General features: G+C 71.6%; 51 protein-coding genes (2 of these 51 running past the window's edge). 21 read left to right on the top strand and 30 right to left on the bottom strand.

Features of this window, described 5'->3' with window-relative positions; genetic code table 11:
• The 5 genes from Srubr_RS03405 to Srubr_RS03385 all read left to right on the top strand — a co-directional run.
• Positions 1-755, top strand: the 3' end of a protein-coding gene (locus Srubr_RS03405; RefSeq protein WP_189993519.1) for a hypothetical protein. It extends 991 nt beyond the left edge of the window; 755 of the gene's 1,746 nt are visible here — the last part of the coding sequence; its start codon lies off the left edge, out of view; its stop codon occupies positions 753-755.
• Positions 756-768: 13 nt separating this feature from the next.
• Positions 769-3,639, top strand: a complete 2,871-nt coding sequence (locus Srubr_RS03400) for an ATP-binding protein (protein ID WP_203854910.1) — start codon at positions 769-771, stop codon at positions 3,637-3,639.
• Positions 3,636-4,958 carry a prolipoprotein diacylglyceryl transferase gene (locus Srubr_RS03395; RefSeq protein ID WP_189993517.1) on the top strand — a complete coding sequence of 441 codons (1,323 nt, stop codon included), beginning with the start codon at positions 3,636-3,638 and terminating at the stop codon, positions 4,956-4,958. The genes Srubr_RS03400 and Srubr_RS03395 overlap by 4 nt, the downstream gene beginning before the upstream one ends.
• A gap of 14 nt (positions 4,959-4,972) precedes the next feature.
• The gene (locus Srubr_RS03390; RefSeq protein WP_189993515.1) at positions 4,973-5,449 is read left to right on the top strand and encodes a hypothetical protein; all 477 of its coding nucleotides are present in this window, start codon (positions 4,973-4,975) and stop codon (positions 5,447-5,449) included.
• Between the two features lie 555 nt (positions 5,450-6,004).
• Complete coding sequence (locus Srubr_RS03385; protein ID WP_229926601.1) at positions 6,005-6,409, top strand: hypothetical protein; 405 nt, start codon at positions 6,005-6,007, stop codon at positions 6,407-6,409.
• Between the two features lie 412 nt (positions 6,410-6,821).
• On the opposite strand, the gene Srubr_RS03380 is transcribed toward Srubr_RS03385, so the two are convergent.
• Complete coding sequence (locus tag Srubr_RS03380) at positions 6,822-7,511, bottom strand: TetR/AcrR family transcriptional regulator (RefSeq protein WP_189993513.1); 690 nt, start codon at positions 7,509-7,511, stop codon at positions 6,822-6,824.
• Between the two features lie 356 nt (positions 7,512-7,867).
• Here Srubr_RS03380 and Srubr_RS03375 point away from each other — a divergent pair, with 356 nt between their 5' ends.
• On the top strand, positions 7,868-8,452 hold the full coding sequence (locus Srubr_RS03375) for an isochorismatase family protein (protein ID WP_189993511.1): 585 nt from the start codon (positions 7,868-7,870) through the stop codon (positions 8,450-8,452).
• Between the two features lie 86 nt (positions 8,453-8,538).
• Here Srubr_RS03375 and Srubr_RS03370 read toward each other — a convergent pair whose 3' ends face one another.
• From Srubr_RS03370 to xylB, 5 genes are all read right to left on the bottom strand, one after another.
• The gene (locus tag Srubr_RS03370) at positions 8,539-9,138 is read right to left on the bottom strand and encodes an N-acetylmuramoyl-L-alanine amidase (protein WP_189993704.1); all 600 of its coding nucleotides are present in this window, start codon (positions 9,136-9,138) and stop codon (positions 8,539-8,541) included.
• 128 nt (positions 9,139-9,266) lie between these two features.
• Positions 9,267-10,280 carry an acetamidase/formamidase family protein gene (locus Srubr_RS03365; RefSeq protein ID WP_189993510.1) on the bottom strand — a complete coding sequence of 338 codons (1,014 nt, stop codon included), beginning with the start codon at positions 10,278-10,280 and terminating at the stop codon, positions 9,267-9,269.
• 63 nt (positions 10,281-10,343) lie between these two features.
• Positions 10,344-11,840: an APC family permease gene (locus Srubr_RS03360; RefSeq protein ID WP_189993508.1), complete on the bottom strand. Its 1,497-nt coding sequence runs from the start codon at positions 11,838-11,840 to the stop codon at positions 10,344-10,346.
• A 586-nt stretch (positions 11,841-12,426) separates the two neighbouring features.
• Positions 12,427-13,635 carry an ROK family transcriptional regulator gene (locus tag Srubr_RS03355; protein ID WP_189993506.1) on the bottom strand — a complete coding sequence of 403 codons (1,209 nt, stop codon included), beginning with the start codon at positions 13,633-13,635 and terminating at the stop codon, positions 12,427-12,429.
• A gap of 50 nt (positions 13,636-13,685) precedes the next feature.
• Positions 13,686-15,131 (bottom strand): xylulokinase, encoded by a 1,446-nt coding sequence (gene xylB, locus Srubr_RS03350; protein ID WP_189993505.1) that lies wholly within the window; start codon positions 15,129-15,131, stop codon positions 13,686-13,688.
• A gap of 155 nt (positions 15,132-15,286) precedes the next feature.
• On the opposite strand from xylB, the gene xylA reads away from it, so the two are divergent.
• Complete coding sequence (gene xylA, locus Srubr_RS03345; RefSeq protein WP_189993503.1) at positions 15,287-16,453, top strand: xylose isomerase; 1,167 nt, start codon at positions 15,287-15,289, stop codon at positions 16,451-16,453.
• Between the two features lie 93 nt (positions 16,454-16,546).
• Here xylA and Srubr_RS03340 read toward each other — a convergent pair whose 3' ends face one another.
• Positions 16,547-17,884, bottom strand: a complete 1,338-nt coding sequence (locus Srubr_RS03340; RefSeq protein WP_189993501.1) for an esterase-like activity of phytase family protein — start codon at positions 17,882-17,884, stop codon at positions 16,547-16,549.
• A gap of 288 nt (positions 17,885-18,172) precedes the next feature.
• Between Srubr_RS03340 and Srubr_RS03335 the strand changes: the two genes are divergently transcribed.
• A complete protein-coding gene (locus Srubr_RS03335) occupies positions 18,173-18,355 on the top strand; it encodes a hypothetical protein (protein ID WP_030775282.1) in 183 nt (60 codons plus the stop codon).
• A 129-nt stretch (positions 18,356-18,484) separates the two neighbouring features.
• Here the strand turns inward: Srubr_RS03335 and Srubr_RS03330 are convergent, their stop codons facing one another.
• Positions 18,485-19,327 (bottom strand): hypothetical protein, encoded by an 843-nt coding sequence (locus Srubr_RS03330; RefSeq protein ID WP_189993499.1) that lies wholly within the window; start codon positions 19,325-19,327, stop codon positions 18,485-18,487.
• A gap of 242 nt (positions 19,328-19,569) precedes the next feature.
• On the opposite strand from Srubr_RS03330, the gene Srubr_RS03325 reads away from it, so the two are divergent.
• The 3 genes from Srubr_RS03325 to Srubr_RS03315 all read left to right on the top strand — a co-directional run bounded on the left by Srubr_RS03325 (position 19,570) and on the right by Srubr_RS03315 (position 22,091).
• Positions 19,570-20,112, top strand: a complete 543-nt coding sequence (locus Srubr_RS03325) for an MOSC domain-containing protein (RefSeq protein ID WP_189993498.1) — start codon at positions 19,570-19,572, stop codon at positions 20,110-20,112.
• Positions 20,113-20,158: 46 nt separating this feature from the next.
• Positions 20,159-20,872: a transposase family protein gene (locus tag Srubr_RS41805; protein WP_203854909.1), complete on the top strand. Its 714-nt coding sequence runs from the start codon at positions 20,159-20,161 to the stop codon at positions 20,870-20,872.
• A gap of 313 nt (positions 20,873-21,185) precedes the next feature.
• A complete protein-coding gene (locus Srubr_RS03315) occupies positions 21,186-22,091 on the top strand; it encodes an oxygenase MpaB family protein (RefSeq protein ID WP_189993702.1) in 906 nt (301 codons plus the stop codon).
• On the opposite strand, the gene Srubr_RS03310 is transcribed toward Srubr_RS03315, so the two are convergent.
• The gene (locus Srubr_RS03310; protein ID WP_189993496.1) at positions 22,068-22,601 is read right to left on the bottom strand and encodes a PadR family transcriptional regulator; all 534 of its coding nucleotides are present in this window, start codon (positions 22,599-22,601) and stop codon (positions 22,068-22,070) included. The genes Srubr_RS03315 and Srubr_RS03310 overlap by 24 nt on opposite strands.
• A 105-nt stretch (positions 22,602-22,706) precedes the next feature.
• Here Srubr_RS03310 and Srubr_RS03305 point away from each other — a divergent pair, with 105 nt between their 5' ends.
• On the top strand, positions 22,707-23,462 hold the full coding sequence (locus tag Srubr_RS03305) for an alpha/beta fold hydrolase (RefSeq protein ID WP_189993494.1): 756 nt from the start codon (positions 22,707-22,709) through the stop codon (positions 23,460-23,462).
• Between the two features lie 13 nt (positions 23,463-23,475).
• Here Srubr_RS03305 and Srubr_RS03300 read toward each other — a convergent pair whose 3' ends face one another.
• A complete protein-coding gene (locus Srubr_RS03300) occupies positions 23,476-24,075 on the bottom strand; it encodes a class I SAM-dependent methyltransferase (protein ID WP_189993492.1) in 600 nt (199 codons plus the stop codon).
• An 82-nt stretch (positions 24,076-24,157) separates the two neighbouring features.
• A complete protein-coding gene (locus Srubr_RS03295) occupies positions 24,158-24,586 on the bottom strand; it encodes a PPOX class F420-dependent oxidoreductase (RefSeq protein ID WP_189993490.1) in 429 nt (142 codons plus the stop codon).
• A 91-nt stretch (positions 24,587-24,677) separates the two neighbouring features.
• On the opposite strand from Srubr_RS03295, the gene Srubr_RS03290 reads away from it, so the two are divergent.
• Positions 24,678-25,091, top strand: coding sequence for a roadblock/LC7 domain-containing protein (locus Srubr_RS03290; protein WP_189993488.1), 414 nt, complete (start codon positions 24,678-24,680; stop codon positions 25,089-25,091).
• A gap of 127 nt (positions 25,092-25,218) precedes the next feature.
• Complete coding sequence (locus Srubr_RS41800; RefSeq protein ID WP_373313452.1) at positions 25,219-26,397, top strand: DUF6397 family protein; 1,179 nt, start codon at positions 25,219-25,221, stop codon at positions 26,395-26,397.
• A 31-nt stretch (positions 26,398-26,428) separates the two neighbouring features.
• Here Srubr_RS41800 and Srubr_RS03280 read toward each other — a convergent pair whose 3' ends face one another.
• Both Srubr_RS03280 and Srubr_RS03275 read right to left on the bottom strand, forming a co-directional pair.
• Entirely contained in the window at positions 26,429-27,295 is an 867-nt protein-coding gene (locus Srubr_RS03280) for an acyl-CoA thioesterase (RefSeq protein WP_189993487.1), read from the bottom strand.
• Positions 27,296-27,335: 40 nt separating this feature from the next.
• Positions 27,336-29,849, bottom strand: coding sequence for a DEAD/DEAH box helicase (locus tag Srubr_RS03275; protein ID WP_189993485.1), 2,514 nt, complete (start codon positions 29,847-29,849; stop codon positions 27,336-27,338).
• Between the two features lie 145 nt (positions 29,850-29,994).
• Here Srubr_RS03275 and Srubr_RS03270 point away from each other — a divergent pair, with 145 nt between their 5' ends.
• Entirely contained in the window at positions 29,995-30,789 is a 795-nt protein-coding gene (locus Srubr_RS03270) for a metal-dependent hydrolase (protein WP_189993483.1), read from the top strand.
• A 164-nt stretch (positions 30,790-30,953) separates the two neighbouring features.
• Here Srubr_RS03270 and Srubr_RS03265 read toward each other — a convergent pair whose 3' ends face one another.
• The 6 genes from Srubr_RS03265 to Srubr_RS03240 all read right to left on the bottom strand — a co-directional run bounded on the left by Srubr_RS03265 (position 30,954) and on the right by Srubr_RS03240 (position 39,855).
• Entirely contained in the window at positions 30,954-31,217 is a 264-nt protein-coding gene (locus Srubr_RS03265) for a type B 50S ribosomal protein L31 (RefSeq protein ID WP_189993481.1), read from the bottom strand.
• A gap of 51 nt (positions 31,218-31,268) precedes the next feature.
• The gene (locus tag Srubr_RS03260; protein WP_189993479.1) at positions 31,269-31,739 is read right to left on the bottom strand and encodes a DUF5709 domain-containing protein; all 471 of its coding nucleotides are present in this window, start codon (positions 31,737-31,739) and stop codon (positions 31,269-31,271) included.
• A gap of 443 nt (positions 31,740-32,182) precedes the next feature.
• On the bottom strand, positions 32,183-33,964 hold the full coding sequence (locus Srubr_RS03255) for an ABC transporter ATP-binding protein (protein ID WP_189993478.1): 1,782 nt from the start codon (positions 33,962-33,964) through the stop codon (positions 32,183-32,185).
• Entirely contained in the window at positions 33,961-35,763 is a 1,803-nt protein-coding gene (locus tag Srubr_RS03250) for an ABC transporter transmembrane domain-containing protein (protein ID WP_189993476.1), read from the bottom strand. Before Srubr_RS03250 ends, Srubr_RS03255 begins: the two co-directional genes overlap by 4 nt.
• A 193-nt stretch (positions 35,764-35,956) precedes the next feature.
• A complete protein-coding gene (locus Srubr_RS03245) occupies positions 35,957-38,080 on the bottom strand; it encodes an N-acetylmuramoyl-L-alanine amidase (RefSeq protein ID WP_189993474.1) in 2,124 nt (707 codons plus the stop codon).
• Between the two features lie 230 nt (positions 38,081-38,310).
• Complete coding sequence (locus Srubr_RS03240) at positions 38,311-39,855, bottom strand: M1 family metallopeptidase (RefSeq protein WP_268257575.1); 1,545 nt, start codon at positions 39,853-39,855, stop codon at positions 38,311-38,313.
• 229 nt (positions 39,856-40,084) lie between these two features.
• Between Srubr_RS03240 and Srubr_RS03235 the strand changes: the two genes are divergently transcribed.
• Complete coding sequence (locus tag Srubr_RS03235; RefSeq protein WP_308439896.1) at positions 40,085-41,695, top strand: peptide-N4-asparagine amidase; 1,611 nt, start codon at positions 40,085-40,087, stop codon at positions 41,693-41,695.
• 105 nt (positions 41,696-41,800) lie between these two features.
• Here Srubr_RS03235 and Srubr_RS03230 read toward each other — a convergent pair whose 3' ends face one another.
• Positions 41,801-42,250, bottom strand: coding sequence for a MarR family winged helix-turn-helix transcriptional regulator (locus Srubr_RS03230; RefSeq protein WP_189993472.1), 450 nt, complete (start codon positions 42,248-42,250; stop codon positions 41,801-41,803).
• A gap of 115 nt (positions 42,251-42,365) precedes the next feature.
• Between Srubr_RS03230 and Srubr_RS03225 the strand changes: the two genes are divergently transcribed.
• On the top strand, positions 42,366-44,168 hold the full coding sequence (locus Srubr_RS03225; RefSeq protein ID WP_189993470.1) for an ABC transporter ATP-binding protein: 1,803 nt from the start codon (positions 42,366-42,368) through the stop codon (positions 44,166-44,168).
• Between the two features lie 43 nt (positions 44,169-44,211).
• A complete protein-coding gene (gene mltG / locus Srubr_RS03220) occupies positions 44,212-45,114 on the top strand; it encodes an endolytic transglycosylase MltG (RefSeq protein WP_189993468.1) in 903 nt (300 codons plus the stop codon).
• Positions 45,115-45,125: 11 nt separating this feature from the next.
• On the opposite strand, the gene Srubr_RS03215 is transcribed toward mltG, so the two are convergent.
• The 5 genes from Srubr_RS03215 to Srubr_RS41795 form a co-directional block, all read right to left on the bottom strand.
• Positions 45,126-46,202, bottom strand: a complete 1,077-nt coding sequence (locus Srubr_RS03215) for an NAD(P)-binding domain-containing protein (RefSeq protein WP_189993466.1) — start codon at positions 46,200-46,202, stop codon at positions 45,126-45,128.
• Positions 46,203-46,254: 52 nt separating this feature from the next.
• Complete coding sequence (locus Srubr_RS03210; RefSeq protein ID WP_189993464.1) at positions 46,255-47,262, bottom strand: ABC transporter substrate-binding protein; 1,008 nt, start codon at positions 47,260-47,262, stop codon at positions 46,255-46,257.
• 40 nt (positions 47,263-47,302) lie between these two features.
• Entirely contained in the window at positions 47,303-48,031 is a 729-nt protein-coding gene (locus Srubr_RS03205) for an ABC transporter ATP-binding protein (RefSeq protein ID WP_189993462.1), read from the bottom strand.
• On the bottom strand, positions 48,004-48,894 hold the full coding sequence (locus Srubr_RS03200; protein WP_189993460.1) for an ABC transporter permease: 891 nt from the start codon (positions 48,892-48,894) through the stop codon (positions 48,004-48,006). The genes Srubr_RS03205 and Srubr_RS03200 overlap by 28 nt, the downstream gene beginning before the upstream one ends.
• 131 nt (positions 48,895-49,025) lie before the next feature.
• Positions 49,026-49,109, bottom strand: a complete 84-nt coding sequence (locus tag Srubr_RS41795; RefSeq protein WP_350968097.1) for a putative leader peptide — start codon at positions 49,107-49,109, stop codon at positions 49,026-49,028.
• A 122-nt stretch (positions 49,110-49,231) separates the two neighbouring features.
• Here Srubr_RS41795 and Srubr_RS03195 point away from each other — a divergent pair, with 122 nt between their 5' ends.
• The gene (locus tag Srubr_RS03195; protein ID WP_189993458.1) at positions 49,232-49,654 is read left to right on the top strand and encodes a secondary thiamine-phosphate synthase enzyme YjbQ; all 423 of its coding nucleotides are present in this window, start codon (positions 49,232-49,234) and stop codon (positions 49,652-49,654) included.
• A 49-nt stretch (positions 49,655-49,703) separates the two neighbouring features.
• Here Srubr_RS03195 and Srubr_RS03190 read toward each other — a convergent pair whose 3' ends face one another.
• Positions 49,704-50,111, bottom strand: a complete 408-nt coding sequence (locus Srubr_RS03190; RefSeq protein ID WP_189993456.1) for a DUF5997 family protein — start codon at positions 50,109-50,111, stop codon at positions 49,704-49,706.
• Between the two features lie 82 nt (positions 50,112-50,193).
• Here Srubr_RS03190 and Srubr_RS03185 point away from each other — a divergent pair, with 82 nt between their 5' ends.
• Positions 50,194-51,006: a LysR family substrate-binding domain-containing protein gene (locus Srubr_RS03185; protein WP_189993454.1), complete on the top strand. Its 813-nt coding sequence runs from the start codon at positions 50,194-50,196 to the stop codon at positions 51,004-51,006.
• A gap of 60 nt (positions 51,007-51,066) precedes the next feature.
• On the opposite strand, the gene Srubr_RS03180 is transcribed toward Srubr_RS03185, so the two are convergent.
• The 4 genes from Srubr_RS03180 to Srubr_RS03165 all read right to left on the bottom strand — a co-directional run bounded on the left by Srubr_RS03180 (position 51,067) and on the right by Srubr_RS03165 (position 54,882).
• A complete protein-coding gene (locus tag Srubr_RS03180) occupies positions 51,067-52,566 on the bottom strand; it encodes an MFS transporter (protein WP_189993451.1) in 1,500 nt (499 codons plus the stop codon).
• 174 nt (positions 52,567-52,740) lie between these two features.
• Complete coding sequence (locus Srubr_RS03175; protein WP_189993694.1) at positions 52,741-53,568, bottom strand: hypothetical protein; 828 nt, start codon at positions 53,566-53,568, stop codon at positions 52,741-52,743.
• A gap of 124 nt (positions 53,569-53,692) precedes the next feature.
• On the bottom strand, positions 53,693-54,382 hold the full coding sequence (locus Srubr_RS03170) for an HAD family hydrolase (RefSeq protein WP_189993449.1): 690 nt from the start codon (positions 54,380-54,382) through the stop codon (positions 53,693-53,695).
• Between the two features lie 20 nt (positions 54,383-54,402).
• The gene (locus Srubr_RS03165) at positions 54,403-54,882 is read right to left on the bottom strand and encodes an Lrp/AsnC family transcriptional regulator (RefSeq protein WP_181797548.1); all 480 of its coding nucleotides are present in this window, start codon (positions 54,880-54,882) and stop codon (positions 54,403-54,405) included.
• A 230-nt stretch (positions 54,883-55,112) separates the two neighbouring features.
• On the opposite strand from Srubr_RS03165, the gene Srubr_RS03160 reads away from it, so the two are divergent.
• Positions 55,113-56,585, top strand: the 5' portion of a protein-coding gene (locus Srubr_RS03160) for an FUSC family protein (RefSeq protein ID WP_189993448.1). It continues 21 nt past the right edge of the window; 1,473 of the gene's 1,494 nt are visible here — the first part of the coding sequence; it begins with the start codon at positions 55,113-55,115; its stop codon lies beyond the right edge, outside the window.

The following is a 56,585-nucleotide window of genomic DNA, read 5'->3' as shown; positions in this document are numbered from 1 at the left end:
ATGACGTGATGCGTCTGCTGGCCCGCGCCCAGCACAACCCCCTCACCCTCCCCGCCCCGGACCAGTGGCTGGCTCCCGGGCAGTTGACCATCCTCTCCACGCACGATGTGACCGAGCGCCGCAAGGATGTCATCGACCGCGTCGTCTTCTTCCTCATCCTGCATCAGCTCCGCCGTGGCCGCGTCCCGGCGGACGCCGGCACCTTGGTCATCGCCGGCGCTGAGCACCTGGGACGCTCCGCTCTGGAAGCCATGGCTCGCCAGGCGCGTGTCGCCGGCGTCCGGCTCATGCTTCTGATGACACATGTGCGCGAGGACATCCGGCCGCTTCTCGGAGGTCAGGACAGCGCGACGGTCCTCATGAGGCTGGGGAACGCAGAGGAAGCGAAAGCCGCCGCCGAATTCATCGGGCATGGGCACAAATTCGTGATCAATCAGCTGACACGGCAGGTAGGCGAATCACACTCCAGGGGGCGATCCCACAGCTATGGCGGAGGTGATAGCGAGACGGGGGGATGGTCGACTAGTTGGCAAAATTCCGTGGACAGCTCGACCACTGATTCCGAGACGCGCGGCGAGACGGTATCGCGGGTCTATGAGTTCACGGTGGAGCCGACACAAATCCAGTCGCTGCCGCCTACCGGACTCATTTTGATCGAGACGAGTCCGCAAAGCCGCCGCGTCGTGTTCGGCGACTGCAACCCTGCCATCACCCTCCTACCGCACGTGGCCGATGCCCCACGGCTACCCGAGTAGGGAGGCGATCGCTGTGACGGAGCCCGGCGCCTCTTCCAGCAAGGCATCGATGATCTTAGAGGGCTTCCGGTTTCACCGGCTGCTGGACATCCCCCGGCAGGCTCCCGAAGACCAAGGCCCGGACCGTACGCCGGCGGAGTTGTTCGCCGCACTCGCCGCCGCACGGGCCGAGTTCAACGATCGCCCAGGGGCGGCACTGGCCGTGGTGTGGCATCGGGCCCCCGGCAGCCAGCAGCTCGACGTCCTGGTGGGAGGACGTCCCTTCGTACCGTTCGCAAGAGACCACGGCCAAGCTACTGGCACTCGCGGCTACCCCCTGCTCTACCCGCCGGGTGCGGTGGCCGTGCCCGCCCATGTCCCCGACTTAGCCGGCTTCGCATCCTGGGTCCGCTGCCGGGGACAGGCGGATCCTTTGTGGACGCCGGCGGCGGACCGACCGAAGGTCATGCGTGGCGGCTTCGACGAGCACGTCGGTCATATGCGTGACCCGTTCGCCTGGGTGGTGTTCGCGGAGCCGCTGAGCGATGAGGCGCTGGAGAGGGAGCGCGTGGCCCTGACCGGGAGAATCCCGGGGCTCAGGCAGCGGGAGAACTCCGAACTGGACCGTGTCGCACTCGAACGCGCGCAGGCCCGGTACCGGGAGCTGTCCAGGGCGCGCCCCAGCGGGATGTGGAACATCCACGTCCTGGTCGGCTCACCCGACGCGCCCACCACCCGTCGAGCAGCCGCACTCCTGTGCAGCTCCGCCGACCTGGACGAGCAGCCCTACACCCTCGTACCCGGACCGCCGGTCGGTGACCTGACACAGGCATGGCACGCAGCAGAGGCCCCGGCCGGCAAACCGGCCTCTCCCTTCCCCGCGAGCACGGAGCTACTGGCCGCGCTGGCCCGCCCACCGCGCAAGGAACTCCCCGGCGTCCGCCACGTCGAGCGCGCCGACTTCGATGTCACCTCCGAATCAACCGGTGACATCGTGCTCGGCGCGGTCCTTGACGAAGCCGACCAGCCGATCAGTGCCCTGGGAATCACCAAGGACACCCTCAACCGGCATGCCTTCGTCGCAGGCGCCACCGGCTCCGGAAAATCACAGACCGTACGACACCTGTTGGAGTCCCTGCACGATATCCAAGTCCCTTGGCTGGTCATCGAGCCGGCCAAGGCCGAATACGCGAACATGGCGGGCCGGCTGGCCGATCGCGCCGAAGTCACAGTGATCCGTCCCGGCGCCCCCGACGATGTCCCGGTGGGCCTGAATCCGCTCGAACCGGAGTCCGGGTTCCCGCTGCAGACCCACCTCGACCTCGTCCGGGCCCTCTTCCTGGCCGCCTTCGAAGCCACGGACCCGTTTCCGCAGGTCCTCAGCCAGGCGTTGACCAGGTGTTACCAGGAGCTGGGCTGGAACCTGGCGCTGGGCACCCGCCGAGGCGTGCCCAGGGCACCACGCTATCCCGGCCTGGCGGACGTGCAGAAAGCCGCCTTGGAGGTCGTGGACAACATCGGATATGGCAAGGAGGTCGCCGACAACGTACGCGGCTTCATCGACGTACGCCTCGGATCGCTCCGGATGGGCACCCCCGGATGGTTCTTCGAAGCCCACCACCCCATCGACATGAGCAGCCTCCTGGACCGCAACGTGGTGCTGGAGATCGAAGACATCGGCAACGACCAGGACAAAGCATTCTTCATCGGAGCGGTACTGATCCGCGTCTACGAACACCTACGAGTCCACCGCACCGACACCACCGGAAGCGGTGGACTGCGGCACATCACAGTGATCGAAGAAGCACACCGACTCCTCAAGAACGTCCCGCCGGGCAGCCCGGCCGCCCACGCGGTAGAGCTCTTCGCCTCGCTGCTCGCCGAGATCCGCGCCTATGGCGAAGGCATCGTGGTCGCCGAGCAGATACCGTCGAAGATCCTGCCGGACGTCGTCAAGAACACCGCACTGAAAATCGTCCACCGTCTCCCGGCAGCCGACGACCGCGAGGCCGTTGGCGCGACGATGAACCTCACCCCCCAGCAGTCCCGGCACATCGTCGCCCTCCCACCAGGCCGCGCGGCAGCCTTCGCAGACGGGATGGACCGCCCCCTGCGGATCGCCGTACCGCTGGGCGTGGCCCGCGAGAGCACAACGCAAGCCACCCGAGCCATTCCCACAGCGCCGAACCCGCACTCGGCGCTGGGGTACCTGGACTGGGACCGGCCCCCTTTGCTGCGTGAGATCAGCCTCGGCAGAGACCTGGCCGACGACCCCGACCTGACCCTCTGGATCGAGCTACTGACGATCGCTCATGTATGCGGCTGGTCCTCGCCGCGGCCTCACGCGTCCTGGCTCGAGGGACTGCGGAACCGGGCGGATAAACGGATCCTTGAGTGCGCCATCGCGGCGCGCATTAACGCAGCCGTCGACGACCGTTCGGCAGGGCTATCGGACTTCTATCCGCCGGAGAACCTGCTGGAGCACTTGACGGCCTCAGCGATGCGTGTCCTGGCCGGAGGCAGCGCCTGCCCGCACGGCGAAGTCGAATGGCAAGCAGGCACCTGGCGCTGGGCAGACGTGTACCGGGCGCTCAAGGCGGTCGGCGTATCGGGGGAGGGCCCTCACCCCGACACGGCGGCTTGGGCAGCCCGCGGGCTGCGGCTGGCGGGCCGCACCGTCGAGGAGCAACTGGAAGCCTGGAAAGCGCATCCCGACACCTGGCGGCCATCGCAGACCACGGTGCGGGGCCAATCCATGGCCTGGCGTCAGGCATGCGATGCGTTGCACAACGCGAGAGAACCCCAAGAACGGCTGAAGAAGGCGGCTTCCTTCCTCCAAGTGCCTTGGTGGCCACTGAAGTCGTTCGTGCGGGCCGTAACCACAACAGACGAGGGCACGCCATGAGCGTGGACGGACCGGAAACGCCGGATGTGCAGGAAATCCCGGGGCCAGCGGACGACGGTTCCTCTCAGGGGAGTGATCAGCCCGGTCACACCACAATGGAGGACATTATTGCCGCCGATGCCTTCCGCAGTGGCGCAGAAGGCCAAGAAGCCATTGACGGGGCGTCGGACGGTCCGGCAGAGCCGGTCAATGGAGACCGAGGGACGGAAAAGCCGCGGTCTGAGGCCTCCGGCGACAATGTGCCGGAGGAGCCGGGGGAGCCGGTCGACAGCCGGTCTCCAGGTCACGACGAAACAGGGCATGCGACGGCGGGGGACATGGACGCCGTAGGTGATGCTGATGATGAGGCTCACGACGGTGATGCAGAGAGCATTCCGCTGAAATCGGAGGACCCGCCGTCCGCCCCTGCGGACGACCGAGCCGCTATGGGCGTGGATCTGGGCGACCTGGAGAGCTTGGGCAAGCGGTCTGCTGAATCGAACGACGCCGGTGAGGGATCCGCTCTTACGGCCGAGACTGCGGATGATGAGGAGCTGGCTGCGCCGGAGAAAGGCACGGAAGCGACTCGACGCGAGGGCGACGGGTACGTGACAGATAGTCCGGCTATAGAGCTGCATGGTTCTCACGGGGATATTGAAGAATCCGCCGATCGCTCGGAGCTGGATGAGCGGGAGCCGCATGATGACTCCGCAGACGTGCGGGGTAGAGACTCTGCTGAAGACTCGCGTTGGGATAGGAGCCCGACCGCCAGCGAAGAGCCTGACGCGCTCCAGGACTCTGGGGACCCGGCAGTAGGAGAGGAGCCGGCGAGGGTGGAGTCCATCGACCCTGTGGATGACAGAAGGCATGCGGCACAAAACCACGGACTTATCGACGAGGCAGGGCCTGTTCCCGTCGAGGACGAGGCAGAAGTGGATGGTGCCGGTCCCGGTGCGGACGCCCCCGAACGGCTGCATGCCTTCGGTAACAAGGAAGCGCCGAGACCGGTTCGGCTGGACCGGGACCTGGAAGTGGAGGACGCCGACGACATCGTTGGGCCCTTCGCACCGGAATCTCCCACCGACCACGTCCTGGGCGCCTCCACCTTCATCGATCCTGAACGGGCACCGGCCACGGGCCAATACCACGTGCTGCCGCAGGACGCCGTGCTCCCGCCCGGACTGGGACTGCATGCCGACGGGGAAGACATGGGAGGCAACGCACCGTGGGGGCACCGAACGATTTATCCCGCGGAGCAGATGAGCGCCGGTGACTTCCGGGACCGGGTGGCCGCGCTGGACTGGCAATGGGCGGGCAACAAGAGGAAAAGTAAAAAGTGAAAGGGAACACTCGCGTGTCGAACGCCGAACCGGAATGGGAGTCCTTCTCGCATGCTCTCGCGGCAGCCAGCGCCCTGAACCGCTCACTCGTCCCGCTGCGACAGGACAGGGAAGCCACCGTGCGCGTTCTCGGGGAAGCCCTGAAGACATTCGAGACACGGGACGAGGCGCTACTCCTTCTGGCGGCCCTCGGCACCGACATCACCGAAGCGCTCATCCCCCCGTTGCTCAGGACCGCACTGCGGGTGCGAGACACGCTTCGGGTGCGCCAAGTGCTCGGCAGGCTGCCCCATTCCGCCGCCGAGGCCGCCGTCCCGCCAGCGGTATGGAAGTTGCTGGACGAGGCGGCGGAGAGCGACGACTACCGGCGCATGGCCGAACTGCTCGACTACCTCGGCCTGGACGCTGCTCTCAGCGACCTGTGCGTCCGGGCGCGCGAGAGCATGGACGAGGAGATTCGTGAAGTGGCCGAGGACTTCGGCGGCGAATGACCACATGCGTGGTCACACAGCCACACAGTACGAACGACGGAAGCCCTGCCAGGAGTGGTCCCGGCAGGGCTTTTGCATGGCTGGAAGTCGGCTCAGCCGGTCAGACATGGAGTGCTCACCTACCGGCAGCTACGGAACCGAGTCTGTCCTGACTCGGGTAGCTCCCATCAGATTCGATTGGCTCCGCGCTCAACGGGCCGTTGGACGCACTTGCCGCGAGACCGCCGAAGGGTCCGGCTTGTCGCTCGGAATGATCAGCTACCTGGGTCGGCGGCAGGAATTGCCTGGTCGCCGTGCCAGGAGAGGCAGCTCGCCCTCCAGGATGTGAATCATCGATACCCCGTTATAACGGGGATGGATGGTCTGTTCTGAGCAGGTCGCCTCGGCCTCTCCGACCACGAGGCGGCCTGTCAGGGAGGCGCGAAGATTCAGATCACTCTCGGCAAGGAGAAGGACGTCGACCCGGACAGTGATCCTCTTCGGCGTTCGCGGATCGGCTGGAGTGACGGGCTGTCCGACCAGCAGCTCTAGGAGATCGCTCGCGGAGTCTGGGGGATGCCCGGATCGCGCGTCGAGCGAGAGCGGTTCGCGGTCGTCAATGGCGGCGGGATCATCCGCCTGGCCATGGAGATCGACGGGGTTGTCGACATCTCCGTTGGGCGCCGGGCCTTCGAAGGCCGCGTCCTTGGCCCCGGGCATCCGGTCCACGACGACTACGTCGGCAAGCCGGCCCCGAACGGCGCCCAGCAGAACCCCATCACCTACTTCGACTCTCCCCTGGGCAACCGCGAGTGCAACTGCGGATGCGGCAAGCCCATCAGCCGGGGCGACTTCCTCCCCGGCCACGACCAGCGGGCCATCCGCGAGAGGATCGCCCGCGTCGGCACCGTGCTGGACTTCATCGCCTGGTTCGACCAGACCTGGAAGCCGGACCAGGACCAGCAAGGCGATGCCGCATGAGGAAATGCCACCGAAGTGAGACGGAAACTATCGGACATTCGGCGAGACAGCAGCACAAGCAACAGGTCACCGCGGTCCGGAATGTCATCGGCGGTCGGAACCTACAGCTCGGGGTGGCGAGGGAGAGGGGAACCTCCCCGAGTCCGCCCCGGGCGTCCCCGGGCATGCGGCGAAGAAGCTCAACCACGCCCAGTCCGGCGTGACCGCGCGCTGATCCTGTGACGGGAAGCGTGTGCACGCGGTGTGGCGGACTTGGCCGCTGCCTCACAAGTGCGATGACGGCAGTGCGGCGCGATGGCGCCGCACTGCCGTTTTGCGTCTGCGTCGATCGAACATCCCCGGTCGGCCGGCGAAATCGGAGTCAGTCGACTCCGACCCACAGTGGGCGGTTGTCATCGAATTCCGGCGGTGCTCACTCGTCGCCGCGCGGGGCGGACTCTTGAAGCGCCTGGGACAGGCGCGCGATCGCGTCGCTGCCGGCGGGCGCGGTGCCGGTGAGGGTGCCGACCAGGGTCTGGGCGAGCACGATCCCGTCGGTGATCCTCGTGTCCTCGCGCTCGTCGCCTGTGACCGCTCCGATCACGGCGTCCCGCACGGAACGGGAGATCTCGGGGGCGCCGTAGAGCCCGGGAAAGGAGAGGGCCATCAGGCACACGCCGACATTGGCCGTCAGGATCGACTGGCCTGCCAGCTCCAGCGGCGTACGCAGTCGTCCGGCGGCACGGCAGCGCTCCAAGGCCGACAGCAGCAGGGCCCTGGCCTCCTCGACCGCCGGCGGTTGGGACTCCGGGGCCGGCGTGAACATCAACCGGTACAGGTGAGGGTTGTCCAGGGCGAACGCGACATGGCTGTCCCAGGCCGTACGCAGGTCGGCCACCGGGTCGTCGGTCGTCGGATTGCGGCGCTTGTTCGCCAGGAAGCGCTCGAAGCCGATGCACGCGACCGCCGTGAGCAGCCCCTGCTTGTCGCCGAACTGGCGGTAGATCTCGGGCATGCCGACCTTGGCCCGGTCACAGATGGCCCGGGTCGAGATGGCCAGCGCGTCCTTTGACGCGAGCAGTTCCTCGGTGGCGGCCAGGATGCGCTCTCGTGCCGTCGACATGCCTCGATGGTAACAGCTAGGAAAGCGTTGCTAACGCCTTCGAGCTGCCCATTTGTCACTCAGAACACCGAGTCCGCGAACGCCGCTTCACGACGCTCACAAACTGTGTTAGCGTTGCTCACGCCCTGAGGGTCGCTGCCCCCAGGTCCCGATTGCTTCCAGGCCGTGAGGCCGGCGGTGCCCGTCCGGGCGCGTCCATATGAGCTTTCGGGGTGCAACCGCTCCGACCCGTCTCAGGAGTCACTTCCGTCACGTTCGGTTCCCCCTGTGCGTCCGGCCCGTGGTTGCCGTCATGTCCAACGCCTCCGCAGCACTGCGAGTGGCGCAGGCTTTCTCGATCTCTAGGTGGTTAGTTCATGGCTACGACGACTCTGCGAGCACTCACCGGCGCCGACGAGACGCCCGCGTCGCTCGGCAACGCGACCCTCATCCTGGTCGACTACCAGAACGTCTACACCGGCGGTGTGATGGAGCTCGACGGCTGGAAGCCCGCGCTGGAAGCCGCCGCCGAGCTGCTGGCCGCGGCCCGCCAGGCCGGCGCGAAGGTCATCCACGTCCAGGAGGCGGGCTACGACGTGGAGTCCGAGGCCGGTCAGATCCACGCGAGCGTCGCCCCCATCGAGGGCGAGACCGTGGTCGTCAAGAGCGTCCCGAACGGCTTCCACGACACGGACCTCGGCAAGCATGTCGACGCCGCCGGGAACTCCGATGTCATCATCGCCGGGTTCATGACCAACATGTGCGTCCTGTTCACGGCGCAGGGCGCGTCCCTGCGGGGCAACCAGCCCACCGTCGTCGCCAACGCCTGCGCGACCCGGCCCCTGGAGACCATGCACGAGGGAGGCACGTCGCTGACCGCCCAGCAGCTTCACGACGCCGCCCTCGCGACGATCACCGACCGCTACGGCATCGTCGTCCCCTCCCTCGCCGGGCTCAAGTAGCCCCCCGCGCCTCCGTCTCCGGCAGGGCGGCGCTTCTTCCCGCCCTGCCACAGGATCAAGGCCTCTCCGGACGGTGATACGGCCGGTCAGGAGAAGTTGACCATTCTGATGTAGCGCACCCAGTCCCATTCCGGTCCCGGGTCGGTGTGGTCGGTGCCGGGCACCTGATGGTGGCCGATGATGTGCTCTCTGTCCCGGGGGATGCCGTACTTGGCGCAGATCGCCGCGGTCAGCTTCGCCGACTGCTGGTAGAGCGTGTCGGTGAAGTACTCGGGCCGGTCCACCCAGCCCTCGTGTTCGATGCCGACGGACCGCGTGTTGTAGCTCCAGTTGCCTGCGTGCCAGGCGACATCGGCTTCGCGGACGCACTGGGCGACGTGCCCGTCCGCCGAGCGGATCACGTAGTGGGCGGACACCTTCTTCTGCGGATCGGCGAAGATGGCCAGCGCGTCGCTGTACGTCTCCTGGGTGACATGGATGATCACACGGTCGATGGCGTATGCGCCGGGGCGGCTGGACACGGTGTAGTTGGCGGTGCTCGCAGGCCGCCACTCGGCGGGCGGGTAGTCGGCGGACTGGGGCTGGGCACCAGCACGCGGATCGGGCAGCAACGCGTAAGGGACGGCGGCGAGTGCCGCGCCTGTCAGCAGTCGTCGTCGGCTGAGTCGGGGTTCGGCTCGGTCCATGTCCATGGCGGTATGCCTTTCGGTGAGACCTCTGGGATGCCTTCGGGGGAGCCTGTTCGGGAGGCGCCGGTCAGGTAGGAGCCGGTCCGGGATGCGGCAGGCACGGATGCCGAGCCGCGCCGGGGATCTCAGCGGCGCAGGGCCCGTGCGGTCTCCCGCAGCCGGGCGTGCACGCCGCGGTAGGTCTCCCGCGCGGGCAGCCACTCCTTGCGGAGCTTGGCCACGCAGGTGTAGTTCGTGTCGCACACGTTGGCCAGCGGCGATTCGACCGTCTGGGTCGCGAACTGGTACGCGTCCAGCTCGCTGAACCCGTAGTCGCGCACCAGCCACTGGACCAGGTCGAGTTGCGATATCCGGAACGCGTCCTCCAACGGGCGGGCCGAACCGGTGGAGATGATGTGCGTGTCAGACTCCAGGCGCGGCCAGGGCGTGGTGACGCCCTTGAGCAGGTCCACGATCACCACCGTGTTCATTGCGCACTCAACGGCCACCCCGCAGGTCTCTCCCTCGCCTTGCCGGGCATGCCCGTCGCCCAGGCTGAGCAGGGCACCCTCGACATTGACGCCCAGATAGCAGGTGACGCCGGCCCGCATCTCGGGTGTGTCCATGTTGCCGCCGTGGGCGTCGGGCACCAGGGCCGAGCGCACCTCCAGATTGGCGGGTGCCACGCCCACCGTGCCGTGCATCGGGTCCAGGGGCAGCTCCACCCGGATGTCGCTGTCCCGCGCCTCGAACAGGGCTGTCCTGCGGGCCCGGTCCAACTGCCAGATCCACACCCGTTCCGGCAGCGGCGGCTGCAGCGTGGCCGTGGTGTGCGTGGAGGTGAGCGCACCGAAGAGCGGCACCGTCGTGGACGCCGCCCAGTCACGGGCCGGTTCGATCGAGACGAAGTGCACGGCCACGGTGTCACCGGGTTCGGCGCCCTCGATGTGGAAGGGACCGGTCTGGGGATTGAGGTACGGGAACTCGCACACCTCGGACACGAGATCCTTCTCGGAGCGGACCCGGCCGGCGAAGCAGTCCTCGGTATACAGATCGAGAACGGTGCCGGGTGCGATCCGGGCCATGGGCTGCGCCCCGCCGAAGGTCCAGGCGTACTGGTCCGGTTCCGGCCGCACGGTGAGAATCCGGGGGTCGGTCATCGCGGCATGTCTCCTTCCAAGGGGGATCATCGTGTCGGGCCGACCCGGAAGGGCCGTTCACCGCTATGAGGCTGGTGGGTGGACTCCGGCCCCGTCCTGCCGTCCGGCACCCGTGTCGTAGGCGTCGAGGTGCACGCGGGCGGTCTCGGCTATCCGGCCGGGGTGCCGTCGTAGCAGCACGAGCAGCACCACCACACCCACGGCGAGCCAGGCGCCGACGACCGGACCGGCGTAGGACACCGGAGCCGTCAGTTCCGTGACGAAGTCGAACACCGGCAGACCGGCGGCCGTCAGCAGGGCCGGGATGAACGCGGCGCTGCCCAGCGCGGGGAACAGCAGATGCCGTACCGGTTTGAGGGAGGCCCGGCCGGACCGGAGGAAATAGCCGGCACAGGAGAGGTTCACGACGATGTAGACGCCGACGACCACCGTGACGATCACCGTGGCGAGCAGCAGATAGGCGGTCACCGGGTCATAGGCGAGGCCGAGGCCGAGCACCGCGCCGACCGCCACGGCGCTCTGTACGCCGATGCCGGCCACGGGGGAGCGGTGCCGGGGGTGCAGGGTCGCGAGCACGCCGGGCAGGACCCGGATGCGGGCCAGGGCGAAGGCCGTACGGGTGGAGACGTTCGCGCAGGCGTTGGCGTTCGCGATCGCGGAGTTGACCACCGCGAGGAACACCAGCACCCAGAAGAGACCGAACGAGGCCCGGGCGACGCCCTCCCAGGACGCCTCGCCCGAGGCACCGAACGTCGCGAAGCGGTCGGGGCCGAAGTAGACGGTCATCGCATAGGTCGTGAGCACGTAGAACAGGCCGATGCCCAGGGCCGCTCCGAGGACTGCGCGGTGCATCGTCCGCCGTGGGTCGCGGGTCTCCTCGGCGAGCGGCGCGGCCGCTTCGAAGCCGGCGAACGCCAGCACCGTGTACACGGACCCGGCGAACACCCCGGAGACCCCCGCGTACCCGTCCGCGGTGTGGGAAGTGCCGAACACCGTAAGGGTGTTGGCGCTGCCGGCCCCACCGATGAGCAGGACCGCGAACACCAGGAGGACGAGGATCTCGAAGACACCGAGGACAGTGCCGAAGCGGGCGGAGGCGCGGACGCCGAGATAGCCGGCCCAGGCGATCACCACCGCTCCGGCCAGCGCCCACGGCCACCACAGGTCCGCCGGGTACGCGGACCACTCCGCGTGCAGCGCGCCCGCCACCGTGAAGCCCAGTTGCAACAGCAGCAGCGGTGGCACCAGCATCTCCACGAAGACGTAGGCCCAGCCGACGAGGAAACCGACGGCCGGGTGCAGGCCCCGAGCCGCGTAGGTCGCCACCGAGCCCGCCGCGGGCAGTTCCCGGGCCAGCTCAGCCACGCACGAGGCGGTGAACAGGCAGGCCACCAGAGCGATCAGGACCGACAGCGGCAGGCTGCCGCCCGCGAAGGCGGCGCCGGACGGGATCGACGCGGCCACCGCGGCGGCGGGCGCCATCGCCGTGACGCTCTGGAACAGGACGTCGCGCAACCCGATCGCGTCGCGCCGCAGCGCTCCAGCCGTCTCCGCGTGCATGCGTCCCCCGATCCGTGTCCCGGCTGCCGTTCGTCGCCCGAGCATGTCCGCGCTCGGCGGCCACCGCACGGATATGACGAACCGTCGGTCGGCCTCGCGTGAAATCACGGTACGGCGCGGGGTGGTTGGGCAGAAGGGTGCGCGGCCGTTCGGTGGACAACCCGTCGCCTGTGGATAACTCGGCCACTCGATCGGGTGAGACCGGAGGGCCAAGAGGCCTGGCTTGGGGCTCGTCACAGCCGCGCGCCTTCCCCGGATCCGCTGAGGAGCGGACCAACGCCCTCCCATGAAATCACCGGGGAGCAGACCGCCCCTTTCCGCGGAACGGACGAGGAACAGGCCGGCCCGTCTCACGGAAAGGCCGAGAAGCAGGACGCGCCCTTCGCGCATCACGGAGGAACAGGCCGTGCCTCCCCGCGGAGACTTCGGGCAACAGCCCGCGACGCGGCAGGATACGCGGCGCCCGCAGGACACGGGTGTCAGCGCGTACGAGGTGAGCGGCACCCCCGGCCGCCGTGCCCTCCACCTCGCACGTCAACCGGTCCGGCACCCGGGAACCGTGGTCGGTGCCGGACCGCGAGCGGCGTCAGGATCGTTCCGCCACCACCGCCGGGTCGTCCAGCACCGCGCGGACGACCGAGTGCGCGGCGCCCAGCAGCGGGCCCTGTGGACCGAGCGGGGACACCGTCACCGGACAGGCCGGGCCCGCCGTACGGCCCGTCAGCTCCGTCTCCAGCGCCGGCAGCAGCCAGGGCGAGAGATCCGCCAGGGCTCCGCCCAGGACCACCGTCTCGGGATCGAGCAGGTTCACCGCCCCGGTCAGGGCGATGCCGAGGGCCGTACCGGCGTCCCGCAGAGCGGCCCGCACGCCGTCGTCACCCGCCCCGGCGCGCTCCGCGAGCAGGCCCACCAGATCCTCCCGGGGTTCCAGCCCGGCCGCGCGCCGCACCGCCTCCTCACCCGCGTACTGCTCCAGACATCCCCGGCCGCCGCACGGGCAGGGAGGACCGTCGGGCCGTACCGGCACATGGCCCAGCTCGCCCGCGAATCCCCGCTTGCCGCGCAGCAACCGACCGTCCACGACGACCGCGGCACCGATACCGATCTCGGCCGACACGTGCAGGAAGTCACCGGGCGTACCGGCACCGAGCCACAGCTCGGCCAGGGCACCGAAGTTGGCCTCGTTGTCCACGGACAGCGGCCAGCCGCCGGGCAGCAGGGCGCCGAGGTCGGTGTCGTGCCAGTCGAGGTTCGGGGCCCGTACGACCGTCCGTCCGTCCCTGGCCACCAGCCCGGGCACCGCGACCGCGAGCCCGGCGGGCCACAGTTCCGCCTGCTCGGCTTCCGCGACCACCCGGTGGATCAGCGCTGTCAGCTCCTCGATCACCGGCTCGGGCGCCCGGCCCCGGTTGCCGCCGCGCCGGACCGCCCGTGCCCGCACCTCGCCGCGCAGGTCGACCGCGCACACCGCGAGGTGGTCGACGCCGATCTCGGCCCCGATCCCGGCCGGGCCCCGGCCGCTCACCGCGAGCGCCGACCCGGGCCGGCCCACCCGGCCGGGCCGCTCGGGGCCCAGTTCCTCCAGCAGTCCCCACCGGATCAGCTCGTCCACCAGCGTCGACACCGCCGCCCGTGTCAGACCGATCCGCGAGGCGACGGCCGCCCGCGACAGCGACCCCTCCGCGCTGACGGCGTGCATCACCCGGGCGAGATTGCGCCGGCGCATGCCCTGCTGGGTGTCCGGCAGAGCGCGCCCGGTGCCCGGCGGGCGTGCCTTGTGCAGCGGTGCGGTCATGCCTGCGTCAATCCTCGGTGTCTGCCGCCGGCTGGGGGCGGGCGGCCTGGTCAGTCGGCTTCCGGCCGCCGCTCCAGCAGCGGGGCCGCGTCGGAGAGTACCCCGGTGATCCTCTCCAGCGTCGGCCGGTCCCTCTCCACGGCCTCCAGCACCGGGCCCGCGGCCGTGTTCCAGCGGCGGGCCACGGCCGCCGGGTCCTCGCCGGTCAGCAGCCCGGCCGCCTGCGCCGCCGCGCCCAGCGCGACGAGTTCCCTGGCCTGCGGGACCTGGACAGGCCGCCCGGAGAGCCGGCGCACGGTCTGCTGCCAGGCGGTGCCCCGGGCCCCGCCGCCGATCAGGAGGAGCGGCGTGTCACGGTCGGCGTCCGCGTCCAGGACCAGATCGAGGGCTGCCAGCAGCGCGTGCACCGCGCCGTCGTAGGCGGCCTGCAGCAGTTGGCCCGCGGTGGTGTCGTGACGCAGCCCGTGCAGCAGGCCGGAGGCGTGCGGCAGGTTGGGGGTGCGCTCCCCGTCCAGGTACGGCAGCAGGGTCACCGAGCCGCCGGGTTCGACCGCCTCCCGGTCCAGGCCCAGCAGCGCCGCGACCCGGTCCACCGCCAGCGTGCAGTTCAGGGTGCAGGCGAGGGGCAGCCAGTCCCCGCGCGCGTCGGCGAAGCCCGCCACCGTGCCGGTCGGGTCGGCGGGACGGTGCTCGGAGACGGCGTAGACCGTGCCGGAGGTGCCGAGGCTCAGCACCGGCGTGCCGGGCCGCAGGCCGAGACCCAGCGCCGCCGCGGCGTTGTCACCGGTGCCCGGGGCCACCAGCGTGCCCTTGGAAAAGGGCAGGTCGTGGCTGTCGCGCACGGTGCCGACCACCTCGCCCGGCCGCGCCACCCGGGGCAGCAGCGCCGGGTCCAGGCCGATGTGCGCCAGCGTGTCCTCGTCGTACGTCTCGGTGCCCGATGCCCACCAGCCGGTGCCGGAGGCGTCGCCGCGGTCGGTCGTGCCCTGCCCGGTCAGGCGCTCGGTGAGGTAGTCGTGGGGGAGCCGGACGGCCTTCGTCGCCCGGACCGCCTCCGGCTCGTGCTCGGCGAGCCAGGCCCACTTGGTGGCCGTGAAGGACGCGCCGGGCACGCTGCCGGTGCGCTCCGCCCAGGCCTTCGGCCCGCCCAGCTCCTCGACGAGACGGCGGGCCTGCGGAGCGGAGCGGACATCGTTCCACAGCAGCGCCGGACGTACCGGATCGCCGTGTCCGTCCAGGGTGACCAGGCCGTGCTGCTGGCCGCCGATCGACACCGCCGCCGCCTCGCGCGCCGCCTCACCGCACTGGCGCAGCGCCGCGCACAGCGCGTCCCACCACTGGCGCGGGTCGCTCTCCCGGCCCGCCCCGTTGGTCACGGTGTGCGGTGCCTGGCCACTGGCCACGATCCGCCCGGTCGCCGCGTCGACGACCAGCGCCTTCGTGGACTGGGTGGACGTGTCCACTCCGACGACGAGCGGACCCTCGGCTGCTGACATCGGGCTCTCCCTCTTCCGCGGCTCCGCGGCATCTGCGCTGTGTGACGAAGACATCTGGTGGGCGAAAGACATGTTGTCTCTTCCCAGCGGTGTGTGCGCATACTAATTTGTAAACGGCCATGACGAAATACTCGTACGCAGCAAGGAGCCGCGCCATGAGCTACCAGCCCACCCCCGAGGACAGGTTCACGTTCGGCCTGTGGACCGTCGGCTGGCAGGGCAGGGACCCGTTCGGCGACGCCACCCGCCCCGCCCTCGACCCGGTCGAGACGGTGCAGCGCCTGGCGGAACTCGGCGCCCACGGGGTGACCTTCCACGACGACGACCTGATCCCCTTCGGCTCTTCGGACACCGAGCGGGAGTCGCACATCAAGCGGTTCCGGCAGGCGCTGGACGCCACCGGCATGACCGTCCCGATGGCCACCACGAACCTCTTCACCCACCCCGTCTTCAAGGACGGCGCGTTCACCGCCAACGACCGCGACGTGCGCCGCTACGCCCTTCGCAAGACCATCCGCAACATCGACCTCGCGGTCGAACTGGGCGCGAAGACGTACGTCGCCTGGGGCGGTCGCGAGGGCGCCGAGTCCGGGGCCGCCAAGGACGTACGCGCCGCCCTGGACCGCATGAAGGAGGCCTTCGACCTGCTCGGCGAGTACGTCACTTCGCAGGGCTACGACCTCCGCTTCGCGATCGAGCCCAAGCCGAACGAGCCCCGGGGCGACATCCTGCTGCCCACCGTCGGCCACGCCCTGGCCTTCATCGAGCGCCTGGAGCGGCCCGAGCTGTACGGCGTCAACCCGGAGGTCGGCCACGAGCAGATGGCCGGCCTGAACTTCCCGCACGGCATCGCGCAGGCCCTGTGGGCGGGCAAGCTCTTCCACATCGACCTCAACGGCCAGTCCGGCATCAAGTACGACCAGGACCTGCGGTTCGGGGCCGGTGACCTGCGGGCCGCCTTCTGGCTGGTCGACCTTCTGGAGAGCGCCGGTTACGAAGGACCGCGCCACTTCGACTTCAAGCCGCCGCGGACCGAGGACATCGACGGCGTGTGGGCGTCGGCCGCGGGCTGCATGCGCAACTACCTCATTCTGAAGGAGCGCGCGGCCGCCTTCCGCGCCGACCCGGAGGTGCAGGAGGCGCTGCGCGCGTCGCGCCTGGACGAGCTGGCCCAGCCGACCGCGGCCGACGGCGTCCAGGAGCTGCTGGCCGACCGCACGGCCTTCGAGGACTTCGACGTGGACGCGGCCGCCGCGCGCGGCATGGCCTTCGAACGGCTCGACCAGCTGGCGATGGACCACCTGCTGGGGGCGCGGGGCTGACGCCCACGCGCGCGTACCGGCGATCGCCCCTGCCACAGGGGCGATCGCCGATAGACGCGGGCCGTCTGCGGTGTCGCGGACGGCCCGCGTCCGTCACAGCTTCTCGGGCAGACGGACGTACACCACCGTCGTCTTCACACCGCTGTCGACCAGACGGCCCCGGGCGTCGAACGCGCCCTCCCCGTCCGTCATCCCGAAGTCGTTGTCGTTGACGAGTGCGAGCGTGTCGTCATCCACGCGCGCGATGCCCTCGATCTTCCCGGGAACCCCGGCGATCGTGCCCAGGTCCACCACCAGCCGCTTCGACAGCACCGGTACGCCCGCGGACGCCGGCTCGTCCAGCTGCTCCAGCGTCGGGGACGTGGTGTCGTCGTCCCACGGGCCACCCAGGATGTCCGCCCCGCGCCCCAGCCTGACCAACTGCAGCCGGGCCGACTTGTCCGTGCGTTCCTCGACGAGCAGCCGGTCGCGGCCGACCGCCACCACCGACGAGATCTTCAGCTCCGAGGTGTCGTCCTCGCCCGTGTCGACCACGCCGACCGGGTCGAAACGGTAGGCGTACTCGGCCGTGACGGCCTTCTCGCGCGGGGAGAAACGCAGCAGGCGGGTGGTGCGCGAGGCGTCGCCGGCGCCCGCGTCCGGCAGGGGGAGCGGGCTCTGCAGGGCCACCACGAGGTCACCGCCGGGCAGTTGCGCCAGCCCCTCGAACCCCCGGTTGGTCTTGCGGTGCAGCAGGACCGACGGCAGCGCCTCCACCACCGGGTAGTCCGTACCGGTCAGGGCCAGCCCCTCGGGCACATAGCGGGCGAGCACCCTGCCGCGCGCGGAGACGTGCACGAGGGACGGCCCGTACTCGTCCACGAGCCAGAAGGTGCCGTCCCCGGCTCGTACGATGCCCTCGGTGTCCAGGCCGTTCGGATGGTAGGGAAGCGGCGTCCTCGCGTCGTAGGTGTACGGCGCCTCGTCCCGGCCCCGCTGGTCGGGCAGCCCGGTGACGGCCTTCCCCGAGGAGGTGGTGAGCGGTATCGCGTCGATGACCTCGACGGTGTCCTTGGAGACCCGGATTCTCACGATCGCGGGGTCGAAGCCCGGCACCGGGAAGGTACGGCGCTTCTTGCCGTCCACCTTGATCTGGCCGTTGGGCCCGCGGTCGGTCACCGTCCAGTACTCGCCCTTGCGGCCCGCCGGGTAGATGTCGCTGCCGATGCCGCCGAGCCGCACCCCGTGGTCGTCGGCCACACTTCCCGGCAGCAGCGCGTTGCTGAACGCGCCGAGCGGGATCTCACCGAGCGTCGCCGTGTGCACGACACGGGCCTCCTTGGCCGGCGCCGCCGTGGCCGTTCCCGTAGCCACGAGGACGGCGGCCAAGGCCAGGGGCAGGCCCGTGGCGACGGGACGGTGAACGCGGCGACGTGCGGCGGTCGGGGACATCGGGCCTCCTGGGAGCAAGATCGTTGACGGCGGCCACGATTGGGCTCCTGGAGGAACACCGCACGACGGGCGGGTGAACGGCCGACGTCCGCAACTCGTCGGAACGGCCCGGCGACTTCCGCTGATCGGGAACGCCGGCCGGGTGAGGGCCTGCCCCTGACCGGTTCCCCGGAGAGCCATCAGGGGCGTGTCTCAGGGATGAGTCAGGGTCCGGGGCCGGAACTGCCGGGAGCGGGATGTCGTTTTCCAGAGCAGAGTGCGGCAGCGGCCGCGAAGGAGGCGACGCTCATGTCCAAGAACGCGAAGATCGCCGTAGGGGGCGTGGCGGTCGGGCTGATCCTGCTGATATGGCTGCCCTGGTGGGTGGCGTTCCTGATCGTGGTCGGAGTGCCGGTGGTGGCATACCTCGCCCTGGACCCCTCGCAGCGGCGCAGGGTCCGCCGGGTGGCCCGTAAGGAACTCGGCCGCTGAGGTGGCGGCGCGCGACAGGCGGTCGGCGGGCGAGGTGACCGTAGCGGTCGGCCGGGTCCACAGGGGACCGCGCCGGCGTGCGGGGGCGGGTACTGCCGGGACCGGCGGGTGGCGTACGGCTGCCGAGCCTCACAGCGGACGTACGGCCAACTTGTCGAGAGCTGCCAGCAGGCCCGGCAGTTCGGGGCCCCGGCCCACCGGATGGACCTCGCCGGGCTCGTCATCGAGCAGGACGAACGCGATGTCGTCGGTGCGGGCCACGAGCGACCAGCCGGGGCCGTCCGCACGCAGCGTACGGGCGTCACCCGGGGCGAAGGACGACCGCACGCGTCCGAGCGGCGGTGGGGAATCGACGTAGGCACGCGCTTCCGCGAGCACCCGGCGGACCCCCGCGTGGCCGCCGCGCGCGGGGCCCTCCTCGCCGTCCCGGGCGGATGACGCGTCCTTGGTCGGTGGGCCGGGCGCACGGAAGTCGGCGTCGTCGATCTGCCCCCGCCAAGCGGCCCATTGCAGCGCGATCTCGTCGGCGCCCAGACGGCGTTGGGCGGGCCCCCAGGAGCCGGTGTCCGGCGGGCTCAGCGCCGGCCGGCCCGCTCTCTCGGCGGGGGGATCGTGCGGCGCGGGAACCCCGGGCGCGGCGACGGCGACGGCCAGGGGCCAGCCCGGCAGGGCGGTCACGACCGAGCCTTCGTCCGGCGACAGCTCGTATTCCATGCCGCAGTCCCAGGACGCGATGGCCACGGCGACCAGCGCGACGTCGTCGATGACGACCGTCCAGCGAGCGCCGTCCTCGTCCTGGCCCAGCACCAGGCCGTACCCGTCGGCGAGCGGCGGCAGGCCCAGCACCGCGCACGCCGCCGGGTAGTCGTCGCCCAGCACGCTCGGGAACTGCGCCGGCGTCAGCAGCACCGCCGTCAGCACATACAGCGCGTCGTCCGCGGCGGCGACGGCCATATCGTCCGTCCCGGCCATCCCTGCCTCCCCAGTGGTTGGTCCGTCGGCGCGCACCCTAGTGCGAGCGCAAGCCGGTTGTCACGGCTCCGGGCACCACGCGGAGCTGCGGGTTTCCAGCCGGAAAGGGACGAAATGATCACACCGGGAGGCGAGAGTTCCGCTTACGACCCCACCCGCGATTGATCGTGGATGCTGTGCCTTGAGGGGGCGAGGGCTAGGCTCGTGGCTGATCACGGTTACCGACGAGGGGGTTCCGAGGTATGAGCGGGAGAGTGACGGCGGTCAGCAGCAACGGGGAGTATTCGTTCACCAAGCCGAACCGGGACAGCATCAGATTGCTGGCTGGGCTTGGTGTGGAGGGGGACGTTCACGCTGGTGTGACGGTCAAGCACCGCTCGCGCGTCGCGCAGGATCCCACTCAGCCGAATCTGCGCCAGGTCCACCTCATTCATGAAGAGCTCTTCGCCGAGGTCGGCGAAGAAGGGTTCAAGGTGGCGCCCGGCGAACTCGGCGAGAACATCACCACGCGCGGCATCGATCTGCTCGGTCTGCCGGTCGGCACATTGCTGCGCGTCGGCGACTCCGCGGTCCTGGAAGTCACCGGCCTCCGCAATCCCTGCCGGCAGATCGACAACTTCCAGGAGGGGCTGCTGAAGCAGGTCGTCGGCCGCGACGAGGCGGGGAACATCGTGCGCAAAGCCGGAATCATGAGCATCGTGAGGGAAGGCGGCGTGGTGCGCCCTGGCGACACGATCGACGTGGAACTTCCCAGCGGTCCGCACCGACCCCTGGACCGGGTCTGACCAGCCTCCCGGGCAGGCCGTGACATGACGATGGCCAGGCGGGTTCTTGATCCGTGAAGATCAAGCAGGCCCGCGCGGGCGTGGCCCCTCCTGCCTTCTGTGGCGTCCCGCGCCCACACCTCGGCGAGTTGATCGAAGAACTCGCGCCACGCTGGGAAGCGCGCTGCGCGTCCGCGCGGCACGAGCGGCGCCGGGGCGCCCGCCGACGGCAGGCCGGGGCCGGGCCGAAGTACGAACTGGTCCTCGCCGACCGGCTGCTGGCCACCCTGGTTCACCTGCGCACCGTCCTCACCCACGAGGCCCCCGGCGTGGTGTACGAGGAGGGCTCCTCCACTCTCGGCCGCGCCACCAGCGAAATCCGCCCGCTCCTGGCGGAGCGGGGATTCGCCACCCCCGACCGGTCCGGCCCGCTACTGCACATCCTGGAGGACGCTTTCGCCTACGCCGCCGCCGAGAACTTCACCCTGCGCATGACGGCACCGGGACCAAAGTCCGGCGCTCCAGGGCCCACAGGCTCGGCAGGCGGGCCTTCGTCTCCGGCAAGCGCAGGCAGAACGCCACCAAGGCCACCAAGATCAGTGATCACCAGGCCCGCCCCCTGTGGTCCGGCGCGATGCGTCCCGGCCGGATGCACGACCAGACCTGTGTGCGCACCGAGGGCATCGCCGGGCAGTTCCGCCTGCAGCCCAGCGTGAAAGCCGAGGCCGACGAGGGTTACCGGGGACTGGCAGCGAGTTCCCCGACCAGGTCGGTGCCATGACCGCCCGGTAGGCCGGCTCGCTCACCCCGAAGGACAGCGCCTCCGGTGACACCCACGCCGCCGCCTCCTCGATCCGGTCCTCGTCACCCTCCGCCCGAGCGGCCGCATAGACGGCCGCCGCCTCGAACAAGTCGTGCGCGCCCTTTTCCCGGACGCCGGCCCGCGCCTGCGAGGGGGCACGGAACCTGCCGGCGTACCCGCGGATCGCGTCGAACACCTGGACCACCCTCTCCCCGAACCAGTCAGTGCTGATCGCCCATCTGCCGGTCCGCAACGTAGAGTTGGAGTTCCGGTGGCAGAAGGGGACGACACGGTGAAGCGGTTCGAACATCTGGAGCGGATCCGTCGGCTGGACCCGGTGGCGGACGCGCCGGAGATCTACCGGATCAGCGTCTCCCTGGAGTTCCCCTGGGACTACACGCGCGCCCTGGAACTGGCCCTGTACCGCACCTACGCGGTACCGAGCATCGGCCGGCTGCTCGCGCGGACGGCGGAGCTGACCGAGCGCACGCAGAAGCGGTACGACGACACGTCGCTCCTCCTCGACGCCGTCCTGGAGCACGGCTTCACCGCGGAGCAGGGGCGTACGGCGATCCGCCGCATCAACCAGATGCACCGCAGTTACGACATCAGCGACGACGACATGCGGTATGTACTGAGCACCTTCGTGGTGGTGCCCAGGCGCTGGATCGACACCTACGGCTGGCGACGGTTGTCCCGCCACGAGATCATCGCCACCACCGAGTACTATCGCACCCTCGGCCGGCACATGGGCATCCCGGACATCCCCCGGACCTACGACGAGTTCGAAGCCCTTCTCGACTCCTACGAAGAGGCCCACTTCGGCTGGGACGAGGAGGCCCGGCGGGTCTCCGACGCCACGCTCGCCCTGATGGTCTCCTGGTACCCCCGCCCCCTGGCCCCGCTGCTGCGCACGGTGACACTCGCCCTGCTCGACGAGCCGCTGCTGCGCGCCTTCCACTATCCGAAACCCGGCGCGGCGGCCACCGCGCTGGTGCGCCGGGCCGTATGGACGCGCGGTCGGCTGGTCCGGCTCCTGCCACCGCGCCGCAGCCCGCACTTCGCGCGTCAGAACTGGGAGATCAAGGGCTACCCCGACGGCTACCGCGTGGCCGACCTGGGAACCCGTCCGGTTCCCGGGCTGCGCGGCTGCCCGGTGCGGCACCGGGACACGTCAGCGGCCGACCCCGTCGAGTGATGCGAGGGTGTCCCGCAGCCAGGCCAGTTCCGCCCGGCTCGTGGCACGCGCGATGGTGAGGACGCCCCGCCGGAAGGGGTCGTCCAGTTCCTCGGCGCTCAGCGGCCGGTCGCCGTCGTAGAAGAAGCTCGCCGGCTCCTCCAGGAAGGCCAGCCGGCGTCGCAGCACGGCCGCCTGCGCGGCGGGGTCCGCCAAGTGCCGCAGGAACGCCAGCAGCGTGAACCAGTGGTTCTCGTCGGTGATCTCCCGCTGGGCGGGCTCGGCGAGCCGGCGCATCAGCTCGCGCCCGCCCTGCTCGGTCAGCGTCAGCACATGGCGCGGCGCCGCGACGGCACCGGGCTCGGTGGCCCGTACCAGCAGGCCCGCCTTCTCCAGCCGTTTGATCGCCGGGTACAACGTGCTCTCCGCGACCGGGCGCACATGACCGGTGAGCGCGGCGATGTGTCGGCGCAGGACATATCCGTGCAGCGGCGCGTCGTACAGGAATCCCAGGATGGCGAGTTCGAGCATGCCCGCATTCTCCCGCAGTGGTATATCGCCCTTCCAGTACGACCTTGACGGCATACCTCGTTGACGAAGTATTGTGCGGTGTTGTTGCAGCACAGGGAGGGGCACATGCGCCAGGCCGCGTTCGACAGCAAGGGCAGCCACATCCGGTGGACGGAAGTGCCTGGGGCGGAGCCCGCCCGGGTGTTTCTGCACGGACTCGGATCCATGTCCGCCGTCTACCACGCCCACATCGCCGCCCGGCCGGAACTGACCGGCAGACGCAGCCTGTTCGTGGATCTGCCTGGGCACGGCACGAGCGACCGCCCCCACGACTTCGGCTACACCCTGGACGACCACGCCCACGCGGTCGGGGTCGCCCTGGACACGGCCGGAGTCACGAGCGCCGAACTGATCGCGCACAGTATGGGCGGTGCCGTGGCCATCGTCCTTGCCCACCGGCGGCCCGACCTCGTCTCCCGGCTGGTGCTGACAGAGGCCAACCTGGACGCCTTTCCGCCGTCGACCGCCGCCAGCAATGCTATCGCCGCCTATGAAGAGGGGGAGTTCGTCGAGGAGGGGTACGCGCGCGTGCTGGACGCGGTCGGCCCGCTGTGGGCGGCCACCATGCGGCTGACCGATCCGCGCGCCCTGCACCGCAGCGCTGTCGGTCTGTGCCGGGGCTCCAGCCCTGTGATGCGCACGCTCCTGGCGGGACTGTCCGTCGACCGGATCTTCCTCCAGGGCGAGGCCGGCGGCGAACTCGCGGGCCGCGAGAGCCTGGAAGCCGCCGGGGTCCGCGTGGTGACGGTGTCCGGCGCCGGACACAACGTCATGTTCGACAACCCCGGCGCCTTCGCGGCAGCCGTCGCCGGAACGGCCTGATCCGGCGCGGCGGTCAGTCCTCGCGCACCGCGAGCGCGAGGAAACGGGCGTCCTCGTCCACGTACGACGTCATGCGCCAGCCCGAACGAGCCAGCAACGGCCGGAGATTGGCCTCGGCCCGCAGGTCGTCTGGCGTGATCCGACGGCCCTGGCGTGCTGCCAGGGCGGCGCGGCCGATCGGATGGAAGAGCCCGAGCACCCCTCCCCGTCGCACCCCGCGGGCCAGTTCCCGCAGGTTCTCCGCCGGATGCGGCAGATGGGCGATCAGGCCGGCCGCGAACACGGCGTCCAGGCAACCCGAACGCAGCGGCAACGCGGCGACGTCCGCGAACAGCAGCCGTCCCGCGCGGTGCCGGCCGGCCCGTACGGCGGCCTGGAGCATCGCCGGGGTCAGATCGGCCCCCAGCACCACGCCGGAGGGGCCGACGGCGGCCCGCAGCGGCGGCAGGGCCCGCCCCGTGCCGCAGCCCGCGTCCAGAACACGGTCCCCCTCGCGCAATCCGAGTTCGGCGACGGCTGCCGCGTAGGCAGGGCCGTCATCCGGGAAGCGGCTGTCCCAGTCGGCGGCCCGGGCGGTGAAGAATTCCTGGACATGTGTGTGGTCGTCGCTCATGCTCCGCATGATCCCGCACCGCCCCCCGGCCTCCGCCGACGCCGCCGGTCACCGCCGTGACCGCACAGCCCGCTCTTGCGGCTCAGGCCGCGAGATCCCGTACCGCCACCACGTTGTCGATGCTGACACGCACCAGGAGTTCGCCCGGAACGCCATTGCGGGCGCCGTACTCCTCGGCGTCGTCCTCGCCCACGTAACGGGCAGCGATCCGCGTGGCCCACTGACGGAGTTCGGCCAGATCCTCCGACACCTCCGCCTCGCCGTTCAGCACCACGAAGTGGAACGGCGGACGCTCGTCGTCCACGCACAGGGCGACCCGGCCGTCACGGGTCAGATTGCGCCCCTTCACGGTGTCCTTGCCGGTGGTGAGCACCAGGTCGTCTCCGTCGAGGAGAAACCAGACCGGGGCCACATGGGGGCTCCCGTCGGCGCGAACGGTGGACAGTTTGCCGGTGCGGGTGCCGTCCGAGACGAACGCCCGCCATTCCTCATCGGTCATCTTCTCTGCCATGCGCCCATCCTGCTTGCCCGCACGCCGGTCGTGGGGAAGGCTGGCGGAGAGTTCCTCCAGCCAGGGGGAGACATCACACGGGGAGAGGGACATGGCGCAGAACCAGGGCCTCGGCTGGCTCCTGGACGATCTGACCGAGCGGGTGGACCACGTCCGCCACTCGCTGGTCCTGTCGAACGACGGGCTGGTCACCGCGGCGAGCACGGGCCTACGCCGTGAGGACGCCGAGCATCTGGCCGCCGTGGCGTCCGGACTGCACAGCCTGGCCAAGGGCTCGGGACGGCACTTCGGCGCGGGCAGGGTGCGCCAGACGATGATCGAGTACGACGATGCCGTGCTGTTCGTGACCGCGGCCGGCGCCGGCAGCTGTCTGTGCGTGCTCACCGGGGCGGAGGCCGACATCGGTCAGATCGCCTACGAGATGACCCTGCTCGTCAATCGGGTCGGCGAACACCTCGGCATCGATGCCAGGCAACCCGAGCGAACACGCAAGGCGGACGCCTGACCTGCGGTTTTTCCTGCCCCCGTGGAGTTATCCACAGGCCCGGAACGAGCCACGGCGAAACCGGCTACGGTGAGTGCACGGCGAACGCACAGGGCGTGAGCCAACGACTCCACGGGGGAGCACGACCATGTCGGCCGACCTTTTCGATCCCACCCGCCCCCACACCTGCAAGCCGAGCCATGCAGCCCGCGAACTGGGGCTCAAGCCAGGTGATTTCGACCGTGCCGTGCAGCTCGGCTGCATCCGCACCGTGCCCGACGAGGGCGGGGGAGGGGGTCGCCGCGTGGAACGCGCGGAGATCGAGCGCGTCCGCGCCCAGGACGGCTTCCCCGAGTCCCTCCTGGACCGGGTGCGGGTCGTGGGGACGGCCGAAGGGGCAGCCCTCATGGAGATCCCGGCCGGCAGGTTCACCCGGCTCGCCCGGCTGGGCCTGCTCGTGCCCGCCGCGTTCTACCTCAACCGCTACCGCGCCGTGGTCTGGCTCTACCTGGCGGAGGAACTACGCCAGTTCGCGGCCGAACCGGAGAACGCGCGCTTGCTCAAGGGGCGTACGCCCGAGACGCTGCGCGGCCAGTTGACGGCCGGCGTGGACCTGCGGGCACGCAACTGGCGCGGACGCCATCTGGGACTCCTGCTCCGGCGGGCCGAGGATCCCTGGGCCCGAGCCGCGGCCGTGGCCGCCTTCCTCACGCCCGTCGACGTCGCGGACATCGTCAGGGACCCGTACGAGCGGGCGCAGCTGAACCGGTTCCGGCCCATGCCGGCCGGGCACGGCGTTCCCGGATCACCGGTCACACACGCGACCGAGCAGATCACGACGGCGCAGGACGCGGACGAGATCGGCTGGCTGCGCAGCGAGCTGGCGCGCCTGGCCGAGGAGGCCCGCAGCGTCTCATCCGTCGCGCGACCGGCCGCCCGCCCCCTCCCGCCGGTGATCCGCACGGCTCCACGGCCCATCCCGCCGATGGCCCGTACGGTGACGGGGCCCGCGGAAGAGACATCGAGGTTCCCGAAGCCGGCGGCGTCGTCACCGGGACCGGACGGCTTCTCCCCGGAGTCGACGCAACGACTCCCAGAGCCGGCCGCGTGGGCCGAGGAGCCGTGGACACGGCCCACGTGGTCGACGGCGCGGTCTTGTGAGCCGGTGGTACGGCCTCCCGAGCCGATGTCCGCCAGCAGGCCGGCGGCGCCGACCGCACCACGGGGTCACGGGACGGCACAGCCCGGTCCGCGGCGGTCGCCCCGCGGTCTGCGGGCCTGGCTCCGGCGGAGAAGCCCACGACGCACAGGGGCCGCGCGGGTGTGAACGCCTCACGGCGGGCCCCTGGTCGCGGGGGCTACAGCGCCCGGAACAGACCTTCCTGGACGACCGATACGAGCAGTCGTCCCTCCAGGTCGTAGATGCGCCCGCGCGCCAGCCCACGCCCGCCGATGGCGATCGGGGACTCCTGGTCGTAGAGGAACCACTCGTCCGCGCGGAAGGGCCGGTGGAACCACATGGCGTGGTCCAGCGAGGCCAAGTCGAAGTTGCGCGGACCCCACAGCGGCTCCACCGGGATGCGGACCGCGTCCAGGAGGGTCATGTCACTGGCATAGGTCAGCGCGCACGTGTGCACCAGGGGGTCGTCGCCCAGCGGCCCCACCGCGCGCATCCACACGGCGCTGCGCGGCTCGGCCCCCTTGATCTCCTCGGCGTTCCAGCGCAGCCGGTCGACGTAGCGGATGTCGAAGGGCTGACGGCGCGCCATCCGTTCCAACTGCTCCGGCAGCGTGCCCAGATGCTTGCGGATCTCCTCCGAGACCGTCGGCAGCGACTCCGGGTGCGGCACCTCACGGGCCGGCGGCAACTGGTGCTCGAAAGGTCCTTCCTCAGGCTTGTGAAAGGAGGCGGTCAGATTGAAGATCGTGCGGCCCTGCTGCACGGCCGTGACCCGGCGCGTCGTGAAGGAACGCCCGTCACGGACCCGCTCCACCTGGTACACGATCGGCACGCCCGGCCGGCCGGGACGCAGGAAGTACGCGTGCAGTGAGTGCACCGGGCGGTCGCCGTCCGTGGTGCGGCCGGCGGCGACCAGCGCCTGGCCGGCCACCTGGCCGCCGAAGACCCGCTGGAGGGATTCCTGCGGGCTGCGGCCACGGAAGATGTTGACCTCTATCTGCTCCAGGTCGAGCAGGTCGACCAGTCTCTCGGCCGGATTCGTCATCGATGGGTTTCTCCTTGGCTTGCCACTGGCCGCGAACGGCTCACAGCTGGCCGACGTCGGTGACACGGACTACCGCACGGCCCTCGGCGTCGGAGGCCGTGAGGTCGATCTCCGCGCTGATGCCCCAGTCGTGGTCACCGTTCGGGTCGTCGAAGATCTGACGGACGCGCCAGAGCCCGTTCTCCGGCTCCTCCTTGATGACAAGGAGCTTGGGGCCGCGGGCGTCGGGGCCGGTGCCGAGGTCGTCGTACTCGTCCCAGTACTTGTCCATCGCCTCGCCCCACGCGTCGGCGTCCCAGCCGGACTCGGCGTCCAGCTCGCCCAGTTCCTCGACCTGGTCCAGGGCGGCCAGCTCCACGCGGCGGAACATGGCGTTGCGGACGAGGACCCGGAAGGCGCGGGCGTTGGTCGTGACCGGCTTGACCTCGTCGGCCTTCTCCTGGGCCTCCTCGGCGGTCATCTCCTCCGGGTTGGCGAGCTGCTCCCACTCGTCCAGCAGGCTGGAGTCCACCTGGCGCACCATCTCGCCCAGCCACTCGATCAGGTCCTGCAGATCCTCGGACTTCAGGTCGTCCGGGATGGTGTGGTCCAGCGTCTTGTAGGCGCTGGCGAGGTAACGCAGCACGATGCCCTCGGTGCGGGCCAGCTCGTAGAAGGACACCAGCTCCGTGAAGGACAACGCCCGCTCGTACATGTCCCGGACCACCGACTTAGGCGACAGCGGGTGGTCGCCGACCCACGGGTGGCTCTTGCGGTAGGTGTTGTAGGCGTGGAAGAGCAGCTCTTCCAGCGGTTTCGGGTACGTGATGTCCTGCAGCCGCTCCATGCGCTCCTCGTACTCGACCCCGTCCGCCTTCATCGCGGCCACGGCCTCACCGCGCGCCTTGTTCTGCTGGGCGACGAGGATCTGCCGCGGGTCGTCCAGGGTGGACTCGACCACGGAGACCATGTCGAGGGCGTACGACGGCGACTCGGGATCGAGGAGTTCGAACGCCGCCAGGGCGAACGTGGACAGCGGCTGGTTCAGCGCGAAGTCCTGCTGGAGGTCGACCGTGAGCCGGACGATCCGGCCCTCGGCATCGGGCTTGTCGAGCTTTTCGACGATTCCGCCGTCGAGCAGCGAGCGGTAGATCGCGATGGCCCGGCGGATGTGCCGCAGCTGCTGCTTGCGCGGCTCGTGGTTGTCCTCCAGGAGGTGGCGCATCGCTTCGAACGCGTTGCCCGGACGGGCGATCACCGACAGCAGCATTGTGTGCGTCACCCGGAAACGCGAGGTCAGCGGCTCCGGTTCCGACTCGATCAGCTTCTGGAAGGTGTTCTCCGTCCAGCCGACGAAGCCCTCCGGCGCCTTCTTGCGCACCACCTTGCGCCGCTTCTTCGGGTCGTCGCCCGCCTTCGCCAGCGCCTTCTCGTTCTCGATGACGTGTTCCGGCGCCTGCGCGACCACGAACCCGGCAGTGTCGAAACCGGCCCGGCCGGCCCGGCCCGCGATCTGGTGGAACTCCCGGGCCCGCAGGGTGCGCACCCGGCTGCCATCGTACTTGGTCAGCGCTGTGAACAGCACCGTGCGGATCGGCACGTTGACGCCCACGCCGAGCGTGTCCGTGCCGCAGATGACCTTCAGCAGTCCGGCCTGGGCGAGCTTCTCCACCAGGCGCCGGTACTTGGGCAGCATGCCGGCGTGGTGCACGCCGATGCCGTGCCGTACGTAACGGGAGAGGTTGCGGCCGAACTTGGTGGTGAAGCGGAAGTTGCCGATCAGCTCGGCGATCTGATCCTTCTCCTCGCGCGAGCACATGTTGATGCTCATCAGCGCCTGCGCCCGCTCGACGGCCTGCGCCTGCGTGAAGTGCACGATGTACACCGGGGCCTGCTTGCTCTCCAACAGGTCGGTGAGCGTCTCGGTGAGCGGGGTCAGCTTGTACTCGTAGGACAGAGGCACCGGACGGGTGGCGGAGCGGACCACCGAGGTGGGGCGGCCGGTGCGGCGGGTGAGGTCCTTCTCGAAGAAGGACACATCGCCCAAAGTGGCCGACATCAGGATGAACTGTGCCTGCGGCAGTTCCAGCAACGGGATCTGCCAGGCCCAGCCGCGGTCCCCCTCGGCGTAGAAGTGGAACTCGTCCATGACGACCTGGCCGACGTCCGCGTCCTTGCCGTCCCGCAGCGCGATCGACGCCAGCACCTCGGCGGTGCAGCAGATAACCGGCGCGTCGGCGTTCACGGATGCGTCGCCGGTGAGCATGCCGACGTTCTCGGTGCCGAAGAGCTTGCACAGCTCGAAGAACTTCTCCGACACCAGGGCCTTGATCGGTGCCGTGTAGAAGGTGACCTCGTCCCGGGCCAGCGCGGCGAAGTGCGCGCCTGCGGCGATCATGCTCTTGCCGGATCCGGTGGGCGTCGACACGATCACGTTCGCCCCGGAGACCACCTCGATCAGCGCCTCCTCCTGGTGGGGATAGAGGGTGAGGCCGCGCTCCTGAGCCCAGGACTCGAAGGCCTCGTACAGGGCGTCGGGGTCGGCGGTCGGCGGCAGCTGATCGATGAGGGTCACGCCCCCATCTTGCCTGGCCCACCGCCCGAGCGGGGAATCGGCTGCGGGTGTGAAGATCATGGAAGCTACGCTGTGTGGCCGGCGAGGCGTCAGCGCACCAGGTCAACTGGGCAGCGCGACATGAGGAATGGGGCGGGAAGCGGCCATGATGGGACCAGCACACTCACTGTCGGGGGCCGCTGCCTGGCTGGGGGTGGGAGCCGCCACGGCGGCGGCCGGACACCCCATGCCCTGGCCGGTCCTCCTCTGCGGCGCCCTGATCAGCGCCGGAGCCGCGCTCGCCCCGGACCTCGACCACAAGGCGGCCACCATCTCCCGGGCCTTCGGGCCGGTCTCCCGCGGGCTCTGCGAGATCGTGGACAAACTCTCGTACACCGTCTACAAGGCGACCAGGAAGCAGGGCGACCCGCGCCGCTCCGGCGGACACCGCACGCTGACGCACACCTGGGTGTGGGCCGTCCTGATCGGCGCGGGCTGCTCCGCCGTGGCGATCACCGGGGACCGCTGGGGAGTGCTGGCGGTCCTCTTCGTGCACATGGTGCTGGCGATCGAAGGTCTGCTGTGGCGGGCGGCACGCGGCTCCAGCAGCGATGTCCTGGTCTGGCTGCTGGCGGCGACCAGCGCGTGGATCCTGGCCGGAGTGCTGGACAAGCCGGGCCATGGTTCCGACTGGCTGTTCACCGCGCCGGGGCAGGAGTACCTGTGGCTGGGGCTGCCGGTCGTGCTCGGCGCGCTGGTGCACGACATCGGGGACGCGCTGACCGTGTCCGGCTGCCCGATCCTGTGGCCGATCCCGGTGGGCCGCAAGCGCTGGTACCCGGTGGGGCCGCCGAAGGCGATGCGGTTCCGGGCGGGCAGCTGGATCGAGCTCAAAGTGCTGATGCCGGCGTTCATGCTGCTCGGCGGGGTCGGCTGCGCCGCGGCCCTCAATGTGATCTGACCAGGCCGACGGCACCGGCTCACGATCGGGCGGAGCCGGGGCGGGCGCGCCGCGTCCGGGCCAGGACATCGGGGCGGGACGGAGGTTCGCAGCCGTCCTCCGGCCCGGGTCATGCGCAGGCGGGTTCCTCGGCGGTGGCCCGCGGTCCGGCGGAGATCGCCGGATCAGCCCGGCTCGCCCGCGTCCGCCGTGCCGTACCGGCGCTCGAAGCGGGCGATGCGGCCCTCGGTGTCGACCGTACGCGCCTTGCCGGTGTAGAAGGGGTGGCTCTCCGAGGAGATCTCCACGTCGATCACCGGGTAGCTCTGGCCGTCGTCCCACTCGATGGTCTGCTCGCTCCGGGCGGTGGACCTCGTCAGGAAGGCGTACCCTGCGGCGCGGTCACGGAAGACAACGGGGTGGTAGTCGGGGTGCTTGTCCTGCTGCATGGCGGCTCCTCGCAACGGGAGGTCGGGCCGGAGGCGTCCGGACTGTCCGGCTCAGCCGGGGAGGGCGTCCTCGTCGACGATGTGCACCGCGGCCTCCTCGGCGGAGGCGGCGGCCCCGTCGATGCCGACGTCGGTGGCGACGAGCGCGGCCTCGTCGTCCTCGTGCGCGCCCTCGTCGGGTGCCACCAGCCGCCCGGACCGGAAGTTGCCGACCTCATTGTCGAGGGGTTCCCCGTCGGTGCCCTCGCAGTCCCCGATACCGTCCCCGTCGGGCGCGGAGAGATCGGGCAGCTCTTCGGCGAGCCGCTGGTCGAGGGTCTCACCCGCCTGGCGTTCGGCCGCCGTCACACCGACGTGTTCCACCGCCCACGGTCGCTCGGGAGGGGACCAGCCGCGGTCGAGGGGGTCGGCGACGCCGTCGAAGTCCAGAGTGTCCTCGACGTCGAGCACCCCCGAGTCCTCCCGGATCTCCGAGGGATCGGGCTGGTAGACGTCATCCCCCCAACCGTCGGCGTTGTCCACGACTACCTCCAGAGGGTGAGGACGGCCGGATGCCGCCCCAGCGAACGGCGAGCCGTCGGCACGCGCGGCACGGTGGCCGCACGCCGTGAACCGGCTGGTCCCCGGGCGCGCGCCGAGCCGCTGCCGCTTTCCAGCCTTCCACCCCGGATCGGCACCGCGCAACGGCACGGCCCCGGGGGTGAGCGCGCAACCGCGCCACGGGTCCGGCCGGAACCCACCGGGCATCGGAGCGCGGCAAGCGGACCGCTGCGCGGCCCGGCTTACCCGAGCGGAGCCGGAGGGGCGCCGTCCGCGGCCGTGACGTCAGGCGTCCACGCCCCTGCCGGACCGCCTCCCGCCCTCACGGTCGACGCCCCCGCGCGCGCCCCCGGGCAGCCGCCCTCTGCCACCCCTCCCAGGGGGCCGTCCCCGCACGCGTGCCCACCCGCGCCCCCGCCCGGTCCTCACCCGTGCCAGGAGCGCCACAGCGCCGCGTACGCCCCCTCCGCCGCGACCAGCTCCTCATGGCTGCCGAGCTCGCTGATCCGGCCGTTCTCGACGACGGCGATCACGTCGGCGTCGTGGGCGGTGTGCAGCCGGTGGGCGATGGCCACCACGGTGCGGCCTTCGAGGACCCGTGCCAGGGAGCGTTCCAGATGCCGGGCCGCGCGCGGGTCGAGCAGCGAGGTCGCCTCGTCCAGGACCAGCGTGTGCGGATCGGCGAGCACCAGCCGGGCCAGCGCGATCTGCTGTGCCTGTGCCGGGGTCAGCGCCAGACCGCCGGAGCCGACCTCGGTGTCCAGACCGTCGTCCAGGGCCCGGGCCCAGCCGTCCGCGTCGACCGCGCCGAGAGCCGCCCACAGTTCGGCGTCCGTGGCGTCGGTGCGGGCCAGCAGGAGGTTGTCCCGCAGGGAACCCACGAAGACATGGTGCTCCTGGTTGACCAGGGCGACATGCGCGCGGACGCGCTCGGCGGGCATCCGGGACAGCTCCGCCCCGCCCAGGCTGACCCGTCCGCCCCGGGGCGCGTAGATCCCGGCGAGCAGCCGGCCCAGGGTGGACTTGCCCGCACCGGACGGGCCGACGAGGGCCATCCGGGTGCCCGGAGCGACCCGCAGGGAGACCTCGCGCAGCACGTCGACGCCCTCCCGGTAACCGAAGCGCACCCGGTCGGCGTCCACGACCCGTCCCTCGGGGGCCAGTGCCGCGTCCCCGGCGTCCGGCTCGATGTCCCGGACGCCGACCAGGCGGGCCAGCGACACCTGGGCGACCTGCACCTCGTCGTACCAGCGCAGGATCAGGTTGACCGGGTCGACCAGCATCTGCGCGATGAGGGCACCGGTGGTGAGCTGACCCACCCCTATCCAGCCCCGCAGCACGAACACCCCGCCGACCATCAGGACCGAGCCGAGCACGAGGAGGTGGACGGTGTTGATGACCGGGAAGAGCACGGAGCGGAGCCAGAGCGTGTACCTCTCCCACGCGACCCACTGCGCGATCCGCTGCTCGGACAGGGCCACGCGGCGGGCACCGAGGCGGTGCGCCTCGACGGTGTGGCCCGCGTCCACGGTCTCGGCGAGCGCGGCGGCGACGGCGGCGTACCCGGCGGCTTCCGAACGGTAGCCGGACGGAGCCCGCTTGAAGTACCAGCGGCAGCCGATCACCAGGACCGGTACGGCGAGCAGCGCGGCGGCGGCCAGCGGCGGCGCCGTCACCACCAGCCCGCCGAGCAGCAACAGGGCCCACACGACACCGATGGCCAGCTGCGGCACGGCCTCGCGCATGGCGTTGGCCAGCCGGTCGATGTCGGTGGTGATACGGGAGAGCAGGTCGCCGGTGCCCGCCCGTTCCAGCACGCCCGGCGGCAGCCCCACGGACCGGACGAGGAAGTCCTCGCGCAGGTCGGCCAGCATCCGCTCGCCGAGCATCGCGCCCCGCAGCCGCACCTGCCGGACGAACACGGCCTGCACGGCCAGCGCGAGCACGAACAGCCCGGCGGTCAGCCCCAGGTGGAGTTCCCGGGCCCCGTCCGACACCCGCTCGACCAGCCCGCCGAGCAGGTACGGGCCCGCCATGGAGGCGATGACGGCCACCGTGTTGACGGCGATGAGCAGCAGGAAGGCCCGGCGGTGCCGGCGGAACAGCTCGGTGACGTAGGCGCGCACGGTCGCCACGGCGCCGACGGGCAGGGTGGTGGCGGTCGTCGGGGCCGCCGGGTCGTAGTCCGGCGGTGCGACGCCGATCATGCGCTCTCCTCGATCTCTTCCAGCTCCTGGAGCTCGTCCAGCAGCGTGCCGTCGTCGGCGGCCAGTTCCTCGTCGGTCTCCCGGGTCACCACGGCCCGGTACCGGGGCTCGCCGTCGATCAGCTCGCGGTGCGGGCCGACCGCCGCGACCCGGCCCTCGTGCACCAAGGCGACCCGGTCCGCGCGGTCGAGCAGCAGCGGCGAGGAGGTGAACACCACGGTCGTCCGTCCCGACCGCAGCCGGCGCAGCCCGTCCGCGATCCGCGCCTCGGTGTGCGAGTCGACCGCGGAGGTCGGCTCGTCCAGCACCAGCACCTGCGGATCGGTGATCAGCGACCTGGCGAGGGCCAGTCGCTGGCGCTGGCCGCCGGACAGGGACCGGCCGCGCTCGGTGATCCGGGCGTCCATCGGATCGGCGGCGTCCAGCGAACCCTGCACCAGCGCGTCCAGCACGTCCTCGCACTGCGCCGCGGCGAGCGCGTCCGCGGCCGGCACCGCACCGGAGGAGGGTACGTCCAGCAGCTCGCGCAGCGTGCCGGACAGCAGCACCGGGTCCTTGTCCTGCACGAGGACGGCGGTGCGGGCGCTGTCGAGGGGCAGGTCGTCCAGGGGCACCCCGCCCAGCAGCACCGACCGGTCCGGCTCGGCGGGGTGGCCGCCGAGCCGCTCGGCCAGCCTGCCCGCCGCGTCCGGGTCACCGCACACCACGGCGGTGAACCGGCCGGCGGGCGCGAGCAGACCGGTCACCGGGTCGTACAGGTCGCCGCCCGGCACCTCGGCCGCACGGGTGCCGTCGGTGTCCGTGGACCGCTCCAGTGACAGCACACGCGCGGCGCGCTTGGCCGAGGGACGGGAGAAGGAGTACGCCATGGCGATCTCCTCGAAGTGACGCAGCGGGTAGCTGAGGATCATGACCGCGCTGTAGACGGTGACGAGTTCGCCGACATCGATCCGGCCCTCGCGGGCCAGGCCGACGCCGCGCCAGACGACCGCGATCAGCAGTAGTCCGGGCAGCAGCACCTGGACGGCGGAGATCAGCGACCACATCCGGGCACTGCGTACGGCGGCGTGCCGTACCTCCTGGGAGGCCCGGCGGTAGCGGTCCAGGAACAGCTCCTCGCCGCCGATGCCGCGCAGCACCCGCAGACCCGCGACCGTGTCCGAGGCCAGCTCGGTGGCCCGGCCCGCCTTCTCGCGCTGGACGTCGGCGCGGCGGGTCGCCCGGGGCAGCAGGGGCAGCACCGCGAGCGCCACGACGGGCAGGCCCACGGCGACGACCACGCCGAGAGCGGGCTGGTACACGACCAGGCCGACGGCGACGATCACCACCGTCGCGGCGGCGGCGGTGAAGCGGGAGACGGCCTCGACGAACCAGCCGATCTTCTCGACGTCACCCGTGGACACGGCCACCACCTCACCGGCGGCCACCCGCCGGGTCAGGGCCGAGCCCAGGTGGGCGGCCTTGCGCGCCAGCAGCTGCTGGACGCGGGCGGCGGCGGTGATCCAGTTGGTGACGGCCGCGCGGTGCAGCATGGTGTCACCGACGGCGAGCCCTGTTCCGCACAGCACCATCAGACCCCCCGTCAGGGCGAGCCGGGTGCCGGAGCGGTCGACGGCCGCCTGCACGGCGAGACCGACGCAGAAGGGCAGGGCGGAGACGGAGACGAAATGCAGCAGGCCCCAGGCGAGCGACTTCAGCTGTCCGCCCAGCTGGTTGCGCCAGAGCCACCACAGGAATCGGGGACCCGAGCGCGCGTCGGGCACGCCCGGATCGGGATACGGAAGGTCTTGGATCTGCATGACGTCCCAGTGGCTCGTGTCAGGGCAGGGCAGGAGCGGAACGCCGCGGTGCGCGGCGACAAGCCGTGAAAGGTTGACGTCATGCAGTGGTGAATTTCAAACAGTTTTTCCTGACGGCCCGCGAAATCGGCCGTGATCGGCCATGGCACCGCCGTCCGGCAGCCGGGCCCCTGGGTTCCCGGCTGCCGCGCGGTCATCGTCCGGCGGAACCGGCGGAACCGGCCGGGCTTGCCGGGCCGGAAGGGCCGGAAGGGGCGGAAGGCCTGGAAGGCCTGGAAGGAGCGGTCGGGGCGATGGGGACCGAGGGGGCGGTCCGGGAGGCCGGGCTCTCCTGCGGCCCCGACGAGGCGGTCGAGGACACCACGTCCACGTCGCTGGCCCGCACATACGCGAGCCGGTGGCCGAACTGGATCTCGTAGTACTTCTCCCGGCCCCACACCACCGGGTTGGGCGTGTCGCTGAAGGACTTGGCGGTGTAGGAGCTGCCGACACCGGACTGCGTCACGTACCGCTGGCCCGCCTGGAAGCTGTACGGGAGCGGCGACTCGTCCGGCTCGTCGATGCCGTCCGGGTACGCCTCCTCCTCCGGCAGGGCGCGCCCGTACACCGGGATCTCGTCCAGGCCCTCCTTCGGGGTGACCATGCGCCCGGCCGCGCCGACGGCGGTGGGCTGGTTCCGGGGATTCTTGAACCAGGCCTTGTTGCCCTGGAACCAGATCGCCGTCCAGTCTCCGCTGCGGTCGGCCACGGCGAAGGTCTGACCGGCGGAGACCCGCGAGCCCAGGTCGTTGACGTCCACCGTGGAGTCCTCGCCGTCCGGTTTGCGGCCCGGGTCCTGGATCAGCGGGGCGCGCTCGCTCGGCTCGGTGTACAGGCGGACGGCGCTGGAGCCGTGCGGCCGACACGGTGAACCACTGCCGCCGCAGCCCGTGAACTCCGGCTTGTGCGTGGCGTAGTCGGGCAGGATGGTCACCATGTCACTGTCCGGTCCCGCCGTGGCCCGCAGCGGTGCGCCGAGGAGGTCGAAGTAGTGGCGCCAGTCCCAGAAGGGGCCGGGGTCGTCGTGCATGTCGGGAATGCTGCCGGCGGTCGGGGCCGGCACGTTGTCGTGGCCGAAGATGTGCTGCCGGTCCAGCGGGATGGCGTACTTCTTCGCCAGGTACTTCACCAGGCGCGCCGAGGCCCGGTACATGCGTTCCGTGTACCAGGTTCCCGGCTGGGTGAGGAACCCCTCGTGCTCGATGCCGATGGAGCGGGCGTTCACGAACTGGCTGCCGGAGTGCCAGGCCTCGTCCTTGGTCTTGACGTGCTGGGTGACGTGGCCGTCGCTGGAGCGGATCGAGTAGTGCCACGACGACTCCGTGGGGTCCTGCACCGTCTGGAGCATGCTCGGCAGCTCCGCCTCGGTGTCGTGGATGACGATGTACTCGATCGGCTGGTCCCTGGGGCGGTCGGCCAGGTCGTGGTTGCCGTACGCGCTGTCGTCGATCTCCTCGTACGGCGCGCCGAGCCAGTCGCAGGCCAGTTCGGCGGGGCACTCGACGTCCTTCTGCCGCTGCGGTCCCTGGGCGGAGGGGGTGTGCTGGCGCGGCCGGACGCGGGGGGTGGCGGGCAGCGTGACCTCCTGCCCCTCGGCGGTGGTGCGGTGCGCGCCCCGGCGGATCAGGGCGAAGACATCGTCGGCGTAGGCGGCGGCCGACGAGACGTCACGGGTGCCCGGGAAGCGCGCCACCGCCTCCCACCAGTCCGCCGGGTCGGCGCTGAGGGGCTTGCCGAGCTGCCGTTGCGTGGCGGCCAGGAGCGCCGCGCCGCCGCGTACGTTGGCGACGGCGTCCTTGCGCAGTTGTTCGGCCGGGACGTGGATCAGCCGTGCCGCGTGGGGCAGGTCCGCGGGCTGCACGGCGTGGCCGGGCGAGGTGCCGGCGCCGTCGGTGGCGGCCGGTCCGGGGGCCGCGGCGCGGGGCTGGGCCTGGACGCCGTCCGCCGCCCGCGCGGTGGCGGAGGGGGCCGGCGTCGTGACGAGTTCGGGGTCCAGCAGGTGCATCGGCCCGAAGCCGCCGGCGACGCTGGGCGCGCCGGGGTGGGAGTCCCAGCGCGACTGCAGGTAGGACACGCTCATGAGGACACTGCGCGGCACGTGGAACTCGCGTGCGGCGTCCGTGAAGGCGTCCTGCAGCCGCCGGTCGGACGGATCGGCGCAGCCGGACATCGGGAGGATCAGCAGCGGTGGCAGCAGCGCCGCCCCCGCGATGACACAGGCCGTACGGCGGCATCTCCGGACGGCACCGGGGATACGGGCAACGACATTTCTTCTCATTGCAGGGGCTCTCCCAACCACGCTCGTTCGCAACCAGGGCAGAGGAGTTGCCCGTCGCGCCACCCCTCGTACGTTTCCGTGCCCGGAGCGCCGTGTCGTGGCGAGGGTCACCGGTGTGGACCAGCCCTCCCGCAGAGGCCACCCGGTCGGCGGCAGTGACTCCGCTGCCCGGGGCAACCAAACATGACAGGCCGTCCGGTCCCGGCCCGGCCGCCCGGTTGCCCCAGCGCTCAGTCCTCCACCGGGTCCACCTGCCAGTCGGGATGCCCCGGCATCGGCGGGGTGTGCGCGCCGTACAGCCACGGGTGGAGGAACGGGCCGAGGTCCTCGCCCGCGACCCGGGACGCGAGCGCGATGAAGTCCCGGGTGCCGGCCGCCCGGCCCCGGTAGGCGGTCACCCAGGCCCGCTCGATCCGGCCGAAGGTCTCCTCGCCGACCTTTTCCCGCAGCGCGAACAGCACCAGCGCCGAGCCGTCGTACCGCATCACCTTGAACAGCGTGGCGTCGGTGGGTTCGGCGGGCGCCCCCTCGTCGTGCCGCCACTGGTCGTGCCGCTCGTACGCCGCCCGCATCACGGACTCCAGCTCGGCCCCGCCGTGCTCGTCGGAGTACAGCCGTTCGTAGTAACGGGCGTGACCCTCGCTCAGCCACAGGTCGGACCAGCGCCGGATGGCGACGCTGTCACCAGTCCAATGGTGGGTCAGTTCGTGCACGAGGTTGCGTTCCGCGCCGACCCGGTCGCCCAGCAGGTCGTCCCGGGGCACGACGGCGAGCGACTGGGTCTCCAGCGCCACCGGCAGGTCGGTGTCCCCGACCAGCACGCCGTAGCGGCGGAACGGGTAGGGGCCGAGCCGCTGTTCCAGCCAGGCCAGGTGGTCCGGGGTGAGCGAACGGTACTCCTCGGTGTCCGCGACCAGGCCGTCCGGCACCACGTCCCGCACGGGCAGCCCGCGCGGCCCCTCGCTGTCGACGAACGTGAACCTTCCGATGGCCAGCTGGACCAGCTGCGCCGCGATCGGCTGTTCGGAGTCGTACGTCCAGCGGGTGCGGCCGTCGGGGTGCCGCTCGGTGCCGACGAGGCGGCCGTTGGCCACCGCGCTGACTCCGGGCGGGGTCGTCACGCGGAAGGTGATGGGCGCCCGCAGACTGGGGTGGTCGTTGGCCGGGAAGATCATCCGGGCGCCGTCGGGCTGCGCGCAGACGACGGTCCCGTCGGGCGTGGGGACCCAGCCGTAGTCCTGGATGGCGTCGTCGCGGTGGCGTCCCTGCGTGGGGTCGGCGGTGTAGGCGACGCGGACGGTGAACGCGCGGCCGCGCGGGATGGGTTTCGCGGGGGTGACGACGAGTTCGTCACCGTGGCGCTCGGCTGCGGCCGGCGCCCCGTCGACGGTCACGCGGTGCAGCGTGTTGCCCGCGAAGTCCAGGTCGAAGCGGGACAGGGCCTGGTCGGCGGTGGCGCTGATGGAGGCCGCGGCCTCGAAGGGTGTGCGGGGGGCCCGCCAGTCGAAGTCGAGCGTGTAACGGCGGACGGTGTAACCGCCGTTGCCGGCCAGCGGCATGAGCGGATCGCCGATGCCCGGCGCGCCGGGCGACGGGGCCGGACCGGCGGCCGTGGCCGGTGCGCCGGGGGCGGGTCGCCGGCCCGGACCGGCGAACGGGGCGCTGACGGTGACGACGGCGGCTCCCGCGAGGGCGAGGGCGAGTACGACGGCTCCGGCGAGCGTGCGGACGGCCCGGCGGTGCCGTCCCGACGGGTTTGTGACCGGTGCTTTCACCGTGGATGCCCCTCGGCGGCGCGGGGCGCGGAGCGCGCGGCCGCGCGCCCGGCGGGAGGGCCGCCGGCCGTCGTGATCTCCATGCCCGCACTATGCCAGTACGATGCGCTTATATAACTGATTGTCACTTTTCTGGGTGCCTGCGTGGCGTCCCGGACGGCCGTGCGCATCGCGCCGATCTCCCGAGGCGTCATTGCGGGGCGGGCCGTCCGCCCGTAGAACACCGGCCATGAGACGACAGTTAGTCATGTCCATGCTTGCCGGAGCGACCCTCCTGGCGAGCGCGCTCTTCGGCACGGGTGCGCCGACCGCCCGAGCGGTGGACGTACCCGCCGAGTTCGGCACCGACTGGCACGACCCGGTGACCGCGGCCCCGCCCGTCGGCCGGCCGCACACCCGCTCCTGCCAGGTCACCCTCGCCGACGCACGGTTCCGTGACTTCACGCCCTACCACGGCACCTACGCGCCCCCCGAGGGCTGCGGCGACCGCTGGAGCAAGGTCGTGCTGCGCCTCGACGGGAAGGTGAAGGGCCGTCAGTACGACCGGCTCGGCTATCTGCGGGTCGGCGGGGTCGAGGTCCTGCGCACCTCCACCCCGGAACCCTCGCCCGACGGCATCGAGTGGCACGTCGAGAAGGACGTCACCCGCTACAGCGAGACCTTCCGCGCCGCCCGGGACGTCGAGATGCTGATCGGCAACGTGGTGGACGACACCTACACCGGTGTCATCGACGTACACGTCACCCTGGCCTTCTACGCGGGGCGCCCCGCGGCCCCCGCGCCCGACCGGGTCCTCACCCTCGCCGACACGCCCGCCGGTACGACGCTCACCACCCCGCGCAACAGCGAACGGATCGTCGCCGAGGTGTACGCGACCGGTTCGGGCGGCGGCTGCGAGGAGTTCTGGTACCTGACCGTCGCCGATCCGGCGCCGTACTCCTGCAAGGCCGACCACGGGCCGTACCGGGAGGTGCGGATCAGCGTCGACGGGCGGCTCGCCGGCATCGCCGCGCCGTACCCGCACGTGTGGACGGGCGGCTGGTCCAACCCCTTCCTCTGGTACGTCGTCCCGGCCCCGCGCGCCTTCGACGTGCGGCCCGTCGAGTACGACCTCACGCCCTTCGCCGGCCTGCTCAACGACGGCCGCCCGCACCGCGTCGAGGTGTCCGTCGCCGGGGTGCCGGCGGGGCAGCCGGGCTGGAGCACACCGGTGAACGTCCTGGTCTGGCAGGACCCGCACCGGGCCCACGTCCCCGGCGCGCTCATCGAGGACACCGCCGCCGACCTCGCCAACTCCTCGGTCCACACGCCCGGCCGGGAGCACCGGGTGGACACCGAGGCGGGGCACCGGCTCACCGTCTCCGGCTACCTGGACACCTCTCACGGACGGGTGACCACCACCGTCACCCGGACGCTCGCCCACGCCTCCGTCCACCGCTGGACCGACGGCGAGAACACGGACGGACTCGACGCCTTCTGGAGTGACGACGAATCGGTCGGGACCACCGGCCGGGGACCGGCGCGCACGACGCACACCCATCGGACGTACACCATGAACGGCACCGTCACCCTGGGCCCGGACGACCGGCTGCGCACCGTGCTCACGGTCGGCGACCGGGCGTCGGCGGTGACGCGCGAGGGCGGCCGGCGCACCGCGTGGTCGCGGCTGGACGACACCTACAGCGGCGACGCCACGTACACGCTGAACGTCCCGCGCGACCAGCGGCACGCGGTGGGCACATCGACCGAGCGCTACCGTCTCGTCGGCTCGGCGGGCTGCTACGACCGCTCGCTGACCACGGTCCAGGGCGTGCTGACGGAGGACCGCGACCGCTGCTGAGTCCGGCCGCCGACGCGCGCATACCAGGGCCCCCGTCCCCGAGACAGGCCGCTCCGGCGGGGCGGATGCCCCTCGGGCGGGGGCCTTCCGGAGGGGGAGAGCCGCTCAGCAGCGCGGCGCGGGCTCCCCGTCGATCAGCGTGTCCAGCAGCACGCCGAGCACCTGGCGCTCCTTCTCCGTCAGCGGCGCCAGTATCTCCTCGGCCGCCGAGCGGCGGGCGCCGCGCAGCTCCAGCAGGGCCGCGCGGCCCTCGTCGGTCAGCTCGATCCGGGTCACGCGCCGGTTCGCCGGGTCCGGCACCCGCCGGACCCTGCCGCCCGCCTCCAGCCCGTCGACCAGCGTCGTCACCGCGCGCGGCACGACCTCCAGCCGCTCGGCCAGGTCGGCCATGCGCGGCGGCGAGGGGTAGTGCGCGAGGGTGCGCAGCAGCCGGGACTGGGCCGGGGTGATGCCCAGGTCGCGCTGTTCCAGATGGCGTTTCTGGATGCGGTGCACCCTGCGGGTGAGCCGTAGCAACTGCTCGGCGAGCAGGCCGTCGGGATCGGGGGTGGTCATGCGGGAACAATATCAGGACGCCGCTCATTGTGAATATAGGTAACAATGAGCTACGATCAGTCATGCATCGTCGGCCGTCCCGCGCCGCCCCCCACGCTCACCTCCGTAGGAGCCCATGCACCCCGAACACGAATCCTCCTGGACTCCACCTGCCGACACCGGCGAGCAGCCCCGCCAGGTGCGCCGCATCCTGCGGCTCTTCCGTCCCTATCGCGGGCGCCTCGCCGTCGTCGGGCTGCTGGTCGGCGCCTCCTCGCTGGTCTCGGTGGCCACGCCGTTCCTGCTGCGGGAGACGCTCGACGTCGCCATCCCCGAGGGCCGCACGGGTCTGCTGAGCCTGCTCGCGCTCGGCATGATCCTCAGCGCCGTCCTGGCCGGCGTCTTCGGCGTGCTCCAGACGCTGATCTCGACCACCGTCGGCCAGCGGGTCATGCACGATCTGCGCACGGCGGTCTACGGCCGGCTCCAGCGCATGTCGCTCGCCTTCTTCACCCGCACCCGCACCGGCGAGGTGCAGTCCCGCATCGCCAACGACATCGGCGGCATGCAGGCCACCGTCACCTCCACCGCCACCTCCCTGGTCTCCAACGTCACCAGCGTGGCCGCCACGGTCGTCGCCATGATCGCCCTTGACTGGCGGCTGACGATCGTCTCGCTCGTCCTGCTGCCGGCGTTCGTCTGGATCAGCCGCCGGGTCGGCAACGAACGCAAGAAGATCACCACCCAGCGGCAGAAACAGATGGCCGCGATGGCGGCCACGGTCACCGAGTCGCTCTCGGCCAGCGGCATCCTGCTCGGCCGCACCATGGGCCGCTCCGACTCGCTGACCTCGTCCTTCGCCGCCGAGTCCGAGCGCCTGGTCGACCTGGAGGTCAGATCGAACATGGCCGGGCGCTGGCGCATGGCCGTGATCACGATCGTGATGGCCGCGATGCCCGCCGTCATCTACTGGACCGCCGGCCTCGCCCTCCGGTTCGGCGGGCCCGACGTCTCCCTCGGCACCATCGTCGCCTTCGTCTCCCTCCAGCAGGGCCTGTTCCGCCCGGCCGTGAGCCTGCTGGCGACCGGCGTCCAGATTCAGACCTCCCTGGCGCTCTTCCAGCGCATCTTCGAGTACCTGGACCTGCCGGTCGACATCACCGAGCGCGAGCGGCCGGTCCGCCTCGACACGGTCAAGGGCGAAGTCCGCTTCGAGCACGTCGAGTTCCGCTACGACGACAAGGGCGGCCCCGTCCTCGACGGCATCGACATCACCGTGCCGGCCGGCGGCAGCCTCGCCGTCGTCGGCCCGACCGGTGCCGGGAAGTCCACGCTCGGCTATCTCGTCCCCCGCCTGTACGACGTCACCGGCGGCCGGGTCACCCTGGACGGGGTGGACGTCCGCGACCTCGACTTCGACACCCTCGCCCGCGCGGTCGGTGTCGTCTCCCAGGAGACGTACCTCTTCCACGCCTCGGTCGCCGACAACCTGCGCTTCGCCAAACCGGACGCCACCGACGAGGAACTGCACGCGGCGGCCAGGGCGGCGCAGATCCACGACCACATCACCGCGCTGCCCGACGGCTACGACACGATCGTGGGCGAACGCGGCCACCGCTTCTCCGGCGGCGAGAAGCAGCGTCTGGCCATAGCCCGCACCATCCTGCGCGACCCGCCGGTCCTCATCCTGGACGAGGCGACCAGCGCACTCGACACCCGCACCGAAGCCGCCGTCCAGCGGGCCATCGACGCGCTCTCGGCCGACCGCACCACCCTCACCATCGCCCACCGGCTGTCCACCGTCCGCGACGCCGACCAGATCGTGGTGCTGGACTCGGGGCGCGTCGCCGAACGCGGCACGCACGAGGAACTCCTGGAGCGGGACGGGCGGTACGCGGCCCTGGTGCGCCGCGATGCGCAACTGCGGCCGACAGACTGAACATATGCCAGGTTTATGACGATATGCGTATTACCGTGCCCGCATGCAGACGAACATTCCGCCACGGAACACGCTCCGACTGACACGCCGGGGAAGACTCGTCACCCTCGTGGCCGGCGCCGTCGCGGCCGGCACCGCCGTGGCGGTGCCGCTGCTGCTCCTCGCGGGCGACCGCGACGAGGCCAGGCCCGCCACCCTGGTCATCCCGGAGGGCTGGCGCGCGAGCCAGGTGTACGACGCGGTCGACAAGGCGCTCCGACTGCCCCCCGGCAGCACCCGCAAGTCGCTCGGCAAGGCGGCGCTGAAACTGCCCGGCGAGGCCGAGGGCAACCCGGAGGGCTATCTCTTCCCGGCGACGTACCCCATCCCGGAAGGAGCCACCCCCGAGTCGCTGCTGCGCACCATGGTCGACACCGCCAACGACAAATACGGCCTCGCGCCGGTCACGGCGGGGGCCCAGCGCAACGCGATGAACCTCCACCAGGCCGTCACCGTCGCCAGCATCGTCCAGGCCGAGGCCGGCAGCAAGGCGGACATGGGCAAGATCGCCCGGGTCATCCTCAACCGGCTGGCCCGCGGAATGCCGCTGCAGATGGACTCGACCGTCGGCTACGCGCTCGAACACGACCCCGCCCCCGCCGGCCAGGGCAGCGGTCAGGTGCAGAGCCCGTACAACTCCTACCAGCGCGTGGGTCTGCCTCCGACCCCGATCGACAACCCCGGCGCGGACGCGATGCGCGCGGCCCTGAACCCCACGCCGGGCGACTGGCTGTACTTCGTCACGGTCCGGCCGGGGGACACCCGCTTCACCGCCGACTACGACGAGCACCTGCGGAACGTGGCCGAGTTCCACGCCGTCCACCAGAGCGCGGCACCGGCCCAGCCGGACGGCGGCGTGCCCTGGTCCTCGTCCTCCGCGGTCCCCGCGCCGCCCTCGGGCGGCTGAGCGGCGGGACGTCACGCGGCGAGGGGCTCCCCGGCGAGCAGCCGCCGGATGTCGCGGACGGCCGCACGCCCGGCCCGGTTGGCCCCGATGGTGCTGGCGGAAGGGCCGTAGCCCAGGAGATGGACTCGCGGATCGGCGACCGCGCGGGTGCCCTCCAGCCGGATGCCGCCACCCGGCTCGCGCAGCCCGAGCGGCGCGAGATGGTCGAGCGCGGCGCGGAAACCGGTCGCCCACAGGATCACGTCGGCCGCCACCTTGTGGCCGTCCCGCCACTCCACGCCGTCCGGCACGATCCGGTCGAACATCGGCCGCCGGTCCAGGACCCCGTCCGCCAGACCCTGCCGGATCGCGTCGTTCAGGGGCAGCCCGGTGACCGAGACCACACTGCGCGGCGGCAGCCCCTGGCGCACCCTCTCCTCCACCAGAGCGACGGCCGCGCGGCCCGCGTCCTCGTCGAACGGCCCCTCGCGGAAGACCGGGGGCCGCCGGGTGACCCAGGTGGTCGCGGCGGCGTACGGGGCGAGCTCCAGCAGATGCTGGGTGCCCGAGGCGCCACCGCCGACCACCACGACCCGCCGGCCGGCGAACTCCTCGGGGCCGGCGTACTGAGCGGTGTGCAACTGCCGCCCCCGGAAGGTCTCCTGGCCGGGATAGCGCGGCCAGAACGGCCGGTCCCAGGTGCCGGTCGCGTTGATCAGCGCCCGTGTCGCCCAGGTGCCGTCCGGTGTCTGGACGAGCAGTCGCCCTCCGGTGCCCTCGCGCACCGCGCGGACGTCGACGGGACGCCGTACCCGCAGGCCGAAGGCGCGCTCGTAGCGGTCGAAGTACTCCCCGACCACCTCGGAGGAGGGGCGCGCCGGGTCGGCGTCCGTCAGCTCCATGCCGGGCAGCGCGTGCATCCCGTGCACCTTGCCGAACGTCAGCGAGGGCCACCGGAACTGCCAGGCACCGCCCGGCCCGGGGGAGTGGTCGAGGACCACGAAGTCGCGGTCCGGCGCGAAACCGGTCCGCCGCAGGTGATAGGCGGCGGACAGGCCTGCCTGGCCCGCGCCGATGACGACGACCTCGGCCTCGCGTGCTGCGTTCACGCCTGTCCCCAACACGGACAGGCCCACGGATCTTCCCGGCGGTCTTGCGCCTTTAGTCCTTCGCCGGGGTCGTCGACGGCGGCAGGCCGCCGTTGTACCGCCGGTCCACGAAGCGACCGAAGTCGACCTTGTGCGGGATGAGCCGCAACTCGGCGAAGGCGTCGGCGATCCGCTGCTCGGAGGCGACCAGCGGCTCGTCGACGGCGACCGCCACGCGGGTGGAGTTCGTGCGCCGCACGGAGGCCAGAGCCACCTCGTACGGCAGACCGGTGTCTTTCGCCCACACCTTGGCCCACTCCTCCTGGTGGCCGTACACCCAGTCCGTGGCCCGGCGCAGCCGCGCCAGATAGTCCTTGACGGCGGCGGCCTTCCCCGGGTCCTCCAGCGCGGCGGGCGAGGCGACCTGGAAGGTGAGGCCGTTGGTGACGCCGTCGCCGGTGGTGAGCACCCGGCCCCGCCCGGCCTGGAGGACCTGCGAGGTGTACGGGTCCCAGACCGCCCACGCGTCGACCTTGCCGGAGGTGAACGCGGCGAGCGCGTCGGCCGGCTGGAGGTACTTCACCTCGACGTCGGACAGGCTCAGCCCCGCCGCCTCGAGCGAGGCGACCAGTTGGTAGTGGGCGGACGAGCCCTGGGCGACGGCGACTGACCTCCCCTTCAGCTGCCGGGTCCCGGTCAGCTTCGAGCCGTTCGGCACGAGGATGGTGTCGCCCTTGGAGGTGCCGTGCCAGGCCGCCACGACGGTGATCTTCGAGCCGGCGCCGGCCGCGAAGACGGGCGGGGTGTTGCCGACGCCGCCGATGTCGACGGCCCGGGCGTTGACGGCCTCCAGCAGCGGCGGGCCGGAGGTGAAGGTCGACCACTTGATCTTGTAGTGCAGGTTGTCCAGCTCTCCGGCGGCGCGCAGGATGGCCTCCGAACCGCCCTTCTGGTCACCGACGTCGAGCGTGACCGGGCCCGTTCCGTCGGTGTCGGTGCTCGCGGAAGAGGTGCCGCCGCAGGCGGTGAGCAGGAGGGCGAGGGGCAGGAGCAGCGCGGCGGGGACGAGTCGTCGTCGCATGACGGTTCCGTTCGGTGCGAGGGGGGCGGGAGTCAGGCGTTTACGCGGCGGTGCCGACACCGAGCAGTCCGAGCAGCCGGGCGCGCAGCGCGGCGAACCGGGGATCGGTGATCTCACGCGGCCGGTCGAGGTCGATGGCCTGCTCGTGGGCGATCCGGCCGCGGTCCATGACCAGCACGCGGTCGGCGAGCAGTACGGCCTCCTCGACGTCGTGCGTGACCAGCAGCACCGCGCAGCCCCGGCGCTGCCAGACCTCCCCGACCAGGCGCTGGGCCTGGATCCGGGTGAGCGCGTCGAGCGCGCCGAACGGCTCGTCGAGCAGCAGCAGATCGGGTTCGCGCACCAGGGCGCGGGCCAGGGAGGCGCGCTGGGCCTCGCCGCCGGAGAGGGTCTTCGGCCAGGCGTCGACGCGGTGGCCGAGACCGACCTCGTCCAGCGCCCGCTCCGCCACCGCGCGTTCGGGCCTGCCGGGCAGCCCGAGCAGAACGTTGCGCCACACCTTCTTCCAGGGCATGAGCCGGGGCGCCTGGAAGGCGACGGCCCGCCGGCGCGGGACCAGCGCGGTGCCCTCGATGTCCCGGTCCAGGCCCGCGAGGATGCGCAGCAGGGTCGACTTGCCGCAGCCGCTGCGGCCGAGCAGGGCGACGAACTCGCCGGGCGCGATGTCGAGTCGTAGGCCGTCGATGACCGCGCGGCCGTCGAAGGAGCGGGTCAGCCCCTCGACGTGGACCGCGGGCCCGGTCACCGTCCGGTGAACGTCGGTCGCCATTGCAGCAGCAGCCTTTCGAGGGAGCGGACGATGAAGTCGGCGAGCAGACCGAGGAAGGCGTAGACGATCAGGCAGACCACGATCACGTCGGTCCGCAGGAAGTCCCGCGCCTGCACCATCAGGAAGCCGATGCCGGAGTCGGCGTTGACCTGCTCGGCGAAGACGAGCGCGAGCCAGGCGATGCCGAGCGAGTAACGCAGTCCGGTCAGCGCCCCGGGCAGCGCGCCCGGCAGCACCACGTGCCGTACCAGACCCCACCGGGAGAGCCCCAGCGACTCGCCCGCCTCGATGAGTTGGGTGTCGACACCGCGGATGCCCGCGTACACGTTGAGATAGAGCGGGAAGGTGACACCGAGGGTGATGATCGCGGTCTTCGGGGCCTCGCCGATGCCGAACCAGATGATGAACAGCGGGATGAGACCGACGAACGGGACCGTCCGCAGCATCTGCACCGGCGCGTCCACCAGGTCCTCGCCGATCCGGAACAGCCCCGCGAACAGGGCGAGTCCGGTGCCGGTCAGCGTGCCGAACAGCAGGCCGAGCGCGACCCGCCGGAGCGAGGTCGCCATGGCCGAGGGCAGCGAACCATCGCTCACCAGGTCCCAGCCGACATGAGCGATCCGGCCCGGCGAGGCGAGCACGTCCGGGGCCAGGACCCCGGCGGCGCTGAGGAGTTGCCACAGGGCCAGCAGCAGGAGCGGGCCGGTGGTGCGGCGCAGCCAGCGGGGGACCCGGGCGCGGCGGGCGGAGGCGGGGACGACGGGCTGGAGGCCGGGGAACGCGTCCCTGTCGGGGCGCCCCGGTCCGGAGATACCGGAAATGTCGGCCGAGGGAGGGTTGGGTGGGGCGTGGCTGATGCTCATGAACGCTCCAGGGGAAGGGATCGCTCCGCGCCGCAACGCCGTGCTCAGGTCGATGAGCGGTCAAGGTGTGCGTACGGGCAGGCGCGGGCGGCCCGGAGTCCGGGCGGAGGAGGCGGGGGAGGGGAAGGGCGTCAGCGGCCGGTGCGACACGCGGCGGAGGCCACCCGCAGCAGGTCGATGTGACCGCGCGTGGTGAGCAGGGCTGAACGCGACATGCCGCCGAACCTAGCCAGGTGGACGTGCACAGGTCAACGCCGTCTCGCGTTCTGGACCGGCCGTATCAGAAAACGGTGGTGCCGGAGCGTGTGAAAACCGGCGCATGGGTCAGGATGGGGGCATGTCCGATGCCTTCACCACGCGCGTGCTGCACGTCTCCACCGGCACCCGGGAACGTGTCGTCGACCTGACCGCCGACTGCGAGGAGTTCCTGCGGGAAGCGGCGGCCGGCCGGGACGGCCTGCTCAACATCTTCGTCCCGCACGCCACCGCCGGGATCGCCGTCATCGAGACGGGCGCCGGCAGCGACGACGACCTCCTCGCGGCCCTGCACACCCTGCTGCCCGCCGACGACCGCTGGCAGCACCGGCACGGCAGCCCCGGCCATGGACGCGATCACGTACTGCCCGCCCTCGTCCCGCCGCACGCCACCCTCCCGGTGGTCGGCGGACGCCTGGAACTCGGCACCTGGCAGTCGGTGTGTCTGGTGGACACCAACAAGGACAACCCCGACCGCCGGGTGCGGCTGAGCTTCCTGGGCTGACCCCCGGGGCGGTACGGGACGGCCCCGCCGCGGGGCGGGGCCGGACGGGTCAGCGGCGCTCGGCGGCGCCCTCCTGGTCCGCCTTCTCCTTCTTCGCGTTCTTCAGCCGCGCGGCCTCCTTGCGGACCTCGGCCTGGGTGGCGCGCTCCTTCTCCAGCCACTCGGGCCGCTCCTGCTTGAGCGCCTCGATCTGCTCGGTGGTCAGCGCCTCGGTGACACCGCCCCGGGCCAGGCCCGCGATGGACACGCCCAGCTTCGCGGCCACCACCGGGCGCGGGTGGGGACCGTTGAGCCGCAGCTCGCGCAGCCACTCCGGCGGGTTGGCCTGGAGCTCGTTCAGCTCGGCGCGGGAGACCACACCCTCCTGGAAGGAGGCGGGGGTGGCGGGGAGGTACACACCCAGCTTCTTCGCCGCGGTCGCGGGCTTCATCGTCTGGGTGCTCTGCTGCGACTTCATGAGGTCAAGGGTATCGGCCGTGTGCGCGGGCGCCGACCACGGCGGGAACCGGACGGACGCCGGCGGCCGGTAGTCTGGCCTGGTGACAGGCTCGGAGGAATCACCGTCGTTCCGGCTCGCGTACGTTCCCGGGGTGACGCCCGCCAAGTGGGTGAGGATCTGGAACGAGCGGCTGCCCGGCATCCCGCTCACCCTCGTCCAGGTCCCGGCCGCCGAGGCGCCCGGGGTGCTGCGCGCGGGGGAGGCGGACGCGGGCTTCGTCCGGCTGCCGGTCGACCGTACGTACTTCAGCGCGATCCCGCTGTACACCGAGACCACGGTGGTCGTGGTCCCCAAGGACCACCTGATCACGGCGGCGGAGGAGGTGACCCTGGCCGACCTCGCCGACGAGGTGCTCCTCCACCCCCTGGACGACGTCTTCGACTGGGCGGCCCCGCCGGGCGAACCCGCCTTCGAGCGTCCCGCGACGACACCGGACGCCATCGAGCTGGTGGCGGCGAACATCGGCCTCCTGGTCGTACCGCAGTCGCTGGCCCGCCTGTACCACCGCCGGGACCTCACCTACCGCCCGGTCGTCGACGCACCGCAGTCGGGCGTCGCCCTGTCCTGGCCAGAGGAGGCCACCACCGACCTGGTGGAGGACTTCATCGGCATCGTCCGCGGCCGTACGGTCAACAGCACCCGGGGCCGTACGACGGCGCGACCCGCGGCCGACGCCCGGCCGGGGCGCTCCGAGAGGGGCGGCACCCAGCAGAACGGCAAGTCGGCATCGAAGTCCGCAGGCAAATCGTCGGCGAAATCCTCCGGCAAGCCGGCGGCGCGCACGGCGAGCGCCCGCACCGGCGGCCGGTCGGCCAAACCGGCCAAGCGGGGCAAGCCGCGCCGGAGGTCCTGAGCGCGGCCTGCCGGAGACGGCACGGATGGGTACTCACCGTCGTCGATGGCCGCCTCTTCCTCACGTACCCGGCCGTACGCCCTCCACGGCACCGCCGTCCCCCCGGCCCGGCCCGGTCGGCTCCGCGGCCCTCTCCGGCTCGGGCCGTACATGGCGTTCCCGCAGGTCGGCGACCGCCAGCAGCAGGGCGACCAGGATGATGCCCACGGCGGAGAGCAGCCCCAGCTGCATCGCCGTGTCGGTGCGGCCGTGGTTGGCGAGGTGGGCGAAGTACACCGACCCCACCACCGCGATCCCGGCCGCCGAGCCGACGCGCTGACCCGTCTGGAGGACGCCGCCGGCCGCGCCCGCGCGCTGCACGGGGACCCGGGTGAGCGTGAGGGTGGTGTTCGGGGAGACCGTCAGGCCCGACCCGATGCCTCCGACGAGCAGCGGCAACGCCGACGCCCAGCCCAGGTTCGGCCCGGGGACGAGGGCCACCGCCACCATCACTCCGAGCAGCCCGAGGGCCACGCCGCCCAGCCCGATGACGACCAGCTTGCGCCCGAACCGCACCACCAGCCGCCCGCCGGCGGCGGCCCCGACCGCGGAGGCCGCCGCGAACGGCAGCACCGTCAGCCCCGACGCCAGCGCGCTGTAGCCCACGCCGTTCTGGAGGTACAGGGCGTAGAGGAAGAAGACGGTGGTGAAGCCCGCGAAATAGGTGAGGCTGATCAGGGAGCCCAGCGTGAACGAACGCAGGGAGAACAGGCCCAGGTCCACCAGCGGGGCGCGCCCGAGCAGTCCCTGCCGGCGCTCCCAGGCCCAGAACGCGCCCAGCAGCACCAGCGCCACCGGCAGCAGCGCCCACTTCTCCCGCCCGGACCACTGCTGCTCCTGCACCAGGGGCAGCATCAATGCGAGCACGCCCGCGCCGAGGAGCAGCACCCCGAACAGGTCGAACACCTCGCGCTTGCCCGCCGCCGGGTAGCGGGGCAGCAGCCGCAGCCCCGCGGCGAAGGCGGCCACCCCGATCGGCAGGTTGACGAAGAACACCCAGCGCCAGCCGTCGTCGGTGCCGGCGGCGTCGATCAGCAGCCCGCCCACCAGCGGGCCCGCCGCCGTCGACACCCCGATGACCGTGCCGAGCACGCCGAAGGCCTTGGCCCGTTCGGCGCCCTGGAACATCTGCTGGATCAGCCCCGAGGTCTGCGGCGCGACCATGCCCGCCGCCGTGCCCTGGATCAGCCGGAACACCACCAGCCAGCCGGAGCCGGAGGCGAGCCCGCACGCCAGCGAGGCGACCGTGAACAGGGCGAGGCCGACCAGGAAGACCTGGCGCCGGCCGCGCATGTCGCCGAGCCGGCCGGCCGGGACCAGTGCCAGCCCGAAGGTGAGGGCGTACCCGGAGACCACCCATGACTGGACCGCCTCGGAGGCCCCCAGCCCGTGCTCCAGGGAGGGGAGCGCCACGTTCACGATCGAGGTGTCGAGGAGCGAGATGAATCCCGCCGCCAGACAGACCCCGAGCGCCTTCCACCGCCGCTCGTCGGGGGCGGGCCGTGCCTGGACTGTGCTCATGGGGTCACGCTATGCAGTCAGGGCCGGGCGCGCACGCGCAGAGGGCCGTCCGTAGCGGAGCCGATCAGCGGGCCCCGTCACGCGGCCACGCGTGTGACTGAACGTCCTGGTTGGTCTACGCGAGCTAGGGAGAGGCTGCCTCTTGGTCGACGCAGGCAGGATCTCCCGGGGCGACTATCCGGTCGCTCGGGCGGAGCGGGGCTGGGTGCGCAGGGCAGGCAGCCGGGCACAGTCCTCCGCTCCGGCCAGGCTCTCGCCCAGGTTCAGGAGCGAGAGGAGCCGCACCGGCCGGCCGGCTGTGGCAGCGGCCTCCAGTTTGTGGTGGCCGTCGAGGAGGAAGTGGGTCAGGCCCCAGTGCGCGGAAGGGTCGTCTTCCAAGCCGAGGGCGGGCCGGCACACGTCCAGCGTGGAGATCGCCACCACCGTGGGGACCGTTCCCTGTCCCATGAGCGCGACGTACTCCTCGACACGCTCCCTCTCGTTCCACGTCGGGGGAACCATGGGCACGACGAACTCGTAGAGGTGGGCGTCCGCGGCGACCGCGGTCTCGAACGTCCGGTAGTAGGGGGTGTGCGGGTACTCGGGGAGGCCCCAGAACTGATCGATCCCCCACGTCGTGACCTGTTCGCCGCTGAAGTAGTCACCTTCCTTCCCTGGGATGATCAGCCGGGGTTCCACGCTCAGGAGCAGCGGAAGGTACTCGCCCTCCGGCAGCAACGCACCGAACGCATCGATCACACCGCCGTCGTCCGGATCGTCCAGTGCGCCGGTGAGCCGCTCCTCCACGCTCTCCAGGGACAACTTCTCTCGCGCGCCCTCCAGCCGGCGGAACAGGAGCGGGCACGTCCCGCAGTAGAAGCTGAGCTCGAAGGCAGGCTCGTCGTCGACCATGAGCAAGCGGCGCCGCGGCCCGCCGCCGAGTTCCCGCAGTTCCGTATCGAAGTGCAACCGTGCTTCGGAGGAAGGGACGCCGAGACTGCGGGGGTCGCCCGCTTTGATCATCACGGGCCGACCGTACGGGACGCCGCGGACCGGCTCCACCGAGTAGTGAGCGTGTGTCCGGCCGGGCGGGCCGACTCCGGCGCCGAGTCACGACGCGTACGCCGTCTTCGAGGCCCGCGCTGTTTCAGCGGACCCCGTCACACAGCCACGCGTACGCCGACCGCGCCCTGAAGTCCGCCTGGCCGCCGCGCAGCAGTAGGGACGCGGTGGCGAACTCGGGGGCGTCCGCCTGGGTGGGGACGTACGGGAGGGCGATGCAGCGCATGCCGGCCGCGTGGGCCGCGGCGGCGCCGGGGGCCGCGTCCTCCAGGACCACGCAGTCGGCCGGGGGTGTGCCGAGGCGGCGGGCCGCTTCGAGGAAGACGTCGGGGGCCGGCTTGCCGTGGGGGACCTCGTCGGCCGAGACCGCCGTCCGCAGGTGGGCGGCGAGGCCGGTGCCCGCGAGGGCGGCCTCGATGGCCTCGGGGGAGGAGCCCGAGGCCACCGCCATGGGGACCTTCCTGGCGGCCAGCAGTTCCACGAACGCGCGCATCTCCGGGTACGCGCGGGTGCGGGTGCGGGCCAGGTCCAGGTAGCGGCGGTTCGTCTCGGCCAGCAGCTCCGGTACCGAGGCGCGCAGGCCGTAGCGCTCCCGCCAGATCCGTACCGACTCCCGGGTGCTGATGCCCACGTAGGTCTCGTGGTCCGCCCAGGTGAAACCGGGGACGCCGTGTGCGGCCAGGGTCTGCCGGCTCGCCTCGTAGTAGTTCGGCTCGCTGTCCACGAGCGTTCCATCGAGATCGAAGATGACCGAGAGAGTGCCGAGATCGCTCATGGCGCCCAGCATGCCAACCGTCAGCCGCGTGCCGTCGCCCGGCCCACCGACTCCACCAGGGGCAGCAGCCGGTACGGGACCCGCTCGCGCAGTGCCACCTCGGTGCGGGTGCGCACCACGCCCGGGAGGCTGATCAGCTTCTGGATCACGTCCTCCAGATGCGCGTTGTCCCGGCCCACCACCCGGGCCAGCAGGTCCCCGCCGCCGGTGATCGAGAAGGCCTCCACGATCTCCGGCACGGCGGCCAGCGCGTCCCCCACGTCGTCCAGGTGTCCCTGGGTGACCTCGATGTGCACGAACGCCAGCACCGGATGGCCCAGCGCGGCGGCGGAGAGGGAGGGGCCGGTGCCGGTGATCACGCCGTCCCGCTCCATCCGGTCCAGGCGGGCCTGGAGGGTGCCGCGGGCCACGCCGAGGATGCGGGCGTACTCGCGCACGCTGGTGCGCGGCTGCTCCAGGAGCAGCCGCAGGATGCGGGTGTCGAGTTCGTCCACGGCCATGATGGACGACTGTACCAATGGCCCAGCCGAGGCAGAGCCCCGCATGCCCTCCGACCTGGCCCGTTGGCGCTCCGGTGGGTGTGAATGTGGTTCATCTACTGGGCCAATGGTCCGGCGAAGCGGGGCTCACTTGAGCCAGTCACCCCGGAGATGCTCTCATGGACGTGTCAATGGCGCTGCGGATCTCCGCGGCGCCTTTTCCGTATCGGTGGTCCCAGGGGAGGGCAGCAGTGCTGAAGAGGATGTTCGTGGCACCGGACCCGGGGCGGGCGCGGTTGCGTTTCGCCGCGCGGGCCGTCCTCGGCATCGGGCTGGCGGTCGTGGTCTGCGGACTGGCCGGACACTCCCTCCCCGGAGCGGTCACCGGAGGGCTCGCCGCGCTGCTCGCGCTGTTCACCGTCGCCGACCCCACTGTGCGCGGCCAGGCGGTCACCACCGCCCTGCTGCCCGTCGTGGGCGTCCCGGTGCTCGCCGCCGCGGCCGGACTGCACGACCACCCCGTGGCCCGGGACCTGACCTTCCTGGCCGTCACCGGCGCCGGCGTCTACGCCCGGCGGTGGGGCCCGCGCGGGCACAGCCTCGGCGTGTTCGCCTTCATGACCTTCTTCGTGGCCCAGTTCCTGCACGCCACCCCGGACCAGCTGCCCGAGCTGTACGCCGCCGTGCTGCTGTCCGTGCTCGCGGCGGCCGGCGTCCGCTTCGGCCTGTGGTGCTACGAGCGCCGGCTCGCCCCGGCCGCCGCACCGCCCGCCCCGCTCGGCGGCACCGGCCTCGCCCGGGTGACCACCCGGCAGGCCGTCCAGGCGACCGCGGGGGCCGGCTTCGCGCTCGTGCTGGGGCAGCTGGTGTCGGGACAGCGCTGGTACTGGGCCGTCGGCGCCACCTGGTGGATCTTCGTCAACACCGCCTCGCGCGGCGAGACCCTGGTCCGCGGCTTCCGCCGGGTCCTCGGCACGGTGCTCGGCATCGGCCTGGGCCTCCTCGTCGCCGTCCCCGTGCACGGCGCGCCCGTCCCGACGGCGGTCCTCGTCGCCGTCTGCGTCTTCGGCATCTTCTACACCGCCGCCGTCTCCTACACCTGGATGATGCTCTGGGTGACCCTGCTCGCCACCTCCCTCTACGGCCTGCTCGGCGTCCTCAGCCCCGGACTGCTCGCGCTGCGGCTCGCCGAGACCGGGGTCGGCGCGCTCGGCGCCGCGCTCGCCGTCCTGTTCGTGCTCCCGGTCACCACGCACGCCACCACCGACGCCTGGATCCAGCGGGCCCTGCGCTGCGTGCACGCCTGCACCGCCGAGGCCGCGGCCCGGCTGGCCGGCTCCGCCACGGCCGACCCCGCCCCGCGCGTCGCCGAACTGGAGCAGCTGCTCGGCCGGGTACGGCTGTCGGTGGCGCCGCTGGTGCACCCGCTGAACCCGGTGCCGGCCCGCAAGGCGCGGGCCCGCCGGGTCCTGGCGCTGCTCGACGACTGCGCCCGCGAGGTCCGCGGCCTGGTCGCGGTCGCCGCCGACCCCGTGGCCTCGCACGACGCCCGTCTCGCCGCCGCCTGCTGGCGGGTGGAAGCGGCCGTCGAGGCCCTCACCGCCGGCCGCGCCGAACCCGTTGCGCACCCCGCCGAACCGCCCGCCGAACCCGCCCTCGCCCATCTGCACGGCCTGGAGCGCGCCCTCGCCGACCTCGCGGAACCGCTGCGCACGCCGTCCCGG

It is taken from the genome of Streptomyces rubradiris (genome assembly GCF_016860525.1).
Classification (GTDB): domain Bacteria; phylum Actinomycetota; class Actinomycetes; order Streptomycetales; family Streptomycetaceae; genus Streptomyces; species Streptomyces rubradiris.
The sequence above is the reverse complement of the archived record's forward strand: the minus strand, read 5'-3'. Positions and strand labels throughout refer to the sequence as shown.

Coding starts and splice junctions, on each gene's coding strand:
- Srubr_RS03370 (WP_189993704.1), bottom strand. CDS start 9,138: ATGGACCGAGCCGAACCCCGACTCAGCCGACGACGACTGCTGACAGGC.
- Srubr_RS03305 (WP_189993494.1), top strand. CDS start 22,707: ATGCGCCAGGCCGCGTTCGACAGCAAGGGCAGCCACATCCGGTGGACG.
- Srubr_RS03290 (WP_189993488.1), top strand. CDS start 24,678: ATGGCGCAGAACCAGGGCCTCGGCTGGCTCCTGGACGATCTGACCGAG.
- Srubr_RS03265 (WP_189993481.1), bottom strand. CDS start 31,217: ATGCAGCAGGACAAGCACCCCGACTACCACCCCGTTGTCTTCCGTGAC.
- Srubr_RS03255 (WP_189993478.1), bottom strand. CDS start 33,964: ATGATCGGCGTCGCACCGCCGGACTACGACCCGGCGGCCCCGACGACC.
- Srubr_RS03205 (WP_189993462.1), bottom strand. CDS start 48,031: ATGGCGACCGACGTTCACCGGACGGTGACCGGGCCCGCGGTCCACGTC.
- Srubr_RS03325 (WP_189993498.1), top strand. CDS start 19,570: ATGAGCGGGAGAGTGACGGCGGTCAGCAGCAACGGGGAGTATTCGTTC.
- Srubr_RS03210 (WP_189993464.1), bottom strand. CDS start 47,262: ATGCGACGACGACTCGTCCCCGCCGCGCTGCTCCTGCCCCTCGCCCTC.
- Srubr_RS03225 (WP_189993470.1), top strand. CDS start 42,366: ATGCACCCCGAACACGAATCCTCCTGGACTCCACCTGCCGACACCGGC.
- Srubr_RS03340 (WP_189993501.1), bottom strand. CDS start 17,884: ATGTCCCCGACCGCCGCACGTCGCCGCGTTCACCGTCCCGTCGCCACG.
- Srubr_RS03180 (WP_189993451.1), bottom strand. CDS start 52,566: ATGAGCACAGTCCAGGCACGGCCCGCCCCCGACGAGCGGCGGTGGAAG.
- Srubr_RS03235 (WP_308439896.1), top strand. CDS start 40,085: ATGAGACGACAGTTAGTCATGTCCATGCTTGCCGGAGCGACCCTCCTG.
- Srubr_RS03355 (WP_189993506.1), bottom strand. CDS start 13,635: ATGACCGCACCGCTGCACAAGGCACGCCCGCCGGGCACCGGGCGCGCT.
- Srubr_RS03270 (WP_189993483.1), top strand. CDS start 29,995: ATGATGGGACCAGCACACTCACTGTCGGGGGCCGCTGCCTGGCTGGGG.
- Srubr_RS03175 (WP_189993694.1), bottom strand. CDS start 53,568: ATGATCAAAGCGGGCGACCCCCGCAGTCTCGGCGTCCCTTCCTCCGAA.
- Srubr_RS03375 (WP_189993511.1), top strand. CDS start 7,868: ATGGCTACGACGACTCTGCGAGCACTCACCGGCGCCGACGAGACGCCC.
- Srubr_RS03380 (WP_189993513.1), bottom strand. CDS start 7,511: ATGTCGACGGCACGAGAGCGCATCCTGGCCGCCACCGAGGAACTGCTC.
- Srubr_RS03385 (WP_229926601.1), top strand. CDS start 6,005: ATGCCCGGATCGCGCGTCGAGCGAGAGCGGTTCGCGGTCGTCAATGGC.
- Srubr_RS03310 (WP_189993496.1), bottom strand. CDS start 22,601: ATGCTCGAACTCGCCATCCTGGGATTCCTGTACGACGCGCCGCTGCAC.
- mltG (WP_189993468.1), top strand. CDS start 44,212: ATGCAGACGAACATTCCGCCACGGAACACGCTCCGACTGACACGCCGG.
- Srubr_RS03230 (WP_189993472.1), bottom strand. CDS start 42,250: ATGACCACCCCCGATCCCGACGGCCTGCTCGCCGAGCAGTTGCTACGG.
- Srubr_RS03190 (WP_189993456.1), bottom strand. CDS start 50,111: ATGAAGTCGCAGCAGAGCACCCAGACGATGAAGCCCGCGACCGCGGCG.
- Srubr_RS41800 (WP_373313452.1), top strand. CDS start 25,219: ATGTCGGCCGACCTTTTCGATCCCACCCGCCCCCACACCTGCAAGCCG.
- Srubr_RS03170 (WP_189993449.1), bottom strand. CDS start 54,382: ATGAGCGATCTCGGCACTCTCTCGGTCATCTTCGATCTCGATGGAACG.
- Srubr_RS03250 (WP_189993476.1), bottom strand. CDS start 35,763: ATGCAGATCCAAGACCTTCCGTATCCCGATCCGGGCGTGCCCGACGCG.
- Srubr_RS03330 (WP_189993499.1), bottom strand. CDS start 19,327: ATGGCCGGGACGGACGATATGGCCGTCGCCGCCGCGGACGACGCGCTG.
- Srubr_RS03295 (WP_189993490.1), bottom strand. CDS start 24,586: ATGGCAGAGAAGATGACCGATGAGGAATGGCGGGCGTTCGTCTCGGAC.
- Srubr_RS03195 (WP_189993458.1), top strand. CDS start 49,232: ATGTCCGATGCCTTCACCACGCGCGTGCTGCACGTCTCCACCGGCACC.
- Srubr_RS03200 (WP_189993460.1), bottom strand. CDS start 48,894: ATGAGCATCAGCCACGCCCCACCCAACCCTCCCTCGGCCGACATTTCC.
- Srubr_RS03360 (WP_189993508.1), bottom strand. CDS start 11,840: ATGCACGCGGAGACGGCTGGAGCGCTGCGGCGCGACGCGATCGGGTTG.
- Srubr_RS03300 (WP_189993492.1), bottom strand. CDS start 24,075: ATGAGCGACGACCACACACATGTCCAGGAATTCTTCACCGCCCGGGCC.
- Srubr_RS03365 (WP_189993510.1), bottom strand. CDS start 10,280: ATGACCGACCCCCGGATTCTCACCGTGCGGCCGGAACCGGACCAGTAC.
- xylB (WP_189993505.1), bottom strand. CDS start 15,131: ATGTCAGCAGCCGAGGGTCCGCTCGTCGTCGGAGTGGACACGTCCACC.
- Srubr_RS03395 (WP_189993517.1), top strand. CDS start 3,636: ATGAGCGTGGACGGACCGGAAACGCCGGATGTGCAGGAAATCCCGGGG.
- Srubr_RS03335 (WP_030775282.1), top strand. CDS start 18,173: ATGTCCAAGAACGCGAAGATCGCCGTAGGGGGCGTGGCGGTCGGGCTG.
- Srubr_RS03245 (WP_189993474.1), bottom strand. CDS start 38,080: ATGAGAAGAAATGTCGTTGCCCGTATCCCCGGTGCCGTCCGGAGATGC.
- xylA (WP_189993503.1), top strand. CDS start 15,287: ATGAGCTACCAGCCCACCCCCGAGGACAGGTTCACGTTCGGCCTGTGG.
- Srubr_RS03280 (WP_189993487.1), bottom strand. CDS start 27,295: ATGACGAATCCGGCCGAGAGACTGGTCGACCTGCTCGACCTGGAGCAG.
- Srubr_RS41795 (WP_350968097.1), bottom strand. CDS start 49,109: ATGTCGCGTTCAGCCCTGCTCACCACGCGCGGTCACATCGACCTGCTG.
- Srubr_RS03165 (WP_181797548.1), bottom strand. CDS start 54,882: ATGGCCGTGGACGAACTCGACACCCGCATCCTGCGGCTGCTCCTGGAG.